The following is a 53,339-nucleotide window of genomic DNA, read 5'->3' on the forward strand; positions in this document are numbered from 1 at the left end:
AGTTGAAGATCCCACCATCGGACGCCACCAGCCAGTAGCCACGGCCGTCGGGCGTGGCAGCCATGCCCACCACCGGGCTGTTGAGGTGCGACCCACCATGCGATCCGAAGAACCCGGCATCTCCGTAGTTGAAGATCCCACCATCGGACGCCACCAGCCAGTAGCCACGGCCGTCGGGCGTGGCAGCCATGCCCACCACCGGGCTGTTGAGGTGCGACCCGCCGTGCGATCCGAAGTATCCCGCTCCAGGGCCGAAGTTGAACACCCCGCCGTCGGCCCCAACGATCCAGTACCCGTGAGCCTGAACTAGTTGGTTCTGTGCGGATGCGCTTCCCACGAAGTTGGTGTCACCGGAGTAGGTCGCAGAGATCGAGTGGTTACCGACTGACAAGTTGCCGACGGAGCAGGTCGCGGTGCCGTCGGCCCCAAGAGGTTGTGCGGCACAACCGGCGATCGGCGCCTGGTTGTCGGCAAAGGCGACGCTCCCTGTCGGACTTGTCGGCACCGGCGAGTTCGGCGTGACCGTGGCAGTGAAGGTCTGCCCCGCCGCCGCTGCCGAAACCGTCGAAGTCAAGCTGGTCGTGGTCGGTGCCTGGTCGACAGTCTGGGACGCTCCGGCAGCTGAAGTGGACTGGCTGTAGCTGCCGTCCCCCGAATAAGTGGCCGTGATCGTGTGCTTGCCGGCCCCCAGGGCATTGGTGGCGCAGCTCGCAGTGGCGTTCTTTCCGCTCGGAGACACCGGCACGTTCGAGCAAATCGCTGTGCCGCCGTCAGCGAACGTGACCGTCCCGGTAGGCGCTGATCCGCTCGACGGGGTGACTGTGGCGGTGAAGCTCACCGACTGCCCGTAGGTGGAGGGGCTCGGCCCGTTACCCGCGATCGTCGTGGTGCTTGGAATGGTGTTCACGTTCTCCGAGAGGGCGCCCGACGGCGAGGACGGCGCGTAGTTGCTGTCTCCGTTGTAAATGGCCGTGATCGAGTGCATGCCTTTGGATCCGTAGGTGACGGTACAGGTGGCGGTCGTTCCCGCTGGGCCCGTGGAGACCGTGCGGGCGTTTGCTCCCGAACATGACGGGATGGCAGACCCGTTGTCCGAGAAGCTCATCGTGCCAGACGGGTTGGCCGTGCCAGCCGAAGGCGTTACGGCAGCCGAATAGGTCACGGGCTGGCCGACTGCTCCGGGATTCGAGTTGGACGTAGGAGTGGACACGGTTGTCGAGGCGGGATGAACCACATATCCGTTGGTGTTGGACGAACCCGAAGAGGTGGAGTAGTTGCCGTCTCCGCTGTAAGTGGCAGTGACCGTCTCGCCGGCAACGCCCGCGGTACCCGGAAGGTCCTTGGTGTTGCAAGTCGCCGTGAAGGGCGGCGCAGGCGGGGTTCCTATTCCGGTCAAGGTCGGGGCGTTGGCCCCGGAGCAGTCAGGCAGGTTCGAGCCCCCTGCCGCAAAGCCCACCGTGCCGGTTGGGCCGGAAACTCCAGCGTTGGTCGGAGTGACCGTCGCGGTGATGGTGACCTGCTGGGTGTAGTTGGAGGTGCTGGCCGGCGGGGAGACCGACGTGGTTGTGCCGGCCTTATTCACCGTCTGCGCAACACCAGGGGACAGTGACGAGGCGTAGTTGCCGTCACTGTTGTAGAAGGCAGTTACCGAGTCGGTCGCCCTGGGCAGGTCATGGGTCGTGCAGGTCGACGTGTAGGGGCTGCTGTGAGCAACCGGAACATTTACGCAGTCCGCCAGATGATTTCCGTTCGCGTTGAAGTTCGCCGAGCCGCCGAGCGGGAGCACGTTGGTAGACGGTTGATAAGCGGCAGGTGGCTGGGGGGTGATGGTCGCGGTGAAAGCCGCCGCCTGCCCATAATTGGTCGCGCTTGCCGGTGAGCTAGTAATGGCGATGGTCGTCGGCTGTGGGTTGACCTGCTGTGCGACGCTGCCATTGCCCCCGGCGTAAGTTGGGTCGCCAGAATAGGTGGCAGATACAGTGTCGGGCCCAGCTAGGAGCGCTGTATCAGGGATGCATGACGCTGTTCCGGTGTTGAGATTGACGGAGCCGGCGCCTCCGCAGGTCACCTGAAATACCGTGCTGCCGTTGTACCCATTGGTGTAGCTGAACGTCACGGTCCCGGTAGGGGTGGCGCCGGAACCAGTCACGCTCACCGTGAAGGTGATCTGGTCGCCGTAGACGGGCGGATTATTCGGGTCACTTTTGCTCGAAGTGATATTGACCGTGCTCGGGGTCGTACCGACTGCTGCTGACGCCGGCGTAACCGGCAGCATCGCCGCGAACCCGCCTCCTGCACCGGCAATGAGGCCGACCGCTACCAAAACTCGAGTCGCTAAGCGACGCGAGCGAGAAAGACCGCCCATCTTGAGCATGCCCCCTAACCCTTCCTGTATGTATTTATTTCGTGATGCTGGGTTAAGAGAGGCCGGGTTAGATATTGATACACACCGTTTCCAAAAAGATCTGGGGTCGTTTTGGCTGGCACCGGTTCCCGATCGGTCGGCTGACCAAGCCTGCTGGGCGCCCACTCCCAGCGCATTCAGCGACGATCCTTGGCTAACGTCCCCTCGTGGCGCTGGGGATGAAAGACGGCGGGAGCCGGTGGGGCCCGGTCATCGGCCTCGCGCTGGTCGCATCGGCCAACCAGATGCTCTGGCTCAACTTCACCCCTATCACGACCGGGACGGCGACCTCCTTGGGGGTGTCGAAGTCGGCCATCGGGTGGCTGTCAGAGATCTTTCCGTTGCTGTACGTCTTGTTCGCCATACCGGTCGGCAGGGCGCTGGATAGGTGGTTCCGACCGGCCCTGCTGGCCGGGGGAGGAGTGACCGCGATCGGCGCTCTGGTTCGCACGGTGGACCACCGTTACGCCGTCATCTTGGCGGGCCAGATGCTCATCGCCCTGGGTCAGCCCGCCATCCTGAATGCGATAACCGGGACGGCTTCGAGGTATCTCGCCACCGATGACCGTCCACTCGGAATCGCAGTCGGATCCGCCGGGACGTTCGTCGGTTTCGTCGCAGCGTTCCTGCTGGGCCTCGGTTTTGGAGCCTCGGGGCTCGGCCGGATCCTGAATATCAGCGCCGCCTACTCGGTCGTCGCGTTCGTCGTGCTCGGGGTCACGCTCTACGGTCCGGTTCGGGAGATCGCGCCGCGGAGCGACCTCGAAGTGTCCTCACGGGCGTTGCGAGAACTGTGGGACGACAAGGTCCTGAGAACGCTCGCGGGGCTGGTGTTCGTCGGATTCGGGGCGTTCATCGCCTTCTCCACCTGGGCGGAGACCCTGTTGAAGCCGGCCGGAGTTTCGTCGAGGACAACGGACACGCTTCTTACGATCATGGTCGTCGCAGGGGTCGCCGGTTGTGCTGTCATACCTCCGCTGGTTGCAACCAAGGGACTTCAAGCCGCCGTTTTGCTCGCATCCGCCGGGACCGCAGTCTTCTCGTGCCTTCTTCTCGCGATAACCCCAGGAGTGGCGGCGGGCGCAGTGGCGCTGCCCTTGCTGGGTCTTCTTCTGCTTCCGGACCTGCCCATAATCCTCGAGCTCGCGGAGCGCCGGGCAGGCCCCTCGGCCGGGGCGGTCACGGCAATCCTCTGGATGGCAGGAAACGCAGGCGGCATCGTCGTCGCCCTGGTCGTTCAGGGCCTGCAGAGTCAACCTGCGTGGGCGTTCGTGGCGATTGCTGCGACCGGTGCTCTCGCGATCCCGTTGGCCATGGCGCTCGGGAGGCAGCTTCGCGGCGAATCACGGGCCGTCCCCAGACCCGTTAGTTGAGCGGGGGCGGGAACCGGGGGCGGCCTACCCTGCGTCTAAATCGGTATATGCCTCGCGCTTCGCGCCGACACAAGTTCCCTTCATTAGCCTTTTGCCCATCGAAACGGGGGAGGAAAGAGTCGCCGACGACCCGGCGGTTGAGACTTCCCACACGGTCGCGGCCGCCCAAGGCGGTGATCGTTCCGCCCTGGAGTCGCTCCTGCGCGATCACTACGACAAGGTCTTCGCGGTGTGTCATCGGCTGGTCGGAAACGACGCTGACGCTGCCGACGCCGCACAGGAAGCAATGATCTCGGTGGTCCGAGGACTGGATCGCTTCGATGGCCGCTCGAGCTTCTCGACCTGGGCCTACAGGATCGCTTACAACGCATCCGTCGATCTCTTGCGCCGGCGCTCCCGCCGGGCCGCATCCTCCATCGATGAACCCGGGCAGCCGTTCGACCATCCAACGATGGATTCGGTCGGTTCGGTAGACGACAAGCTGGATATCAGCCTGGCGCTTCAGGGTCTCCCCGTTGACTTTCGCGGTCCGGTCGTCCTGCGTGACCTGTGCGGGCTCGACTACGCCGAGATCGGCGAGGTGCTGAAGCTTCCCCCGGGAACCGTACGGTCAAGGATCGCCCGGGGTCGGGGAATGCTCGCGGATTCGATCAAGCCGGCGAGGAGCGAGAAGTGAGCCGCCAGGCCGACCACCTGGACGACGAGCGTCTCTCCGATCTGATCGACGGAGCCGGCTCCGACACCGACCGGGCTCACGTCGCCCACTGCGACAGCTGCAGGGCCCGGTGGGACGCTTGGAAGGAAGTCAGCCGAGCTGTATCGACAAGGCCACAAGCCTCAGCTGAACAGCGGGAAGCCGCCATTCAGGCGGCTCTGTCGGGGGCCGAAACTCACGGTACCGAGAGGACTGGGGCGTCGGTAGTCGACCTCGCCCTGCGGCGAAAGCGGCACCGCGTTCGTGTTATCAGCCGAGCCGCAGCCGCCGCTGCGGCAGTGGCACTGATCTCGGGGGTTTCCGCCGCGTTGGTCTCCGGAGGCGGAGGAAACACGAGCCAACATGCCAGCACGGCAGCGCCGGCGTCCAGACTCCCTCCCGCCCGATCCGGTGGTCCGGCCGCCTCGCCCCTCGGGTTAGCACCGCCGGCCGCGACAGCACCTCTCATTGCTCTCGGCTCCGTCAACAGCGCGGCCCAGCTGGTGAACGCCCTCAAGGCCACAACTGGTTCTGCGACGTCTGGCAGCGCCGCCGGCGGCGGCGTCGCTGCTGGTGGCAGCGCCGCTGGATCCTCGTCCCCCGCCCCAGCCTCCGCGGTCAGCCCGACCCCCGGTGAGACAGCATGCACACCTCCGCCGAGCCTTGACGGAACTTTCGACGAGGAAGCGACTCTGGTCTGGAAGGGAACGCCGGCCGTTGCCTTCGTCTTCTTGAGTCCGAACGGACATCGTGCAGTAGTGGAATCCGACTCACGCTGCAAGGTGCTCGCGACAGTCCCCTACTGAACTTCTGAAAATTTTCGGTAGCCCGGGAACTGCAGGACGCGGATATTCCGTCGAATGGGCATGAACCAAACTCGAACCGTCACAGCTCTATTGGCGTTCGGTGCCGCGTGCCTGGGGATCACTGCGTGCGGCGGACCGACCCATAACTCAGGATCCGGCCGGCAACCCGCGACGCCTAACCAAGTGGTACTCGCTGCTACCCACGACTCGGCCGTCAGCTCGCCGGGGTCGGCCGGCACGATCACGACCGTCGGCACGGGGACCGTGACCGGCGCGCCCGACACCTTGACGATCGGTATCGGCGTCTCAACTACCGCACCCCACGCCGCGAGCGCTCTTTCTCAGAACAACGACATCGCAGGCAAGGTACAACAAGCTCTTGCGCACGACGGCGTCGCCGCGAAAGACATCCAGACCACTGGCCTGTCGCTCGGACAGGCCTACCCGGAAAGCGACGGCTACCAGGCGTCCGACGAGGTCACCGCGACGATCCACGACATCAGCAAGGCGGGAACGATCATCGACGACGCGCTCGCGCCTGCGGGAGACGCCGGGCGCTTGGAGATGGTGAACTTCTCGTTGTCGAGCAGCGATCCGTACATGGCGTCCGCACGGCAGTCGGCGGTGGCTTCCGCGAAGGTGGAGGCCGAGCAGCTCGCCGCGGCGGCGGGAGCCCACCTCGGCGCTCTGATCTCGATCACCGACCAGCAGTCACCTACCTACCCGCAAACGTACGGGGTCGCACTCGGCACTGCATCGGGAGGGCGGCCAGGGGCGGCGATGCCGGCTGTTCCCCTGCAAGCCGGGTCGCAGCAGGTCACCGTGAGCGTCACGACTGTCTGGGCCATCGCTCCCTGAGGTCAGCGAGCCTGACTAGGCGAAGCCAATCAAGAACCGGGAGAGACCTTCGGCCAGTGCGGCGGCGGCGCCCTGCCGCCAGTTGGGGCTCGCAACGTTGGCCGAGTCCGTCGGGTTGCTCATATTGGCGCACTCGATGAAGGCCTTCGGAACCGTGGTCAGGTTCAAGGCGGCAAGATCGTTACGGGGCTCGAGACCGCCGACACCGTAGTAGTCGCTGACCGGTTCGTTCCCGACCGCTTCGAACAGGTCACGCACTTCGCCGGCGAGGTGGGCTGACGCATTGGTGACGGCGTTGTTCGGCCCATCGGCGACGGGCTCGAGAATTGTGAAGCCGCGTCCAGAGACGGGGCCGCCGTCGGCGTGGATGTCCAACGAGGCGTCAGCCCGGGCCGCGTTGATGATCGCCGCGCGCTGGTTCACGCAGGGTCCGACGCCGTTGTTGTCGCTTCTTGTGAGAACCACCGTGGCTCCAAGGGCGCGCAGAACCTGGGAGAGGCGAACCGCCACATCGAAGTTGAACGATGCCTCGGTATAGCCGGCACCGGTTTCGGTGCCCGCGGTGTCGCACGGTTCGTACTGACGCCCGTTCCACACCGGCTGATTGATGATCCCCGGGTTGGCGCCGTTCGCCCCGTTGTGACCGGGGTCCAACCCTACGATCTGGCCGACCAGAGAGAAGCCGGTCGCGGCAACCGGCGGAGTGCCCATGTCGGGGGCGTTACCGAAAGCGCTGAGCTGTCCATTGCCCAGAGCTATCCAGTAGCCGTTGTTATCGGGTCCGGCAACCATTCCGATCACTGGCGCCGGTACGCTCGTCGCTCCGTCCGACCCGAAATAGGCGGCGTCCCCGAAGGTGAAGATGCCACCATCGCGCGCGACCAGCCAATAGCCACGCCCGTCCGGGGTGGGAGCCATGCCGACTACCGGCTGGTTCAACCTCATCGACCCGGTCGAACCGAAGAACCCTGCGTCGCCAAACGTGAACACGCCACCATCGCGCGCGACCAGCCAGTAGCCACCCCCGTCCGGGGTAGGAGCCATGCCGACCACCGGCTGGTTCAACCTCATCGACCCGGTCGCACCGAAGAACCCTGCGTCGCCAAACGTGAACACGCCGCCGTCACGGGCTACGAACCAGTAGCCCTTCCCCGAAGGCGTGCTCGCGATTTGGAGTGCCTGACCGTTCAGGTGTGTGCCGCCCATCGAGCCGAAGTAGCCCGCGTCACCGAAGGTGAACACACCCCCGTCCCCACCGAGCAGCCAGTAGCCGGCGCCCGATGGGGTCCGCGCCATCCCGACCAACGGTGCCGCGAGTTGCAACGCGGACAAGTCTCCGAAGGACTGGGCGTCGCCCTCGGGGGTGACCGTTCCCGTGGTGCTGGCCACCCAGAAACCACCCCATGTCCTCGACGCGACAACCGCAACAGGTGCGGATCCGCCCGAATAAGCGGCGAGGGCGGTAGGCCAGGTCGGAGCCGTCGCCGGGCTGTGGTGCTCGCTCCGATCGACTGATAGAGCAAACAATGCGGTTCCACATAGGGAGATGACAGCCAACGACGCGATCGACCTCGACCGTCGATCAAACATTGCCATCCGACCCTCCCCTTCACACCCGAGGAGCAACAGCGACAAAGGCTACACACGTGCGGCGCGCGACGTTGGCTGGACCGATCGCTGCCGCGACTGGGAGGATGGAGCGTGGCGAGCAACGACGTCCTGAACGGGTTCACGATCGGCATCACCGCCGACCGCCGGTCCGAAGACCAGGCGGTCCTGTTCCGTCGCCTCGGCGCGAACGTCATCCACGGCGCGACGATGCGCACGGTTCCGCTCGCCGACGAGCCCGCTCTCCGCCAGGTCTCCCTCGATTTGATCGCCGAACCTCCCGTCTACCTCATCGCGAACACGGGGCTCGGAATCCGGACCTGGTTCGCCGCCGCGCAGAAGTGGGGCATCGAGGAGCAACTTCTGCAATCCCTGGCCAGTGCCACGATCCTGGCCAGGGGACCCAAGGCGTCCGGGGCCCTGACGTCAGCCAAGCTAAAGGTTGACTGGCGGTCGCCCACCGAACAGCTCTCCGAAGTCGCTGCGTACCTGACCGAACGGGGCGTTGCCGGACGGCGGGTGGCGTTTCAGCCGCACGGCGATGACCGGGACCCGATCACGGCGACGCTCGAAGCGGCGGGAGCCAAGGTGGTGATAGTCCCCGTGTACCGCTGGAAGCTCCCAACAGAATCAGAGGCTGGACCCGCCCGCCAGCTGATCGAGCTGTGCTGCGAAGGCAAGGTCGATGCCGTCACCTTCACAGCCGGACCGCAAGTGCGGCAGATGATGGAACTGGCCGAGGCAGACGGAAAGGGGCCAGACCTATTGGAGGCGTTCAACCGACGCGTTCCCATTGCGGCCTGCATCGGACCGGTCTGCGCCGGAGTCGCCCAGGAGGAAGGAATCGAGGAGCCCATATATCCCGAAAGCTGGCGACTCGGATCGTTGGTAAAGCTGGTGACGGCAACGCTCACCGAGCGGGCTAACTGATTTTCGGTTCCAACTCCATAGTCACCACTCTTTCTGCGATCCCTTTGAAGCGCCTCGCCCGCGGCTTGCCCCTTATTTGGACCCCCCGGGTGGGTCCCGCAGCATCGATCGCTTCCTGGGTCGCCACCACACTTCCGCCGCGAGCCGTCTCCGCCACCCGCGCGGCGACGTTCACCGCATGACCGATCACGTCGTCGCTCGAGACGATCGCCTCCCCAACGTGGACGCCGGCGCGCAACCGCAACGGAGCGGGCGCGGTCCCGATGAGTCGCACCGCCGCCCGGAGACCGCCTTGCGGACTGCTGAAGGTGCACAAGAGCCCGTCGCCTATCCGTTTGACGATCCGGCCTCCCTCCTGGCGAATAACGGGTCCGGCAACGCGGTGGTGCTCCTTCAGAAGCTCGAGGGCCGCCGCGTCTCCGAACTCAGCGGTGTAGGACGTGAAGCCCTCCAAGTCGGTGAACACGACGGCCAGGGATTCCGCACGTCCGGACGGCGGCGCCAGCCGGCCCGCGAGGAGCTGGGCCGCCCCGAGCCCGAGCGACGAAAATCGTGACGGCCTCTGCTCGACTGCCCGCTCCCAGAATCGTTCGAGCACTTCGTAGGGACCGGATGTCGTGATCGGTACCTTTCCCGGATTGTCCAGCCAGGTGCGATCTACCAGTCCGAGCTCGAGGGCGACACCGGCCGCCTCGGGATCACGCCGTATCAGCGACGCCGCCTGGCGCGCAAGCTTCCGCCGTAATGACTCGAGAGTCGCCGCGCCGACTTCGCGCGCCGACTCGCTCATGTCTGGGTCCACCGGACCAACCCTACCGGTGCGGGATTCTCCCTCCCCAGGCAGATTTAGCCCTGGTCGGCTTGCAGCTCCCGCCAGGTCTTTCCCGCCACGGCGGCCGCCGGCTCTTTGGGTAACCCGAGCACCATCTCCCCGATGATGTTGCGCTGGATCTGGGACGACCCGGCGTAGATGCTTCCCGCGCGGCTCATCAGGAAAGCCGTGACCCACGAAGCGCTGTCGTTCGGTGCACCCACATCATCCGCCTGGAAACCCGTTGACATCCGCCCAGTCGGAGCAAGGGCAGCCGCGCCGAGAATGTCAACGCCGAGTTCGGTGACGATCTTGTGGTACTCCGACCAGAAGAGCTTGAACGCTGACTCTGCCGGTCCGGGATGGTTGCCGGCGAGGAACTTGGTCAAGGTCCGCATGCCCAGGAACCGCATGATCTCGACCCTTGAGTAGCACCACGCCAGCCGCTGGCGTATCAGCGGGTCGCTCGACGCTCCAGTGACTCTGGCGAGTTCGATGAGCCGGTCGATCTCCGCCTTGAACATGATCGGAAAAGTCGCGGCGGCCTCCCCTCGCTCGTAGCCGAGAAGGGTCATCGCGACGGCCCAGCCGTTGTTGACTCCGCCGACGACGTTGTCCTTGCCGGTCCGCGCGTCGGTGAAGAACGTCTCGTTGAACTCCGATAGGCCGGTCATCATCTTGATCGGCCTTATCTCGACGCCGGGCTGATCCATGGGCACCAGAAGAAAGCTGATGCCCTTGTGCTTCGGGGCGTCCGGTTCGGTCCGGGCGAGCACGAAGATCCAGTTGGCGAGGTGGGCAGCCGAAGTCCAGATCTTCTGTCCGTTGATGACCCACTCGTCCCCGTCCAGCACGGCTCGAGTGCCGAGGCTTCCGAGATCAGACCCGGCGCCGGGCTCCGAGTAGCCCTGGCACCAGACGTCTTCGCCCGAGAGGATTCGGGGCAGGTACCAGCGCTTCTGCTCCTCGGTTCCCCACTGAAGCAGGGTGTTGCCGACCATCTGGATGCTGAAGGTGTCGTTCGTACCGCCGGTTGGTACCCCTGCCCGGTAGAACTCCTCGGCAACCACGACCTGTTCGAGCGGCGACAGCCCGCCGCCGCCATATTCCTTCGGCCACGAAGCGGCCAGCAGACCGTTCTCGTACAGCGTTTTGCGCCAGTCGTTCGTAAACGACCGCACCTCGTCGTGATCCAGCGCTCCGATTCCGCTCCACCCCGACGGTAGGTGGTCGGCCAGAAACACCCTGATCTTGTCTCGGTATGCCTCGGCCTCAGCGGGATAGGTCGGGTCCACAGTGACGACGCTACCGCCGCAAGGCCCGCGGGCGCCCGCCGGCGCAGGCTGCTGTTAGTTTTCCAGCCAGCGCTTATGGATGTCCTCGTAGTCGTTGACGACGCCCCCGTACCGGAACGGATCGGTGTGAAGGCACGCCGAAGGGTGGACGTCCCTCACGGCGATCTTTCCTCCTCGACGGTCGCCGATTTGAGAGCCCACATACCTCGCGCGGTTGGAGTCATCGGAATGGACACCGACGAAGGGTTGTCCCACGCGGTCGGTGTCGCCGGGCAGCTCCACCGAGCCGGGCTTCCTGTGATCCTCTACACCGACCGTCCGGTGGACATGGCGGCAGGGATAGAGGTCGACTGGATCCACGACCCGGGGCCTCGCATCGACGCGGTGGATTCGCTCCTCGACCTCGTTGGCAACACCCCGCTCGTCCGGCTTGACCGAATCGCGCGCGACATCAGCGCGCAGGTGCTGGCCAAACTCGAGTTCCTCAACCCCGGCGGCAGCGTCAAGGACCGGCCGGCGATGACGATGGTCGCCGCCGCCGAGCGTGAGGGTCTATTGACGAGGGGCGGCACGATCGTCGAGCCGACGTCCGGCAACACCGGAGTGGGTTTGGCACTGGTCGCCGCCCGGCGCGGATACCGCTGTATTTTTACGATGCCGGACAAGATCGCCAGCGAGAAGGTTGCACTTCTCCGCGCCTACGGAGCCGAGGTGGTTGTCTGCCCGACGGCGGTCGCACCTGAACACCCCGACTCCTACTACTCGGTGGCTCGAAGGCTCACCGACTCGACGCCGGGCGCGTTCATGCCCAATCAGTACGCCAACCCGCAGAACCCGGAGGCTCACTACCTGACCACCGGCCCTGAGATCTGGCGCCAGACCGCCGGGCGGGTCACCCACGTGGTAGTGAGCATCGGTACCGGCGGGACGATCAGCGGAGTGGGTCGGTACCTGAAGGAACGCAACCCCGACATACAGATCGTCGGCGCCGACCCCGAGGGATCGGTCTACTCGGGTGGGCAGGGGCGACCGTACCTCGTTGAAGGAATCGGTGAGGATTTTTGGCCCGACACCTACGACCGGCGCATCGCCGACCGGGTCGTGATGGTGTCGGACCGGGACAGCTTCCTGAGCGCCCGCCGGCTGACGCGCGAGGAAGGGATCCTCGCGGGCGGGTCGTGCGGGACGGCGGTGTGGGCAGCGCTCGAGGTCGGTCGTGAGCTCGGTCCCGAAGCGGTCATCGTTGTGATCCTCCCCGACTCCGGGCGGGGTTATCTCTCCAAGGTGTACGACGACGGTTGGATGGCGGACCACGGTTTCCTCCGGGCCGGCGCGTCGGGCGGGGACACGGTGGAAGATCTCTTGGCCGCCAAGGTTCACGGACTTGCCAGCAACGGCGGCCCGTCGATCCCGCCGCTGGTGCACGTCCACCCCAACGAAACCGTCCGCGCAGCAGTGTCGATCCTTCGTGAGTACAACGTCTCTCAGATGCCGGTAGTCAAAGCGGAGCCTCCGCTGTCGCTTGCGGAGGTGGTCGGCACGGTGAGTGATCGGGAGCTGCTCGCGAAGATCCTTGCCGATTCTTCGGCTCTCGACGCCACGGTCGATTCGGTCATGGGGCCCCCGCTGCCGATGATCGGATCCGGCGAGCCGATCGACGTCGCGTCGGCGCGCCTGGCGGAGTCGGCGGCGGTGCTCGTGCTCGATGCGGGGCATCCGACCGGAATACTCACCCGCAGCGATCTGCTCGACTTCTTCTCCGGACCGGGCCGGACTCGTGGGTCCAGCCAATGAGCAAGCGCGACGCGCAACATGAAGGACTGATCGTTTGAGCTCCCGCGGCGGCGACGGTCTCGGATTCGAAACCCGCGCGATCCACGCCGGCCAGGAACCCGATCCGGTGACCGGAGCGGTTGTGCCGCCCGTGTCGTTTTCGACGACCTTCGCTCAGGAGGCGGTGGGAAAGCATCGGGGCTTCGAGTACGCCCGCAGCGCGAACCCCACCCGGGCCGCCCTCGAAACCTGCATCGCCTCGCTCGAGGGAGGAGATCACGGGCTGGCGTTCTCGAGCGGCCTCGCCGCGGAGGACTGCGTCCTTCGGCTGTTGAAACCAGGCGATCACCTGGTGATGCCCAATGACGCGTACGGCGGTACCTACCGGCTGGTCAGCCGGGTCTGGTCGCCTCTCGGGATCACTTATACGCCGGCGAATCTTTCCGATCTGGGCGCCCTCGCGGCTTCCTGGCGGCCCGAGACTCGGATGGTCTGGGTCGAGACCCCTTCCAACCCCCTGCTGTCGATCGTCGACATCTGGGCGGTGGCGGCTTGGGCGCACGACCGTGACGCGTTGCTCGTGGTGGACAACACGTTCGCCACCCCGTACCTCCAGCAGCCTCTCGCGCTCGGAGCAGACATCGTGGTCCACTCGGCCACTAAATATCTCGGCGGCCATAGCGACGTGGTCGGGGGGCTACTGGTCACCAACGACGCTCGGCTTGCGGAGCAGCTGGCGTTCTTCCAGAACGCGGCCGGCGGTGTACCTGGCCCGCTGGACTGCTACCTCGTGCTGCGCGGAACCAAGACCCTTCCTGTTCGGATGGACCGCCACTGCTCCAATGCCTCCGCGATCGCGTCCCACTTGGAGCATCACCCGGCGGTGGAGAGTGTCCTCTACCCCGGCTTGCCTACTCATGCGGGCTACGAAGTCGCGGCGCGCCAGATGAAGGGCTTCGGGGGGATGATCTCGTTCGTGCTCGCAGGGGGCGAGCCCGCAGCTCTCGAGGTCGCCCGATCCACGGAGATCTTCACCCTCGCCGAGTCCCTCGGCGCGGTCGAATCGCTGATCGAGCATCCTCACCGGATGACTCACGCGTCGGCGGCAGGCTCGCCTCTTGAAGTGCACCCTGGCCTCATCCGCCTCTCGGTTGGGATCGAGACGATCGACGACCTGATCGCCGACCTCGACGCGGCATTGAAGCAGGCTGCCACTGCCTCGCGCTGATCCCGGCAGAACCGGGCCCACGCGCCCGGCTTACAGAACCCTGATTCGGATGGTCTCGTCCATGTGGGCGAGCCGGGTGAGCATGTCCTCGGTGAAGTCGCCGGCTATGTCGGTGATGACGTAACCAATGTCGCCTCGGGTGCCGAGCGACTGACCTTCGATGTTGATGCGGTGGTCCGCGAAGATCGCGTTGATGGCCGCCAAGACCCCAGGCGTGTTGCGGTGAATGTGCACCAGGCCGTGCGTCCCGCCTCGTTCCGCCAGATCGACGTTCGGCAAATTCACCGACAGTGAGGTGCTGCCACGTCGCGCGTACGCGACCAGCTTGTTGGCGACGAAATGGCCGATGTCCTCCTGCGCCTCCTCGGTGCTTCCGCCGATGTGAGGAGTAAGGATCACGTTCGGCAACCCCTGCAATCGGGACGTGAAGTTGGTGTCGTCGCCGGACGGCTCCTCGAAGAAGACATCAACCGCCGCACCAGCCAGTCGGCCTGACAGGATCTCCTCGCGCAACGCGCCGTGATCGACGACGAACCCGCGACTCAGGTTCAAGAACATTGCGCCGTCACGCATGGCAGCGAACTCGGACGCTCCGAACATGCCGCGGTTGCTCGGGTTGCCGTCGACATGCAGGCTGACAACATCGGCCCATCCGAGGAGCTCCTCGAGGCTGCCGCAACGTCGCGCGTTGCCTAGAGCGAGGCGGTCGGCTGTGTCGTAGAAGGCCACCGACATTCCCAGCCCTTCAGCGAGGACGGAGAGCTGTGAGCCGATGTTGCCGTAGCCGACGATCCCGAGTTTGCGTCCCCTGACCTCGTGTGCTCCGGAAGCGGACTTCGACCAGATGCCCGCGTGCATGTCGCGGTTCTTGTCGGTCAGGCGGCGCGTCAGGGCGACTATCTCTGCTATCACCAGCTCGACCACGCTCCGAGTGTTGGAGAACGGCGCGTTAAAAACCGCGATCCCACGCCTGGTCGCCGAAGGGACGTCGATCTGGTTGGTTCCGATGCAGAAGGCGCCGATGGCCAGCAGGCCCTTCGACTTGTCGAGCACCGCCTCGCTGATCTGGGTGCGAGAGCGGATGCCCAGAACGTCTATCTCGCCGATCCGGTCGGCTAGCTGGCTTTCGTCGAACGCGCCCTTGGACACCTCCACTTCGAAGCCGGCTTCGGTCATGATCTCTGCCGCGCCGGGGTGGACGTTCTCCAGAAGAAGCGCTCGGCGGCGGGGGGGTCGCGCGTCGGGCATGCTCAAACGATTCTACGCCCCAGCCTGCAACGGACGGAGGTCGATGGTGCCTCGTTCACATACCGGCTGGCCGGGGCCTTGAGCGACGAAGAAGCGGGTGTCGTTCGGCGGGGTGATTTCGGTGCTCTGCGCAGTCGGTTGGCAGGTTGCGCCAGTCGAGTCCCCTTGGCCGGGGATGTCCGGGCTGAACTGCGTAATCGCGGACGCCGACTGGCCGGGAGCGAGGACTATGGTCGCCACCGAGCCGGGTTGGCGCACCACATTCGTTGGCGCGGGCGTTCCGTTGGCGTCCAGCAGCTGCATCCCCACGTAGCCGAACGTACGGCACGCGACGTGCGAGGAGTTGGTCAGCACGACCTTTGCCTCGATGTGCCCGGCCGACGCCGAACCGGGCACGACGGTGAAGCTGCCCTTCAAGTTCTCGACCGTGCAGAGCGCCACGCCGGGCGAACTGGTGGACGCTGCGCTGCTCGAAGGTGTCGAGCCGGTCGAGCCCGACGAGGTTGAGGCGGACGTGGGGATACTCGACGAGGTGGGGACCGTCGTGCTCCGTGCCCTTGCCGGCGAGCTGCTGCTGCATGAAGCAAGCACGCCGACTGCGGGACACAGCACAACCGCGATTGCCGCACGGGAGAAACGCATGGTTTGAAACTACCCGGCTACTTGTCGCGGCAGGCTTCGCACAACCCGAGCACGGAGAAGTGGAAGGGTCGGATCTCGAACCCGAAACGCGACTTCGCTTCCCTCGCCAAACCGGCGAAGATCCGCTTGTCCGCCTCGAAGGACGCCCCGCACCGCTCGCAAACGAGGTGACCGTGCGCTTCGGCGGTCAACTGGTACGTCGCCGGTCCGTGCCCGAGGTGTGAGTGCACGACCAGCCCGATTCGCTCGAGCTCGTCGAGGTTTCGGTACACGGTGGAGATGTGCACGTCGGGGGCCCGGGCTTGGACCTCCTCGGCGAGCTCCTCCGCGCTCCGGTGGGTCCCGCTCACCAGGGCCTCAAGAACAGCCCTCCTGCTCGAGGTCATCCGGTAGCCGAGTGAACGCAGGCGGGCGACGAGCACCTCGACCGCGTCGTTCGGTTCCTGCGGCGTGCTAGCTGCCACGAACAAAAGGCTATTGCAACCTGGTCGCAAATAGGTAGGTTTGTGTCGGTGTCAGTCGACCTGACCGAGCGAGAGCTAAGCCGCCTGGAGCGGTTGGCCGGGCGGATGACTCCGGTGGAATGGCGCCGGACCGCCGCAATGGTTGGATTCATCGTGTTCTTGCACGTGGCGGGGTTCGTGCTGCTATTCCTGGCTGTCCGGCATCACTTCCGCCTGGATAATGTCCGGACCTTCGGTATAGGGACCGGGCTGCTCGCCTACACCCTCGGAATGCGGCATGCGTTCGACGCGGACCATATCTCGGCGATCGACAGCACGACCCGGAAGTTGATGTCGGAGGGACAAAGACCTCTGTCGGTGGGCTTCTGGTTCTCGCTCGGTCATTCGAGCGTGGTGTTCATTCTCGCTGCGGCGCTCAACTTCGGGGTCCGGGCCCTCAACGTGCAGGTCCGCAATCCGGGATCGGGGCTCCACCGCTACACGGGCGTCATCGGGACGCTCGTCTCGGGTGGCTTCCTGTACCTGATCGCGGCGCTCAATCTGGTGATCCTGGTGTCGATAGTGAAGATCTTCTTCGCACTGCGGCGCGGCGAGTTCGACGGAGACGAATTGGAACGGCAGCTCAACGCCCGTGGTCTTCTCAACCGGTTCTTCGGGCCGCTCGCCCGGAGGATTGATGCAGCCTGGAAGATGTACCCGCTGGGTTTCCTGTTCGGCTTGGGGTTCGACACTGCCACGGAGATCGCTCTCCTGGTGATGGCGGGCACGTCCGTCGCGGCGGGACTTCCGTTCTGGGCGATCCTGAGCCTTCCCATCCTCTTCGCGGCCGGGATGTCGCTGCTCGACACCGCGGACGGCTCGTTCATGAACTTCGCGTACGGTTGGGCGTTCTCCAACCCGGTGCGCAAGGTGTACTACAACATCATCATCACCGCGCTGTCCGTTGGCGTGGCCTTCGTGATCGGCACCATCGAGCTGCTTTCGGTGCTTCAGTCCCAGTTCAACCTGTCCGGGGGACTTTGGGATTGGTCGTCCAGGTTCGACATCAACAAGGCGGGCTACTTCATCGTGGGGATGTTCGTGGTCACGTGGGTGATCGCCGTCGTGTTGTGGAGAATCGGCCGGGTCGAGGACCGGTGGAGCGACACCGCCGCTCGCATCGATGACCTGGCCGAGATCGACGCGACCAATGTTTGACCGATCGGCCACGGCCGAGCGCGCGCCTTGCCGAGGGCGTATCCTCTAATTCATGACGGTGGCACGAGAAGCAGTGGCGTCTGTCCCGCTGTTCGCAAGCCTCTCGAAGCGCGAGCTGAAAGAGTTGGCGAGCACCATGCACGAGTACAACTTTCCGGCGGGCAAGGAGCTGATGACGGAAGGCGAGGAGGGGATCGGGTTCTTCCTGATCGCTGACGGCGAGGCGCTCGTCACGCTGAGGGGGTCCGAGAAACGGACGCTTCACGCCGGCGACTGGTTCGGCGAGATGGCTCTGATCGACGGGGGAACCCGTACGGCCAGCGTCAAGGCGATCACGGACATGCGGTGCTTCAGCCTGACCAGCTGGGAGTTCCGGCCGCTGGTTCACCAGCATCCGGCGATCGCCTGGGCGGTCATGGAGACCCTGGTGAAGCGGGTCCGCGACGCCGAGGCGAACGCTACCTAGCCGAAGGGCCCCCCGCCGGGTGCATTAACACGGCCAGGCGTGGGGCAGGGGCCCCCACGCACCTCCAGAGGCAGGGGCCAAGTGGGTGTCATAGGGGCCCCCCGCCGGGCCAATTACGTCGTGTAGTCGGCGTTGATCCGCACGTACTCAGCGGAGAGATCGCAGCCGTAGACGGTGGCTTCGGCTTCGCCGGTGTTGAGTTCGATCTCGATCTCGACGTGGTCGGCGGACATGATCTGGGCGAGCCGGTCGAGGCCGGCGACATCAGGCCTGCGCGGGTAGGTCTCCATTCCGCCGAATCGGATCACCACCCCTTCGGGGTCGATGTCGGTCTCGTCCTGGCATTTGCCTATCGCCATCACGACTCTGCCCCAGTTGGGGTCTGCGCCGTGGACCGCGGTCTTCACGAGCGGTGAGTTGACTACAGCCTTGGCGACCCGCCTCGCCTGACGGGCCTCCCTCGCCGCCCGAACGGTAACGGTGAGCAGCTTCGTCGCGCCCTCGCCGTCCCTCGCCAGCTGAAGCGTCAGGTCGAGGCAGACTTCCCGCAGGGCGACGCCGAGAGCAGCCTCGTGGACCGGCCCCGCAGCACCGTTGGCGAACACGATCGCGGTGTCGGACGTCGAGGTGTCGGTGTCGACGCTCAGGCAGTTGAACGACTCGTCGACCGCGCGCCTCCACATGCCGTCGAGCAGCGCAGCGTCGACTTCTGCGTCCGTGAAAACGAAGGCGAGCATCGTGGCCATGTCGGGCTCGATCATCCCGACCCCTTTGGCCACTCCGACGACGCGTGCCGCCCCGGCCGGTTGCTCGGTGACCTTGGGGATCGTGTCGGTTGTCATGATCGCCCGGGCGACCCTGTAGGCGTCCGCGTCGAATACGGAGGTCGCCAAGCCGGCCAGGTGGGCGCGCAGGGCAGGCATGGGATAGGGGCGACCGATCACCCCGGTGCTGGCGACGAGGACTTCGTCGGGTTCGAGCCCCCTCGCTTCCGCGACCAGCCGGGTGATCTCCTCCGCGTCCCGTGCTCCGTCCGGTCCGGTGGCAACGTTCGCGTTCTTCGCCACGACCACGACTCCCCGGGCGTGGCCGGAGAGCGCCCTCTTCCGGCTCAGCGCGACGCTCGGCCCGGAGAACAAGCTCCTGGTGAAGACGGCAGCGGACGCGCATGGCCGGTCCGACACGATGACGCTGACGTCGTCTCCTTCACCCGGGTCCCGCAAACCGGCATACCCGGTGTGCGCAACGAACCCGGTCGGCAGCCGGAGCAGCCGTTCAGGTCCCAGGCGGGCGGGGCGATCCCCCTGCACGTCGACGTCCACCTCCAAATCATCGCACGTGCGTCGCTCCGCCCCCTTGAGATAAGCAGGGGGTGACCCAACCTCGTCTGCCCGCGGTTGGGCTCACCCCCAAGCTTCCCCCTGCCCCTTCTGCCCCTGCAAAATGCCCCCTGCCCCCACACTTGGTGGTCGTTCGGTGGCGATGAATCTCTCGGCCCGGCGGCGGCGCGAGTCTACCGGCGGTGACCGAAAGTCAAGCTCTAGAAGTCAGCGCGCTCCATCTCTTCGAGGCAGCGGCGGATCTCCGAAGCCCGGAAGCGGCGGTGCCCGCCGAGGGTCCGGATAGCGGTGATCTTGCCTGCCCGCGCCCAGCGCGTGACGGTCTTTGGGTTTACACGGAACAGCGCCGCCACCTCAGCTGGGGTGAGAAGCGCATCTGCGTGGGTATCGTCGGCCATCTCTACGGGTTCCTTCCAAGTGTGCCTTTCGCACACAAGGTACGAGAAGACCCGATCTCGCACCATGACCCGACCGGGTCAATTTTTTGGTCAAAACGGACTAGTCAGCCGTACCGGACAGGCGCCTATTTGATCTCCACCCGGCCGGTCCCGGCGATCAGGTGACCGACGACCCGGGGCTCGAGGTCCGGGGCCGTAAGGGCTGCTAGCGCTGAGTCGGCGTCTCCGGGTGATACCGCTATGACCATGCCGAGCCCGAGGTTGAAGACCCGGGCCATCTCCTCCTCGCCAACACCCCCCGCGAGCCGGATCTCGTCGAAGATACGCGGCGTCTCCCAAGCGTCCGTATCGAACACCGCGTCGAGCCCGGGGCTCATCACCCGCGGGACGTTCCCCGGCAGCCCGCCACCGGTGATGTGCGCGATCGCGTGAACTCGAACCCGCTCCAACAGCCGGAGCACCGCCGGCGTGTATATGACCGACGGGCGCAGCAGCTCGTCGGCGAGCGTCCATGTATCTGACCCTGCCCATGCCGGTCCGGCAAGCGATCGCCCGGCGCGCTCAAGAAGCGCCTTGCGGGCCAGGGAGTAGCCGTTCGAGCGCAGGCCGGGCGAAGGCAGCCCGATCAGCACGTCGCCGTCGGCCGTGCGTGAAGGACCGTCGACGATCTGGTCCCGGTCCACTATTCCGACCGCGAACCCGGCGACGTCGATCTCGCCCGGCTCGAGGAGCCCGGGATGCTCGGCGAGCTCGCCGCCGACGATCGCACACCCGGCCTGTCGGCATCCCTCCGCGATGCCACTCATCACTTCTCGGACCTGGTTCGGATCGATCCGGCCGAGGAGTTGGTAGTCCAGGAAGAAAAGGGGTCGGGCTCCGCAGCAGACCAGGTCGTCGACGACCATCGCGACCAGGTCGACACCGACTGTGTCGTAGCGCCCGGTCGCGGTCGCGATCGCCATCTTGGTTCCGATCCCGTCGGTGCTGGAGACGAGCACGGGACGCCTGTAACCGCGGGGAACCTCGAAGAGCCCGCCGAAGCCCCCGATCCCGCCGATCACGCCGGGAACATCGGCGGTTGAGTTCACCAGCCCTCTGATGGCCTCGACCGCTTCGTCCGCGGCGTCGATGTCCACGCCCGAGGCTGCGTAGGTCAGTCCGGGTCGTCCGGTTGTGTCGGGTCCGGCTTCCGCAGGCGTGGGCGGGCGGCCGGCCAGTTCACCCAACGTGCAGTCCGACCGGTGCCTCGCGAGAACCGCTGCGTTCGCTGACCAGCGGTACCGGAACGTCTTTCGGGTAGTCACCGGTGAGGCAGGCGTCGCAGAACCCGGCGTCGGGCGCGCCGGTCGCCTTTTTCAATCGGTCGAGGCTGAGGTACGCCAGGCTGTCCGCGCCGAGGTACTCGCAGATCTCCTGCTCGTCCATCCTCGCTGCGATCAGCTCCGCCCGGGTGCCGGTGTCGAGTCCGTAGTAGCAGGGCCAGCGGTACGGCGGGGATGAGATGCGGAGGTGGACCTCCTTGGCGCCCGCCTCACGCAGCATCTTGACCATCGCCCGCGTCGTGGTGCCGCGGACGATCGAGTCGTCGACGACGATCAGGCGTTGTCCGGCGATCGCCCCGCGCAGCGGGTTGAGCTTCCGGCGGACTCCCTGAGCGCGCTGGGCCTGGTCGGGGACGATGAACGTCCGGCCGATGTAGCGGTTCTTGACCAGCCCGTGGCCGTAGCGGATTCCGCTCCGCTTGGCGTAGCCCTCGGCGGCCGGCAGCCCCGAGTCGGGCACTCCCATGACCATGTCGGCGTCCACCGGCGCCTGCTCCGCCAGCATCTCGCCCATCCGGGTCCGGGCGCCGTGGAGCTCCTGGCCGTACAGCTGGCTATCCGGCCGGGCCAGGTACACGAACTCGAAGAGGCAGAGCTTGGCCTCGGCCAATCCCGGCCACAGCTGGTGGGAGACGGGGCCGTCGGGGGTGATCACGACCATCTCGCCGGGATCTACCTCTCTGACGAACTCGGCGCCGGTCACGTCGAGTGCGGGCGTTTCCGAGGCGAGGATCCACCCGCCTTCGGGGAGCCTGCCGATGCAGAGGGGCCGGAAGCCGCGAGGATCGCGGACCCCGATGAGCTGCCGGTGATCGAGGAGCACGAGGGAAAACGCACCCTGCAGTGTCGGCAGCACCTGGCTGAGGGCGGCGACGAGGTCGTCTGCCGGATGAGCGTCGAGGTGTTGCACCAGCAGCTCGGCGATCACGTCGCTGTCACTCGTGACCGTCCCGGGCAGCATGCCGACCTGCTCGGCAAGGGCATTGGTGTTGGTGAGATTCCCGTTGTGCCCGAGCGCGAACGCCAGGGCACTCTGCCGCTCGGAGTTCGGCGAGGTGATCCTGTAGACGGGTTGAGCGTTGTGCCAGCTCGACGCCCCTGTGGTGGAGTAGCGGGTGTGGCCGATGGCGAGATGCCCCTCGAGGCCGGCCAGCTTGTACTCGTTGAACACGTTGGTCACCAGGCCCATGTCCTTGACGACCATCATCTCCTCGCCGTCGCTGACCGCCATGCCGGCGGACTCCTGCCCGCGATGCTGCAAGGCGTACAGGCCGTCGAAGGTCATGTGGGCGACCTGCGTGCCGGGAGCGCACACGCCGAACACGCCGCACGCTTCCCGCGGCGAATCATGAGTCACTGCTAGGGGGTCTTGCCCGGGCACTTGATTCATTCTCTCACGTACTGGCCGGGTTGCGGCGATCCGGGCAGGTGCCCCTTCCTGCTTTGCCGCCGGGGCAGTGCGGAGCGGGCCGTTATCCGACCGGCTCTATCGCCGGGCCACCGGCCAAAGCGGCCGGGAGCTCCCCGGCCCAGCGCGCCGATATGTCCTGCAGGCTCACGTCAACCAGGCCCTCCACGACGAGCCGCTCTCCGTGTGCATCCCCGAGAACAGTTGCGGCCAGGCCGGCCTGGTTGGCCCGTTCGGTCAGAGCCGGAACGTCCAATGGATCGACGCAGAAGAGCACCCTGGACGGCCCTTCACCGAACAGCTCGACGTGGTCGGCGACACCCGCGACGGTGAACCCGACATTCCCGCGAATTGCCATCTCCGCGAGCGCCGCCCCGAGACCTCCGTCCGACACGTCGTGCACGCCGTGGACATCCAGATCGGGCCGAGACACCCCGGACACGATCTCCGAGACGAGATCGGAGACCAACTCGATGAGCCGCCCGTGCAGGGCGAGGTCGAGGGCGGGCAGAGTCCCGCCGCGGTGATGCCTCAAGTTGACCGCCCATCTGGATCCGGCGAGCGACGCCGCTCGCCCGCCGACAAGGACGATCTTGCCGCCCGGCACCAGCCGAGCACCGCACGGCGGGCACTCGAGATGATCGACAAGACCGAGCGTGCCGACGACCGGGGTGGGGTCGATGTCGCGGCCGCGGCTCTCGTTGTACAGGCTCACGTTTCCGCCGATCACTGGGAGCGACAGCGCGCGACACGCGTCCGACATGCCGTCGATCGCCTCCGACAGCTGCCACATCACCTGCGGGTGTTCAGGGTTCCCGAAGTTGAGACAGTTGACGACCGCAACGGGAGTGGCACCGACGCACGCAACGTTCAGCGCAGACTCCGCAACGACCAAAGCCGTGCCGGCGCGCGGGTCGATGGCGCACCAACGGGAGTTTCCGTCGGTCGAGAGGGCGATGCCGCGGCGCCAACCGGCGGGCGCGGGGACACCCGGTCCGGAGAGCCGCAGCAGGGCTGCGTCGCCGCCGGGGGGGACGACGGTGTTCAGGAACAACTGATGGTCGTACTGGCGGTACACCCAGGACCGGTCGCCGGTCTCGGCGACGAGTTCGAGGAGGTCGATACCGCAATCCGCCGGCGCCGGGAGTGTGCCCGGGTCGTCCGACTGCCTGGTATCCAGGTCGGCGGGGCGTTCGATCGGCCTGTCATAGCAGGGAGCGTCTTCGTGAAGCGACGACGCTGGAATGTCGGCGAGCACCTCCCCTTGCCAGCCGTCGAGGATCCGTAGCCGGCCTGTGGACGTGACCTTGCCGACCACGGCCGCGTTGACTTCCCACCGGTGGCACACGTCCAGCACCCGGTCGAGAGAGCCGGGAGTCACGATCGCGAGCATCCGTTCCTGGCTCTCGCTGGTCATGATCTCCCACGGCTCCATGCCGGGTTCTCTCAACCGGACCGCGGTGACGTCGACGTCCATGCCCACTCCCCCGCGGGAAGCGGTCTCGCTGGTCGCGCACGTCAACCCGGCGCCGCCGAGGTCCTGAATCCCGACCACGAGCGACTCGTCGAGCAGCTGCAGGCACGCCTCGATGAGCCGCTTCTCCTCGAAGGGATCACCCACTTGGACATTGGGGCGCTTGGCCTGCTCGGCCTCCCCGTCATCGCTGAATCCGGCAGAAGCGAGAACGCTCACGCCGCCGATGCCGTCGCGGCCGGTCGAGCTCCCGAGGAGGACGGCGAGATTGCCGTCTCCGCTCGCCCGGCCGAGCACCAGACGGTCGACCGGCAGAACCCCGCAGCAAAGGACATTTACCAGTGGGTTATCCGCAAAACAGTCGTCAAAATCGACTTCACCGCCTACGGTCGGAACACCGACGGAGTTGCCATATCCGGATATTCCCGAGATAACGCCCGTGGCAATCCAACGAGAACGGGGGTCTTGCGGATTCCCGAAGCGCAGAGGATCCATGAGGGCGATAGGGCGCGCACCCATGGTGAAGATATCCCGAAGAATGCCGCCAACCCCGGTGGCGGCGCCCTGATAAGGCTCGATCGCCGAGGGATGATTATGGCTCTCAATTCGGAGTGCAACGGCTAGGCCGCCGCCGGCGTCGACGACTCCCGCGTTCTCGCCGGGACCTACAAGAACCCTTGCCCCTTCGGTCGGCAACCGTTTCAGGTGGAGCCGGCTCGACTTGTACGAGCAGTGCTCGCTCCACATGACCGAATACATGGCCAATTCTAAATGGTTGGGTTCCCTTCCGAGGATCCGCTCGATCTCCCCCGCTTCGTCATCTGTAAGCCCTAGAGCGCGGTGGATGTGTGGATCCATAGCCACCGAGACTAGTGGGTCCTAACACGTTCGCGATTCGATGGAAATTGGCCCATTCGATTCGAGAAGATTGGGTTTTGATCTTGTGCGCTCTTCACCGAAAATGTTAAAAACACTGAGATATGCCAGCTAAATCGACCCCCCGCAGACCACGGGCAACCAAGTCAGCAATGTCCGATGAGCACAAGCACGCTCTGGCCGTCGGACGGGAAGAGAGTCGGGCAGTACGCCGCTACCTGGAGGCGTTAGAAGCTCACAAGCCGAAGCGTGGACGCAAGCGGACCACTGAAAGCATCCAGTCCCGATTGCGCCAAATCGACGACCGTGTCGCCGGCGCGGATCCGCTCACTCGGGTTCATCTCGTGCAGGAGCGCCTCAACCTGGAAACCGAATTGGCCACCAAGGAGGAAGCGGTCGATTTGAAGGCTCTCGAGGAGGGATTCGTTGAGGCGGCGAAGAGCTACGGAGAGCGAAAGGGCATCACCTACGCGGCTTGGCGCGCCGCCGGAGTCGACGCCAACGTGCTGAGGAAGGCGGGGATCCCTCGCACCCGCGGCTGACAGCGGCATCGGTCAGGTCGAGGCGGCAGCGTCCGCGAGCCGTGCGCCGGCGGATGTGAGCAACGCACCCAGAAGCACCCGGCCGTCGGTCGAACCGAGCAACGGGTCGGACGCCCGCTCCGGATGCGGCATCAACCCGACCACGTTTCCTGCCTCATTGCTGACGCCGGCGATGTCGTCCACCGAGCCGTTCGGGTTGTCGGTGTAACGCAGAACGATGCGCTCGTCTGCGCGGAGCTGGCCAAGCGTGCGCGAATCGCACGTGTAGTTGCCCTCGAAGTGATTGATCGGTACTTGCAACCGGGTACCGACCTGCACGCCCGCCGTCAGGACCGATCGCGCGCTGGCGACCTCGAGTTCGACGGTACGGCAGAGAAACGTGAGGCCCCGGTTCTTCTGGAGCGCACCGGGCAGCAGGTGCGCCTCGGTGAGAACCTGGAAACCGTTGCAAATGCCAACGAGGGGTCCTCCTTCCGCGGCGAAAGCCTCCACCGCGGCCATGATCGGGGAGAACCTCGCGATGGCGCCGGGCCGGAGGTAGTCGCCATGGGCGAAACCTCCCGGGAGGATCACCGCGTCCACGTGCGCCAACGAGCGGTCGCCGTGCCAGACGATTTCCGCGTCAGCCCGGAGAGAGGTGACCGCTTCGACCACGTCGTGTTCGCAATTGGAGCCCGGGAACAAAACGACGCCGACACGAACGCTCAACGAGCGACCTCCGCGGCGACCAGGGTTACCTCCGCATCCTCGATCACCGGGTTGCTGAGCAACCGCCGGCACAGGTCGTCGACCTCGCGCCGGGCGGCGGTCTCGTCGGGTGCTTCGATCGTGAAGCGAAACGCCTTTCCGGCTCTCACACCCGAGATCCCATCGAACCCGAGCGCGGGCAGCGCGCGCTCGATGGTTGCGCCCTGCGGATCGGCAATGCCTGGGCGGAGGGAAACCTCCACCATCGCCGAGTAGAGACTCACGTTCTCAGACTACCGGCCGGTCGCCTTCGTCCCCGAGTAGCCCAGGGTCTGGCGGCACCGGTCCTGCTCCGGGCCAGGAGGTGAAGCTCCGGGCGGTGAGCCGCTCGTACGCCTCGATGTAGCGCGCACGGGTGGCGTCCACGACCTCGGGCGGCAGCGGAGGTGGAGGCGGTGTCTTCGACCATCCGGTTTCCTCGAGCCAGTCGCGAAGCGGTTGTTTGTCGAATGATGGTGGAACCGTCCCGGGTTCCCACGCGTCCGCCGGCCAGAAGCGCGAGGAGTCGGGGGTGAGGACTTCGTCGCAGATTGCGAGACGGCCGTCGATGAGGCCCAACTCGAACTTGGTGTCGGCGATGACGATTCCCCGCCCGGTCGCGAGTGCAGCGCCCTTCTCGTACGCGGCGAGGCTTATCCGGCGAGCCTCTTCGGCGAGTTCCTTGCCGACCAGGTCGACCGCCGCGTCGAAGCTGATGTTCTCGTCGTGCCCAGTCGCGGCTTTGGTCGAGGGGGTGAACACCGGTTCGGGTAGCTTCTCCGACTGGCGCAGGCCGGCGGGAAGAGGCTCGCCGTGCATGGTCCGGCTCTTCTTGTACTCCGCCCAAGCCGAACCCGACAGGTACCCGCGCACGATGCACTCGACCGGAAGCATCTCGGCCTTCCGAACGACCATGACCCGGCCTTCGAGCTCGCGCGCGTCGGCGTCGGACGCCGCGACACCTGGCGGGACGTCGACGCCGACGAGGTGGTTGGGAGCCACATCCTTCAGCTGGTCAAGCCAGAAGGCGGTTATGGCGGTGAGCACCCTGCCCTTGTCGGGTATCGGCTCGGCCATGACGACGTCGAAGGCGGACATCCGGTCGGACGTCACGAACAGGAGGTGTTGCGCGTCGAGCTCGTAGATGTCGCGAACCTTTCCTGACGCGACGTGTGGGAGCTTCACCGTGTCGGTCATCGGGCCCACTCCGCCCGGAACTCGGCAAGCCGCTTGGCGAGTTCGTCCTCGGTTATGGCGAGCATCTCGATCGCGAGAAGCGCGGCGTTCTGGGCGCCGTCCACCGCGACGGTCGCGACCGGTATCCCTTTCGGCATCTGCACGGTGGAGTACAGGGCGTCGATCCCTCCGATGGCGCCGCCGGACAGAGGCACGCCTATCACCGGGAGCGTGGTCTGAGCCGAAACCGCGCCGGCCAGGTGCGCCGCCATGCCGGCACCGCAGATGAGAACTCCGTACCCGGCCTCTCTTGCACCGCCAGCGAACTCCGCGACCTTCGCCGGCGTGCGATGCGCCGACATCACGTGCTCCGTGTAGTCCACGCCGAACGATGCAAGCGTCTCACCCGCCGGAGCCATCTTCGGCTGGTCGTTCGCAGAACCCATGAGGATCGCGACCCGCTTCATTTTGTCCTCCTCCTCTCAACCCGCGGCTCGCGCCGCGATGTCCGACCGATACTGCACACCCGAAAACGAGATCCGCCCCGCGCCCTCGTACGCCCTCTCTCTCGCTCGCCCGATCGTCTCCCCGAGGCCGGTAACCGCTAGCACCCGGCCTCCCGCAGTCGTCAGTCCCGGCCCGACTCCCGCGGCGTACAGGTGCAACGAAGGGTCGGCCTTCCACGAATCGAGCCCGTAGATCGGTTGTCCCGTCTTCGGGGCTGCCGGATAGCCCTCGGCCGCCAGCATGACGCACACCGCCGCGTCGGGTAGGAACTCAGGCGCCGCGACACTGTCGAGCCGCCCGTCCGCTGCCGCAGCAAGAATCTCCGAAACGTCCCCTTTCCATCGCGGCATCAGCGCCTCGGTTTCGGGATCCCCGAAGCGAACGTTGAACTCGAGGACTTTGGGACCTTCAGGTGTGAGCATGAGACCGGCGTAGAGAACGCCGCGGTAGTCGATGCCGATGTCGGCGAGGGCTTCGAGGGTCGGGGTGACGGCCCCGTTCATGATGGCTGCGACATCGTCGTCGTCGACCGCCGGCACCGGCGAGTAGGCGCCCATACCGCCTGTGTTGGGGCCCTTGTCGCCGTCGAGGGCACGTTTGAAGTCCTGGGCTGCGGCGAGGGGAACTGCTCGTTTTCCGTCGCATACAGCCATCAGCGAAAGCTCCGGCCCGGTGAGGCCTTCTTCGATCACCACTAGCCGGCCTGCCGCGCCGAACGAAACCCCTGCGAGCTTCGCCTCGACGTCGGCGCACGCCTCATCGAGGTCTTCGGTAACCAGTACGCCCTTGCCTGCCGCGAGGCCGTCGGTCTTGACCACCCAGGGCGGGCTGAGCGAGCGCAGGAATTCGATCGCCGGCCCCGCGCTGTCGAACACGCCGTAGGCCGCCGTCGGAACGTCCGCGCCCGCCAGCATCTCCTTCATCCACGCCTTGGAGCCTTCGAGCCGTGCGCCGGCGGCGCCGGGCCCGAACACGAGGTTGCCGGCGTCACGAAGGCGGTCGCCGATGCCATCGACCAGCGGCTGCTCGGGGCCTACGACGAACAGGTCGGCTTCGATGGTTTCAGGCGGCCGCGAAACACAGGCGATGCCGAGCGCCTGCATGCCGGGGTTGCCGGGACAAACAACCACATCCGCGGTCCGTTGCAGCGCGGCAGCGAGGGCATGCTCGCGGCCGCCCGACCCGACCACGCAAACCCGCAAACGAGCCGCCACCGTTACGGGGCGAACCTGACGAACTGATCCCGGCCGGGGCCGACTCCTACCAGCTTGATTGGCACGCCCGTCGTCTCGGCCAGGAAGTGCACGTAGTCCTTCGCCTCGGCGGGGAGGTCGTGCAACTCGGTCGCCGCCGAGGTGTCCGTCTTCCAGCCCGGGAGCTCCTCGTACACGGGCTCGGCCTTGTGGAGCACCGTCTGGTGGTACGGCACGTGCTCGTAGCGCACGCCCTCGGACTTGTAGGCTACGCACACCTTCAGAGTCTCCAAGGTGTCCAACACGTCGAGCTTGGTGAGGGCCACCTCGGTAAGCGAGTTCAGCCTTGCGGCCTGTCGGACCATCACCGCGTCGAACCATCCGGTTCGCCGGCGACGGCCCGTGTTGGTCCCGAACTCCTGGCCGCGCTCGACCAGCAGGTCGGCGAGCTCGCCGTCGAGCTCGGTCACGAACGGGCCCGAGCCCACCCGGGTCACGTACGCCTTCGCGATTCCCATAACCGACGCGACGTCGCGCGGTCCGATGCCGGCGCCGACACACGCGCCGCCGGCGACCGGGTTGGACGAGGTCACGAACGGATAGGTGCCGTGGTCGAGATCCAAGAACGTCGCCTGCGCGCCCTCGAGGAGGACGTGCTGGCCGGCGCTCAACGCGTCGTGCACCACTCCAACCGAGTCGCCGATGTGCGGTTCCAGCGCCGGCGCGTACTCGCCGAGGTAGCGATCGGCAATCTCTGCCGCCGACAGGGGCAAACGGTTGTAGATCTTGGCCAGGATGAGGTTCTTCTCTTTGAGAACCACGTCGAGCTTCTCGCGGAAGATCTTGGGGTCGAGAAGGTCCTGGACCCGGATGCCGACCCGCGCCGCCTTGTCGGCGTACGCCGGCCCGATACCCCGCTTTGTCGTGCCCAGCTTGTTGCGGCCCAGGTGCCTCTCGGTCAGCGCGTCGATCTCCTGGTGGTACGGCATGATCAGGTGGGCGTTGCCGGATACGACCAGGCGCGAGCAGTCGATCCCGGCCGATGTCAGGGTCGACATCTCCTCGAGGAGCACACCAGGATCCACGACGACCCCGTTGCCGATCACCGGGGTGATGTGGTCGTAGAGGATGCCGCTCGGGAGCAGTTGGAGGGCGAACTTCCGGCCGTCCACGACGATGGTGTGGCCGGCGTTGTGACCGCCTTGATAGCGCACGACGACCTGCATCTCTTTGGCGAGGAGGTCGGTTAGTTTTCCCTTGCCTTCGTCACCCCACTGGGTTCCGACGACGACGGTGGCGCTCACCTGTACAGCATAGTTTGGGGATGCCGGCGGGCTGCGGGGTTGGGGCGGGCGGTGAGGGGCGCCGGCGGCGAGCAGCGAGGCGCTCCGACCGGCCCGCCGGCCCAGCTACCGCAACACCAGCCGGTCGCTGCCCAACCCGTCCAGCGTGCCCTCCTCGTCCGATCCTGCAGAGCCGCGACCTCCCGGGCCACCACCCCCGGCCACGGCGCCACCCTCGAGACCGGCGCTCGACAACACCGGCACCCCTTCCAGAGGCGCATCCACCGTGACGGTGTCACCGTCGGTGTAGCGACCCTCGAGAAGAGCAAGCGCCAACGGATCGGCGATCTCGCGTTGGATGAGCCTCTTCAAGGGACGCGCACCGAACGCGGGGTCGTACCCCCGCTTCGCCAACCAGGCCTTCGCCGCGGGCGTCACGTCCAAGACGAGGCGCCGCTCCGCGAGGCGCTTCTCCAGGTCACGCAGCTGGATCTCCACCACGCCCTCGAGGTCCGCCTCGGTGAGCGCTCGGAACCTGACGATCTCGTCGATCCGGTTAAGGAACTCCGGCTTGAACGCGAGGCTCAGGTCGCCCTGGTGGTTCGAGGTCATGATGACGACGGTGTTGGAGAAGTCGACCGTGCGCCCCTGCCCGTCGGTCAGGCGCCCGTCGTCGAGCACCTGAAGGAGGATGTTGAACACGTCGGGGTGCGCCTTCTCGATCTCGTCGAGCAGTATCACGCTGTAAGGCCGTCGCCTCACGGCTTCGGTCAGCTGCCCACCCTCGTCGTAGCCGACGTACCCAGGAGGCGCGCCCACCAGCCGCGACACCGAGTGCTTCTCCATGTACTCCGACATGTCGATGCGAACCATCGACCGCTCGTCGTCGAAAAGGAACTCCGCCAGCGCGCGCGCCAGCTCCGTCTTGCCGACACCGGTGGGGCCGAGGACCAGGAACGACCCGATCGGCTTTCGTGGATCGGACAGGCCGCTTCGGGAGCGTCTGATGGCGTTCGCCACAGCCCGGACCGCTTCGTCCTGGCCGACGACCCGGTGATGCAAGACGTCCTCCATGCGCACTAGCTTCGCCACCTCGCCCTCGAGCAGCCGCGACACCGGCACGCCGGTCCATTTGGACACGACCTCGGCGACGTCTTCCTCGTCGACCTCCTGCTTCAGCATCTTCTGGTCGTGCTGCAGGTCGTTGAGACGTGCGAGCGCCTCGTCCAGCTGGCGCTGCAGATCGGGTATCTGCCCGTATTGGATCTCCGCGGCCTTGGCCAGGTCGCCGTCACGGGTGAAGCGCTCCGCCTCGCCGCGCCGCGCCTCGATCTGCTCCTGGAGCGCGACGATCCCCTCGGACGCCTCCTTCTCGTTGCGCCACCGCATCGTCAACGCGTTCGATTGCTCCTGAAGATCCGCGAGCTCTGCCTCGAGCTTGGCGAGACGTTCCTTCGACGCCTCGTCGGTCTCCTTCTCAAGTGCCAGACGCTCGATCTCCAACTGCGCGATCCGACGATCGACAACATCGATCTCGGTCGGCTTCGACTCCATCTCAATCCGCAAGCGGCTCGCCGCCTCGTCCACCAGGTCGATCGCCTTGTCCGGCAAGAAGCGCCCGGTGATGTAACGGTTGGACAGCACAGCAGCCGCAACCAGCGCGGCGTCCTGAATCCGGACACCGTGGTGCACCTCGTAGCGCTCCTTCAAACCGCGAAGAATCGCGATGCTGTCCTCGACGCTTGGCTCCCCGACGTACACCTGCTGGAAACGCCGCTCGAGGGCGGGGTCCTTCTCGATGTGCTTGCGGTACTCGTCGAGGGTGGTCGCGCCAATCAGGCGCAGCTCGCCACGGGCGAGCATCGGCTTCACCATGTTGCCGGCGTCCATCGCTCCCTCAGCCGCGCCGGCGCCGACGATCGTGTGCAACTCGTCGACGAAGGTGATGATCTCGCCCTCCGAGTCGGTGATCTCCTTCAGAACCGCCTTCAACCGCTCCTCGAACTCACCGCGGTACTTCGAGCCGGCGACCATCGATCCCAGGTCCAGCGCCAGGATCCGCTTGCCCTTCAGCGAATCGGGGACGTCGCCGGCGACGATCCGGTTGGCCAGACCTTCGACGATCGCCGTCTTGCCGACGCCAGGTTCTCCGATCAGCACAGGGTTGTTCTTGGTACGCCGCGACAACACCTGGATGACCCGCCGGATCTCCTCGTCACGCCCGATGACGGGATCGAGCTTGCCGGCGCGGGCGTCCGCGGTCAGGTCGCGCCCGTACTTTTCCAACGCCTGGTAAGAGTCCTCGGGATTCTGGCTGGTCACCCGATGGCTGCCGCGCACCTCGCGCAACGCCGCCAGAAGCTGCTCCTTCGACGCGCCCACCGCGTCAGCGAGCGCAAGGAGCAGATGCTCCACGGACAGGTACTCGTCGCCGAGCGCCTGCCGTTCCTGATCGGCACGGTTGAACGCGTCGAGCGCGGCCCGACCGAGCTGCGGCTCACCGCCTCCACCGTACGTGCGAGGGAGCTTGGCCAGAGTGTCCTGCAAGCGGTTCCTCAGGCTCATCGGCGCTATGCCGACGCGCTCCAGCACCGGAAGTGTGATGGTGCCCTCCTGCCCGAGCATCGCGAACAGCAGGTGCTCCGGGGTGACCTCCGGGTTGTTGCTCGCGCCGGCGGCGTCGGCGGCTGCGCGCAGGGCTTCTTGGGTTTTAGCGGTCCAACGATTTGGATCGAGCGCCATCTAAGTGGCCCTCCTTGTTAAATCAGCTTGTACTTGTTCAGAAAAAGGCGGCCGGTGTCGCGCTGACCGCCGGAGAATCAGTTGCGGGGTATCCACCGCTCTGGCGAGTTCTTCACCGGAACCAGGTCACGCCGGTAATGACGGTGCACCCGGTCGATCTGCTCGGCAGCCTGCCTGCGCGCTTCCATCAGTTCGTTGCGCAAGCTGGCCAGCTGCTCCTCGAGCTCGATGACCCGCTTCACACCTTCGAGGTTCAGGCCGGCGTTCGTGAGGTCCTGGATCCGCCGCAACCTCTCAAGATCCATCTCGCTGTAGCGCCGGCTGCCGCCGACGGTTCGCGCAGGGTCGAGGAGACCTTTGCGCTCGTAGATGCGGAGCGTCTGAGGGTGAACGCCGGTCAGTTCGGCCGCAACCGAGATCACGTACACGGCGCGCTTCGAAGTTTCGCCGTTCATCACACCCCACTCCACAGGTGCTCGCGCAACGAATCACCCTTCATCAGGTCACCGAGCGCCTCAACCGTCTCGCGCTCCGAATCGGTCAAGTGTGCTGGCACCGAGACTTCGACCGTCACCAAGAGATCGCCCGCGCCCGAGCTCGCCGGAACGCCCTTCCCGCGAACGCGCAGCACCCGGCCCGACTTGGTACCGGCTGGGACCTTGAGGGTGACCGGGCGTTCGAGCGTCGGAACGGTGATCGTGGTGCCGAGCGCCGCCTCCGGGAAGGTGACCGGAGCGGTGATGGTGAGGTCCTTGCCCTTGCGGCCGAACACCGGATGATGGTCGACGTGCACGACGACGTAGAGGTTCCCCGGAGGCCCGCCTCGCCGGCCCGCGCCACCGCGCCCCTTCACGCGAATGCGCTGGCCGTCCTCCACGCCGGCGGGAATCCGCACCTTCACTTCGCGGGCGGCGTACTCGACGCCGGCGCCCTGGCACGTCGGGCAGGGCGTCTCGATGCGCACGCCGGTTCCGCCGCATGTCTGGCACACTTCGCTGAACGAGAACAGACCCTGGTTGTCGCTCACGACTCCCCGGCCGCCGCAAACCGGGCAGGCTGCCGGTGCGGTTCCCGGTGCGGCGCCACTGCCGCCGCACGTGTGGCACGCAACTTCCGAGGTGACGTTGACGGTCGTGGTCAGACCGTTGACCGCGTCCAAGAACGACAGATGCAAACTCGCTTCGAGATCGGGACCGCGCTGGGGCCCGAGGGTGCTCGCCCCCGATCCTGCCCCGCCACGTCCGGATCTCCCCGTCGCCCGGCCGAAGATGTTTCCGATCAGATCGCCGAGGTCGTCCACCCGGAACGATCCGCCGAATCCGCCGGTGCCGCCAGCGGGCGCACCAGCGAAGATGTTGCCACCCGCTCCCAGCCTACGGACCTCGTCGTACTCCTTCTTCTTTTCCTGATCGCCGAGCACGTCGTAGGCGGCGGATATCTCCTTGAAGCGTTCCTCCGACCCGGGGTTCGCGTCAGGGTGGTACTGCTTCGCAAGCTTCCTGTAGGCGCGCCCGATCTCCTTGGCGGTGGCGGTATCGCTCACGCCAAGCACCTTGTAGTAGTCCTTTTCGAACCACTCACGTTGGGGCGCCATTAAGTCTTAGCCTCTTACCTTGACCATCGCCGGCCGCAGCACGCGGCCCTTCCACTTGTAACCAGCGCGCAGAACCTCGGTGACTGTCTGCTCGCCGTGTTCTTCAGCGGGCTCGTGCACTACTGCGTCGTGAAGCGTTGGGTCGAACGGCGATCCCTCGCCGGCAACTCTTTCCAATCCTTCTTTCTCCAACGCGCTCATCAGCGCGCCCGTCACCTGCTTGATGTCCTCACCGCCGCCGTGCGCGAGTGCAAGGTCGGCGGCATCCAGAACCGGCAGCAGCTTGTCGACGAGTTGCGCGGCCGCGCGCTCGAGGTACTCGGTCTGCTGCTTCAGCATCCGCTTCTTGTAGTTCTCGAAGTCGGCCTGCAACCTGATCAGCGCGTCGCGGTAGTCGTCCCGCTCCCTCAATGCCTCGCTCAACGGATCGTCTCCGGGAAACTGGTCGTCGGGACCCGGCATCGACCCGTCCTCTCGTCCCTCCTTCCGAGGAAAACGTTCGGCCGACTCGACTGCCGGTTCCGTCGACTCAGTCCCGCCAGTCGCGCCACCGCGCTCCTCATCGCGCGCTGAGTTCGTCGCGAGGTCCTCACGCTCGGACCGCGACTCGGGCGAACCCCCGGCAGGGGGCTCGGAGTGCGAGTGGGCCGGTCGTTGTCCGGCGTCAGCCGGACCGCCGGTCCGATCGTCTCCGAGTCGACCTGTCGGGGTGTCGTTACCAGAATCACTCACGAGCCTTGCCCTTCGTCGACGATCTCCGCGTCGACAACCTCGTCATCGTTGGTCGCGCTCGACGAAGTACCACCGCCACCACCGGTCCCACCCTCGGTGCCGGTCGCAGCCGAGCTCGCCGAAGCCTGCTCGTAGAGCTGCTTGCCGAGCTCTTGGACCGATACGGCGAGCTTCTCGGTAGCCGACTTGATCGCCTCGGTGTCGGTGCCGGAGAGCGTCTCCTTCAGCGTGGCGAGCTCCGACTCGACCGTCGACTTCTGATCGCCGCTAAACGACGCCGCCTGGTCCTTCAGCATCTTCTCCGTCTGGTAGACGAGGCTGTCGGCCTGGTTGCGAATCTCCGCCTCCTCGCGGCGACGCCGGTCGTCCTCGGCGTGGGCTTCGGCGTCACGGACCATCCGGTCGATGTCCTCCTTGCCGAGCGAGGACTGCCCGGTGATCGTCATCGACTGCTCCTTGCCGGTGGCCCGGTCCTTGGCGGACACGTGCACGATCCCGTTGGCGTCGATGTCGAAGGTGACCTCGATCTGCGGTACGCCACGAGGCGCCGGCGGCAGGTCGACGAGCTGGAACTTGCCGAGCGTCTTGTTGTACATCGCCATCTCGCGTTCGCCCTGGAGCACGTGGATCTCGACGGACGGCTGACCGTCCTCGGCGGTGGTGAACACCTCCGAGCGCTTCGTCGGGATGGTGGTGTTCCTCTCGATCAGCTTGGTCATGACGCCGCCCTTGGTCTCGATGCCGAGCGACAGAGGGGTGACGTCGAGAAGGAGTACGTCCTTCACCTCGCCCTTCAGAACACCGGCCTGGATCGCTGCGCCCACCGCGACGACCTCGTCGGGGTTGACGCCCTTGTGCGGCTCCTTGCCGGTCATCTGCTGGACCAGCTCCTGAATGGCGGGCATGCGAGTAGATCCGCCTACCAGCACGACGTGATCGATTTTTTCCTTGGTCAGATTGGCATCTTTGATCGCCTGCTCGAACGGCCCGCGGCACGCGTCGACCAGATCGGCGGTCAGCTCCTGGAACTTCGCCCTGGTGAGCTTCACGTCGAGGTGCTTCGGCCCCGCGTCGGTGGCGGTGATGAACGGCTGGTTGATGGTCGTCTCTAGAACCTGGGACAGTTCGATCTTGGCGGTCTCCGCCGCCTCCTTGAGGCGCTGCAGGGCGAGCTTGTCGTTGCTCAGATCCACGCCCTCGGTGTCCTTGAACGTCTTGACGAGCCAGTCGATGACCCGCTGGTCCCAGTCATCGCCCCCGAGGTGAGTGTTACCGCTCGTGGACTTGACCTGGAATATGCCTTCGGAGATCTCGAGGATCGACACGTCGAACGTGCCACCGCCGAGGTCGAAAACGAGGACCGTCTGCTCCTCTTCCTTGTCCAACCCGTACGCCAGCGCGGCTGCGGTTGGTTCGTTGATGATGCGCAGAACCTCGAGGCCGGCGATCTGGCCGGCTTCTTTGGTAGCGGTGCGCTGCGCGTCGTCGAAGTAGGCCGGCACGGTAACGACGGCCTGGGTCACCGTGTCGCCAAGGTAGCTCTCGGCGTCCCTCTTCAGCTTCTGCAGGATCCGCGCGGAGATTTCCTGGGCGCTGTACTTCTTCCCGTCGATGTCGACGTTCCAGGAGTTCTCGCCCATGTGCCGCTTCACCGAGCGGATGGTCCGTTCCGGGTTGGTGATTGCCTGACGCTTGGCGACCTCTCCGACCAACACCTCGCCGGACTTGGAAAAGCCGACTACCGAGGGAGTCGTCCGCTTGCCCTCGGCGTTGGGAATGACTGTCGGCTCGCCAGCCTCGAGAACGCTGACGACCGAGTTAGTAGTGCCGAGGTCGATGCCGACGGCCTTTGGCATTGGGTGCCTCCTGATTACCTAGAGAACTCTGTGTGCTCCCAGGGTAACAGAGTTGAGTGTCTAACACTCAAGAAATCTTCTAGTCGGCCCAAGTCAGGGTACCGGCGCTACCATCGGCGGGGTGGCAAGTCTCGTGCTGCTCCGCCACGGCCAGAGCCAGTGGAACCTCGAGAACCGCTTCACGGGCTGGTGGGACGTGGGGCTGTCGGATCAGGGTGAAAAAGAGGCCCGCTCCGCCGGCTCGCTCCTCGCCGGCGAGGGCATGGTGTTCGACGAGGCCCACACCTCGGTACTCACCCGGGCGATCAAGACCCTCGAGCTGGCTCTGGAGGAGATGGGCCAGCTGTGGATGCCGGTGCGCCGGCACTGGCGTCTCAACGAGCGCCACTACGGGGCGCTTACTGGGCTCGACAAGGCCGAGACCAAGGCGAAGTACGGCGAGAAGCAATTCATGGAGTGGCGCCGCAGCTACGCGATCCAGCCGCCTCCCATGCCGCCGGGCGACCCGTTCGACGTCCGCTCGGACGCCCGCTACGCCCCGTACCCCGGGGACATCGTCCCCACGACCGAATGCTTGGCGGACGTGGTGTCCCGCATGCTGCCCTACTGGTTCGACTCGGTCGCTCCATCGTTGCTGGCGGGTCGGACGGTTCTGATCGCCGCGCATGGAAACAGCCTCCGGGCGCTGATCAAGCACCTCGAGGGGATCTCAGACGACGACATCACCGGGTTGGAGATACCGACCGGCGTGCCGATCGTCTACGAGCTGGACCGCGAGCTGAGGCCGGTCGGCAAGCGCGAGCTCGGCGACCCCGACGCGATCGCCGCGGCGGCCGAGGCAGTCCGCCGGCAAGGCGACCGGTAGTCCCTTGAGCACCACTGCGGCGGCGCTGCGACAGGCGCGGGCGTCGCTGGTGGAGGACCGATCGGTTCGCGGCCAGGCGTGGTGCTCGCGTTACGCGTTCGCTTGCGACGAGTGGTTAGGCAACCTTCTCTTCGAAGCGGCGGGCGGGGACACGAAAGGTCTGGCGCTCATGGCCGTCGGCGGGTACGGGCGAAGGGAGCTCGCGCCGGGCAGCGACGTTGACCTGCTGCTGGTGCACAACGGCAAGCGACGGCCCAAGGAATTGAAGAACATCGCCGACGCGATCTGGTACCCGATCTGGGACACCGGCGTTCCTCTCGACCACAGCGTCAGGACTCCGAAAGAAGTGCGCGCGGCGATGGACGCAGACATCAAGGTCGCGTTGGGGCTTCTCGACGCGCGCTTGGTCGCCGGCGACGAACAGCTCGCCTCGGAGGTGTTGAGCAAGGCTGCGCAGCTGTGGTCGACCCGTTCGGATCGGTGGCTGCCGGCTCTGTCGTTGATGGTGCGTGAGCGTCATGATCGCTTCGGGGATCTGGCCTTCCTGCTGGAGCCGGATCTGAAGGAGGCGCGCGGCGGGACGCGCGACCTGCACCTGCTCAGTTCCCTCGGCCGGGTGGTGCCCTTCCTCGTGGGACTGCTCGACGATCCGGGCGTGGCGCCGGCCGGCGAGGTGCTCACCGATGTCCGGGTGGAATTGCACCGCCTGACCGGCCGGGCCGGGAACCTTCTACTGCTTCAGGATCAGGACGGAGTGGCGTCGGCGCTTGGTTACCCCGACGCCGACGGGTTGATGGCCGCGGTGGCCGGCGCCGCTCGGGTGATCGCGTGGACGAGCGACGACGCGTGGCGGCGCATCGCTTCGTGGCTGGAAGGCCCGAAAGGACGAGGGGGTAGCGGTGACCGGGCTGTCGAGCCCGGTGTGGTCATCCGCGACGCCGAAGTGGTTCTGGCGGCCGGCACGCAGGTCGGCGACGATCCGTCGTTGGCGCTGAGGGTCGCGGCGGCCTCGGCTGAGCTCGACCTTCCCATTGCCAGGTCGACACTCGACCGCCTCGGCACGGAAGCTTTGGTGCCGTCAGGCGTGTGGCCGCCCGAGGTTCTGCACTCCTTACTGAGGCTGCTAGGCGCGGGGCTTACTGCGGTTGCCGCGATCGAGGCTCTAGACCAGAAGGGCTTGTGGGTCCGGTACCTGCCCGAGTGGGAGCCGGTGCGCAACCGTCCTCAGCGCAACGCATACCACCGTTTTACGGTCGACCGGCATCTCGTCGAGACTGCTGCCGGTGCGGCCGCGCTGCAGAGCCGCGTCTCGCGCCCGGACCTCCTTCTGCTCGGGGCGTTGCTGCACGACATCGGCAAGGGGCGCGGGGTCGATCACACCGAGGCCGGTATCGAAGTGGTTCGCGGTATGGCGCCGCGGCTGGGCTTGCCGCCGGCGGACGTGATGATGCTCGAGTCGATGGTGAGGCATCACTTGCTCCTGCCAGACGTGGCGACCAGACGCGACATCGAGGACCCCGCCACAGCCGCGGCGGTGGCTGCCGCAGTCGGGGACAGGTTGACCCTCCAGCTTCTGGCTGCGTTGACCGAGGCCGACAGCATCGCGACCGGCCCTTCGGCTTGGGGGGTCTGGAAGGCGGGGCTGGTAGCGAAGCTGGTCGAGCGGACTTCGGCCGTGCTGGAGGGCCACCCTCCACCGGACCGCCGGGATCTCGAGCTCGGCCCGGAGCAGCGAGAACTTCTGGCTGGAGGACGCCTGGAAGTGCTGGTCGACGGTGGCCGGGTGACGGTCGCCGCGCCGGACCGGGCGGGGCTTCTCTCGACCGTCTCCGGTGTCTTAACACTGTCGGGGCTGACGGTGCGAAGCGCGAGCACCGTGTCGGACGAGCCTTCGCGCATGGCGCTGCTCAGCTTCGACGTGGCGCCGACCTTCGACCGTCTCCCGAACTGGACCAAGGTTCGCAACGACCTCGAAGCCGCCATCGATGGGCGTCTCCCCCTCGGCGAGCTTCTGGACGAGCGTGAATCCCACTACGACCGGCTTAGGCGGAGGTCGTCGGCGCACCAGCCGGCGGTGGGTGTTTTCATCGACAACGACGCCTCGGTCGACTGCACGGTCGTCGAGGTGAGAGCGCCCGACCGGGGGCCGGTCCTTTACCGGCTGACCAGAGCGCTCACTGCGTGCGAGCTGATCATCCAGCGGGCGCTGGTGAACACTCTAGGGGCGGAGGCGGTCGACGTCTTCTACGTTCAGGACGGGTCGGGCGAGAAGGTCACCGACGGTACGTCGAAGGACCGGATAGCGAGAGCCCTCACCGACGCAGCCAAACAACAAGCGGGATCAGAGACGCTGATGAACTGACGAAGAGACCGTGAGCGCAACCAGGCTCACGGTCTCGACGTCAGTAAACGAGCGCTACTTGTCCAGCTTGTTGTGCTGGTACCACAGCCACATGGCGATGGAGAACCATCCGGCGGCGATGACACCCCACGCTGCGGCGAAGCCGGTCTTGCCGTTGGTGGCGGCGATGATCACGATTCCGATCGCGATGAGCGACATGAGCAGGAATCCCCGCCACACCCACACGGACTGGACCGAGCGGGACTCCTGGACCGACCAGCGATCGTCTGGCATCGGTGCCAGCCTAGATCGCGTCGGCACCGGTTTCTCCTGTCCTGATCCGGACGACGCCGTCGATCGGGGTGACCCAGATCTTGCCGTCGCCGATCTTCTCGGTCTTGGCGGCCTTCGTGATCGATTCGACGACCTCGGTGACCAGGCCGTCGTTGACGATCACCTCGACCTTGATCTTCGGCGTGAAGGCGACCTGGTACTCGGCTCCGCGGTACACCTCGGTGTGCCCTTTTTGGCGACCGAAGCCCTGGACCTCGGTGATCGTCATGCCGGTCACACCGGCGGCTTCGAGAGCTTCTTTGACCTCGTCCAGCTTGAACGGTTTGACGACTGCGGTAACGAGCATCATCACGCATCACCTCCGAAGTGAGGAGCTGACGCAGGTTCAGGAGCTCGTGCCGGTGGGCTTGCGCTTCCGCCGCCGGCCGAGGCACCGACCAGTTCTCCGACTCGCGTGTAGCCCTCGTCTGCGGGATAAGCCTCCTCGTCGTGTACGGCGAGGTCGCCGATCTCGAGCTCCTCGTCGGGCATCCTCAGTCCCTTGAAGAGGAACTTGAGCACGGTGAGGATTATGAACGTGACCACGGCGTCCCAGACGATGATCGTCAGAGCGGCGAAGAACTGGATGAAGAACTGGTGCCGGTTGCCGTAGTACCACCCGCTGAACGACACCGGGGTCAGCCCGGTCTTCGACGTCCCGCTGCTCGCGTACAGGACGACGGCGGGGTCGGCCAGGATCCCCACCAGTAATCCCCCGCACAGTCCGGCCAGGCCGTGGGTGAACACCACCCCCATCGCGTCGTCAACCCTCTTGAGGGTGAGCGGCTGGATGTAGGTCCAGGCGAACCAAACGATGCTGGAAGCGATGGCACCGATCAGCAGGGCGCCGGAGCCGTTGACGTAACCGGCGGCCGGGGTGATCGCAACGAGACCGACGATCATGCCGTTCACCGCTCCGAGGAAAGTCGGCTTGCCGGGCTTCACGAACATGTCCCACAGCATCCAGGTGAGCAGGGCTGCTGCAGTGGCCAGGTTGGTGTTGACGACCGCGGTAGCGGCGTTCGCGCTCGCGAAGTACGGGTCGCCGCCGTTGAAGCCGTTCCAGCCCAACCACAGGATGCCCGCACCTATCGACACGAGCGGCAGGTTGTGCGGGACGAATCGCGCCTTATCACGGGCCAGCCTCGGTCCGAGCATCCAGGCCGCAACGAAGCCGCTGGTGCCGGCCGCCAGGTGGATGACATACCCACCGGAGAAGTCGAGAGCGCCCTCGTGGCCCCAGTAGCCGCCGCCCCAGATGAGCATGGCGTTGACGCTGTAGACGAAGGTCGACCACAGCGGGACGAAGAGCACCCAGACCTTGAATTTGATCCGTCCCAGCACGCTTCCCAGGAAGAGAAGGGGGGTGATCGCGGCGAACACGAACTGGAAGTAGAACAGCGCGGTCGTCGAGAACTTCAGCGGAACGGTCGCTCCGCCGTTGGCGAACAGCTGCGCCGGCGCTATCTGGGAACTACCCCGAATTGCGGTTTGTGGATGGCCGACCAGGTTCCCGAAGAAGTTGTGGAAGAAGTTGCCGTCGTACTTCCATCCGGGAGCGGGCCAGGTGTTCGCCGTGCCGCTTCCAACTGGAACCCCGAAGCCCATCTTGTAGCCCCAGAGCGCCCAGACGACGAGCACTCCGGAGAAGCCGGCGAAGGCCATCAGAAGTGTGTTGACGACCCATTTCTTGGGCACCAGGCCGGCGTAGAGAACCGCCAGCGCCGGGATGCTCATGAGGCCGACGAACGTGGCCGCGGTCAGCTGCCACGCCGTGTCGCCGGAGTCGATCTGCGCTATGTCCGAGCAGGCGTTGGCGTTCCCGACCACTGCGTTCTGCCCGCAGCTCGCAGCGTGAATAAGTTGTGTTGCTATTAGGGACAAGGCCCCTCCTGTAGCCGATGGGTTTCGAGAAGGCTAAGAAGCCGTTGTTTCCCTTCGTTGACCGTTGTGTTGCCGGCGTGTTAACAGGAGCTCTCACCGCAAAGAGACAATTTCCGACGCCGACCATCCGGAGATATGTACAGTTCGCGCCATGCCAGCCGATCGCAAGCTCGAGCATCTAGCCAACGTCCGCATGTTCTCGGCGCTCAGCCGCAAGGAGTTGAACATGGTCGCCAAGGCCGCGGACGTGGTGATCCTCAAGGCAGGGACCGAGATCGTCACCGAAGGCAGCACGGGGCACGAGTTCTTCCTGATCCTCGCCGGACAGGGGACGGTCCGCCGGGGCGGGCGCAAGGTCGCCACCCTCGGGCCGGGGGACTACTTCGGGGAGCTGGCGCTTCTGGACCGAAGCCCCCGCAACGCAACCATCGTCGCCGAGACCGAGATGGAAGTCGCCGTCATCGGCCAGCGGGAGTTCATGGCTGTCCTCGACCGGGTGCCGGCGGTGTCCCACAAGCTTCTCGTAACCATGGCGCACCGGCTCCGCGAGTCGGACACCAGGGCGGTATCGCACTAGGCCGTCCCGCAGAGGCCAGGGCATCACGACTAGGGACGAGTGGCCTTTTTCTATCTATAGCCCGTCCTCCAACGCCACGGTTAGCTCGATCTCGACTGCGCCGCCCCGTGGAAGCGCCGCCACCCCGATGGCAGAGCGCGTGTGGCGTCCGGCATCGCCGAAGATCTCGAACAGGACGGCACTCGCCCCATCGACCACGGCCGGCTGATCGTGGAACTCGGGTGCCGAAGCCACGTACCCGGTGACGGTCAGGACCCGTTTGATTCGATCGAGAGTTCCGAGGTGCAGACGCAGAACCGACAAGGCGTTGAGCGCGCACACCAGAGCCGCGTCGGCTCCGGCCTCGACCGTGACGTCGATGCCCAACGTGCCCACGCACGTCAGCTGCCCTTCGATACGTGGCAGTTGTCCCGAGGTTCGAGCAGTACCGGCATAGACCACCACCGCGTCGAGCGGGTCGTGCGGCAAGTGAGGCCCGTACAGCGTCAACCCGAGCTCGGTGACCCGACTCTCCCACGACGACATGGTGCATCGTATGTGAGGCCTTTCATCGGTTATGCCCCTACCGTTGCCCCTTTCCCACTATTGCTACCGGCGGTACGATTCGGACATGTTGGGCACGGACGAAGACGCCGTCCTGACTTGGCCGGTTCTGGTGGTGAGCCGTCTCCTGCCGGCCCTGCTAGTTGCGACCGGCGTAACCGTTCCCGCTGTTTTTTGGTCCCGACTTCCCCCCAGTAGGCCCGGTCCGCTCGGCTGGTCCATCGCAATCGGTGGTCTCGGTCTGATCCGCCTGGTCCCTCAGATTCGCCACCCGGTTGTAAACGACCCCGAGGTCTTCGAAGAGGCCTGGTACCTGGGTCTTTGGGTTCGCGCTCGGTTCGGACGATTGGCGACGGGCAACTTCACCCTCTCATTTGCCACGGCTTTGGCTGTGGGGTTGACCGTAACGAATGTCCACCTGACTGCCTGGCATGTTGGTCTTGGAACCGTAGTGACTGCCGGCGCCTGCTCGCTCGTCCCCGGCGTAAGCAGCGGCGTCATACTTCGCCGTTATGGACGCTCCTATCGAACAAAGCGTGTTATCGAAGCTCGTTCCAGACCGGCCGGGAGAATCGCGATTCGACCTTGACGCCGCGGACCGCGCGGCGGGAATGAGCGTTCCGGCTCCCGTGGCGTTGTCAACACCCTGAGGATGATGGGCGTGGGGGTAGTACTATCGCCCTACCTATAGTAGCATTCGAGTATGAAAGTCAGTGTTAGCCTCCCTGACGAAGACATCGAGTTCCTCGATTCCTATGCCCAAGCTCAAGGTCTCCCGTCGAGGTCGGCGGTGCTTCACAAAGCGGTGCGGCTCATGCGCGGCGCCGAACTGGCTCCCGCCTACGAGCAAGCCTTCGCGTCATGGGACCCATCTGACGACGCAGCAGACTGGGACATCACAGCCGGCGACAACCTCTAGCCCCGATGCTGCGTGGTGAGATCCGACTCGTGAACCTCGATTCAGTCATTGGGGCCGAAGCGAACAAGCGCCGACCAGCAGTCATCGTCAGTAACGACGGCGCAAACGCTACCGCCGCTCGCTTAGGCCGCGGAGTCGTGACCGTCGTACCGGTCACCTCGAACGTCGCTCGTGTCTATCCCTTCCAAGTCAGGCTGTCCGGCAAGGCGGCGGGCCTGCGCAAGGAGTCCAAGGCGCAAGCCGAACAGGTTCGCTCAGTCGCCGTTCAGCGCATCGGCCCTCTCCTTGGACGGGTCCCAGCAGCCCTCATGGAGCAGATCGACGAAGCCCTCCGACTCCACCTCGCGCTCTAACCAGGTTTCGTCGTTCTGGATCAGACCCACCGCCCTTTTGGCGAACGGCGGCCCGGCGCAGTAGGACGATTTCGATCGCCGGCCAGCGAAGGCCAGTTAGCAGTTTGGGCGCGCGTTCGGAGCGGTGCGCTGATACCATGACACCGTGGCTAAGAACTTCACGGTGAGACTGCCCGATGACGTGGCCGCCGACGCCGAAGCTCTCGCTCGAGCGGAGGGCAAAAGCCTCAACGAGACCGTCAAGACCGCGCTCGTCGAGGCTGTCGAGCGCCGGCGCAACGATCCACAGTTCAAGAAGACCCTGAAGAAGATCATCGAACAGGACCGAGAGCTGCTCGAACGCCTGGCTAGGTGACGCTGGTGTTATGCGTCAGTCGCGGATCGGCGTGTAAAGGTGGATCTCCTGCCCATCGGGGTTCGCAAGCACTAGGAGAGACAGGCGTGGAGTGTCGATGATCGGGCCATGGGTAACGCCGAGTGCGTCGAGGTGCGCAACCCATGCCTGAAGCGCCAGGCGGTCTGCGACAGCGAAATTGGCGATGGCAAATACGCCTAGACCGCGTGCCGCCACTGGGTCCTCACGCAGAGCTAGCACGTCGCCGATGCCCGGTAACTCCCCGTGCACGCCCCGGACGACTCCGTCGGCGTCTGGGAACTCGATCGTTGTCCGAAACCCGAACACCCGCTGGTACCAGTCGAGCGCTGTATGCAGGTCGGTCACGGGGACCTTCACATTTCGCAGACCAAGGAGCTTCGGAACCGACATATCGATCTGACCAAGAACCTTCTGAAGGGTATGGGCCGACGACAGTCTTTCCTTCCAGATCCACCGCGCACAACGAGCTGACGCCACTGGCCCATAGCGTCGATTCCAGCGTCCGCGGGCGGACAGGGCGGCGGTCGAGCTGGACGAGCGCTAGATGGAGCGTTCGGTGGTTCCAACGGGCGCGGCGATCACCCTGGGGATAGAGCCCCTTCGACCGCGCCAGCACCAGCGACCTCTTGAACTGACACGACAGCGGCGCCTGTGAGGCGGCCATAGACATGAGGAAAGAGTTCCCCACCGGAAGCGGGTTCCCAGCGCACGTGCTTGAGCTGTTCGGAGTCGGGGGCGACTAGCACGAGTTCGGGTTCGCCGGCGAAAAACCGCAGCGCCGTCGCCCCGACTTGTTCCCGAGAGGAACAGTGAACAAATCCGCTCTCGTGGTCGAACGGCGAACCGTCAAAGTGCCCGGCATCGTTGAACTCTGCCCACTCCGACGGTAACAGGACTTTGTAGATCACTCGCATATCACGCCAAGGGCGCCACCCGAACTTTATGTCCGTCGTACGTCGCTAAGCCACGAGCGTCTGGGCGTTCTGCACTTCGCACAATGAGTATGGGCACCTCGATGCGGTGCTCGATATCGCCGATTTCCCGGACGCATCGCGGAAGAGCAGCGACAAACCCGACTCGCTCGATGTGGATTGATATGTGCTGACGCAACGCCCGCGGCTGATACTCGATCCCTGGATCTTCACTACTTCCGAGACGACCGCATCGCTTTGACGACCTTCACTGCGATGCCCCGACTTCGGTGATCCCGTCCTTCGATAAGGGTGGCGTACTCGGGAGATTCTTTTGGGATCACCGCGAGCCTTCCATCGGCGTCGGCATGTATTCCCCACCCATACCGTTTCGCTAGGTCCGATGACCGCAGGCAGGCCCGCGGCCTGCTATAGAACTCGCGGCGAGCACTGGCCCGTTGTCTTGTCGGGATCCCGCGGCGATCGGCGTAGACCTCAAAAATCACATCGCCCGAGGTGTAGCTGTACGGCTGTCCGGCAATCATGCGCCATGTTCGTGCTGCGACCGACTCCTCACCAGGTGGGACGATGCCAACCAGAGCGGGACAGTCGTCGGAGCAGGCGATAAAGGTGTCGGTGTAATCGACGGCCTCCACGGCTAGAGATTGTCCCACTTTGGGCTACTCTGCGTCGGGGAGCGACCCTGGCTTGCCTTCGAGGCCTCCGAACGCCGAATCCGTCGCGACCTCCGCGGGCTGGACCTGGTCCGAGATAACGAACTGCGCTGTCATTATGCGCACCCAAGGTCAGACGGACAGCGACGTGTTCTCGCGCGCCTTGGCTGTATCAGCGACCCCGGCTGGCACCAGCTCGGTGGCCGCGTCGAGGGCACCGACTGCGATCAGGGTGCGTACCTGCGAGGACGAGATGAACCCTGTCTCCGGGTCCGAGGGGATGAGGAGGGTCGGAAGCCCTTCGCACCCGTTCAGGTAGGCCATCTGTTCTTCATCGACGTGTTCTTTGCCCGCGCTTCTCACCAACACAGTCGCCCCAACCTGGGCGGCGATGTCGATAAGCAACCCGCTGTGTGCGGCTACCCGCACGTTCCCGATGTCTTGACACGCAGCCGAAAGCATCTCTAGTCGTTCCTGCACAGAGAACATCGCGGTCCGCTTCTCTGGATTTGTGGCTACAACCACAACGAGCTGGTCGAGTTTCTCGGAAGCAGCGGCGATCAGCGCGATGTGCCCGAGATGGGCGGGGTCGAAGGACCCGGCGTAAAGTCCGACTTCCACACTGAGAGCGTACCTAGAAGTAGCTCGCGGTGCGCGCGTTCTGCGCTTGATCAGCTTGCATCTAACCGCTTGGCTGGGTGCCGCTCGTTCCCGGGACGAGGGGATGGATGAAAAGCCCCGAGCATCCTGGCATCGACATTGACAGGCGTGTCGATGTAGTCGTGTTCGGGGGTGTCACAAGTAATGCTGCATAGGAGGAACACAATGTGGCGGTTCCGACGGGATTATCCGAGCCCTCTAGAAGGGCGGACCCGGTTTGCCCAGGAGCTAAGACGACCTTTGGGAGAGAGGTGTCTGTGAACGCGAGGCCGCCGAGATATCCCTGGGGCGTTCGGCTCGCTTGCATGACCTGCCCCCCGTTGGAATCCAGTCCTGCGACTCCCGGGTAGCCCTGCAAGGTGCACGGACCTCTCCCGGTATTACGGAACAGGATCGGAAAACCGTAATGGCCGCCAGCGGCTCCCGGGCCGCTGGCTGACACCGCCACGGCGTGACCGAGGCAGTTCTGGGGGACCGATGCGAGCTTGGTGGTTGACGGGGACAGAACGATTGCCAATGAACTCACCGTCGATGTCGGCTCGGGTGAGCTGACGGTAGGGCGAGTTCCACCGGCTCGGTGGGATCCAGAGCTGCACGAGACGGAAACAACTGCGAGGATCACCAGCAGCGCCATCCGATGGCCAGGTTGGTTACCCCCAGCTTCCAATCCTCGTAGTGGTCGGTCCACATCCACAGCTAACCAAAGCCAGCGGCCCACAGCGCGATCGCCCCGAGCGATCGATTCCGAGATCCTGCTTCCGGCGGAAGCGGCACGGCGTCTAGGGGTCCCAACTCGGGTGATCATTCAGGCGATGTACGAGAAGAAGTTGCCACGAGTACGGCTGTCTGATGGGACGCTGGGAGTCCCCACCAATGCTCTAGACGACTTTCAGGTTCCTGCTAGCCGACTCCGCGACTGCGGAGCGTTCGGGTGCCGCCGCCGCCCCTTTCCGTAGAGCAATTCACCCGCTCCGAGCCCCGAGTACGAGCGCCAACTCGATCGACTCGCGTTCTGGATGAGCGCACATTCGGATCGTACGAGTCGACCTGTCTGATATGGACGGGGCTACAACTAGGGCTCGAGTCTAGGCGGCGGCGGTGATGCCTGATCTGGAGATCTTGAAGCCTTCTCCGTTGGCGAGACAGGTCATTCCCGCCGTGGCGGACGTACAGCTGAATGGACCTAGGCTGATGCGCTGCCCGTAGGGCAGTTCGATCTCATTCAGCGCCGGGTTGGCCAGGCAGCTCTCGCCGCTACAAGTGCGGTAGGTCCCGGTGTCGGACAGGGTGGCTGATTGGGGTGGCGCGGCACTGAAACAAAAGGCTCCGCTTGTCGAGTAAGGGGGTCCGTAGTCGATTTCGCAATGAATATTGCTGCTAGGTGAGCGGAACTCGATCCCGCTGGTGGGATTGGCGACGTCCGGGTTGAGCGTGGTTGTCGGTTCAGTACTGCTATTTGGGGTCGTGTCGACGCGAACACTGGCGAGGATCCCGCTGGTCTGGCGATGCCCTGTGACGTCGTCGAACGCGATACCGGCTGACGGCAGCCACCAGACCTCAGCGGTGAAGTTGTGTGTGACCGGAGCGCCGGGCGACCCATTCAGAATGCAGGTCGCCGACCACTCATACCAGCGGTAAGCCACCCCACCCACGACCCGGTCGCCCTGGTCGACCAGGGTCCCGGGGGTAGGCACGACGTTGTTGGGCTGGGAACTCGGATATGGACAGGGCAGAACACCGTCGCTCATGTACCACGCCTGGCCAGGATTCTGGGGAAATGTTGGATGAGCCGGATCGCTCGTCGACGGCGAGACCCACACACCAGTACAGCCGAACCAACTGGGCGCATCACGCGGCGGGCTAGCCGGATGGGCGCATCGGTCCTCCGACCCCTCGATGAGTGAGCTAAGGACCCATCCGGCCGGCAACCTGAACGACACACCCAACAAGTCGACTTTGGGTCCCCTCGAGGCGGCCAGCGTGGTCGACTCCGGCACCGTGGTCTCGCGAGTTGCGGTCGTCGAGGCAGACGTCACCGTCGTGGTCGAACCGGCGGACGTTCTCTTGGGCGATGCCGTACAAGCTGACAACCCGGTTAGCGCCAGCGAACAGGCTATTGCCGTGGCTGCACCAACCCGCGATCGGGCCAAGGAAACCCCCGCTCCCACGATCACGACAATAGACATCTCGCACCACACCAGAAGGTTCCTTCGACCCAATCGCAACCAAAACCGAACCCGAACCGAGCTCCTAATCACCCGATCTGCGCCCCGACTTCCACTCAGATCCAGCCGCCCCAGACGAGTCCGGAACGACAGCTACCTCCCGAGCGCCTATCGCCGAATCCGCTCGGGCAGCGGCCGGACTGCGGGTGGCAGTTGATTCAATTCTGCGCTGACGATATGTAGCGTGGAGACACCAGCCTTCCGATGCCCCAGGATGTCCCCCGTGATTGATGCCGTCGACGCTCTTGTTCTCGATTTACTTGAGTGGGTCGGACCAACATCTCGTCTCTACGGAGAGGTGATGGAGGCGTGGCGGACTTCCTGCCCGCGTCTGCCGGTATGGGAAGTCGCGAACGAGCGGGGCTTCCTCGAACGGCGCTATGAACCCGAACGCGGGGCTGTCGTCGCAGTGACCGCTTGCGGACTACAGTACCTCCACCAGCATCGGTACCGTCCGGCTGAAGTCACCTCGTAGCCCCGTCCTGGTGGCGCCAAAGGTCCGGTGCAAGCGATCGCCGAATCCCGAGCGGCGAAGAGATCGGTCATCCGTGCGCCACCGCTCAGAATCTTAAGCGTTATGCGTCGTATCCAGAGACATGGTCGCTGGTTTGCCATCCGCATAGTCTCGCCGTCGTGGGAACCGTCCTTCACACTGACCGACTGATTCTGCGACCTCTGCGGCAAACCGATCTGGCGGCCCTGAAGTTGCTGCACGCCGAGCCTTCGTTCTGGTGGTTCCCGCTGGGACGGGGTCAGAACGAGGATGAAACGGAAGCTTTCCTCGGTCGCGTTTTCGAGAACTACGAGTCGGGCGACCTCGGGTTGGAGGCCGTCGTTGTTCGCGATACCGGCGACCTAGCCGGATGGGCGGGATTATCCGTGCCTGCCTTCTTGCCGGACATCCTTCCTGCCGTGGAGGTCGGCTGGCGACTTGGATCTGCCTGGCGGGGTCGGGGTTATGCCACAGAGGCTGGCGCCGCCTGGGTGCGCCAGGGCTTTGAGAACCTCGGGTTGGAGCGAATCGTGAGCATTTACGAAGTGGAGAACAGATCCTCTGGCCGAGTCATCGAAAAGTTGGGCTTCGAGCTAGATCGGATCGCGACGATTCCTACCAGTCAGGTCGAAGTGCATGTCACAGCCCTCAGCCTGCAACGCTGGACGCACCTACGTAGCGAACGCACCTGGCCCCTGCCACCGTCCGAAACCTAACGTCGAATCGGGCGTGGTCGGGCATTCCCCTCTAGCTACAGTCCGCTCATGACCGTGCACATTATGGACGTGCCCTCGGGGAATCCTGGCGCCTCCGAGACGGATGATCAGGCGACGGTGACAAGATGTCGTAATGGGCAGGAGGTGCGCCGTCGCCGCACTTGGAGCATTGGGAACATTCCTGGCAGCGGGATGCGCCTCGTCTGCAACGTCGCATAACTCCGCCCGCGGGAACCTCGCCGGAGTGCTCGAGTTGTCCTCGGCGGTACCGGAAGGGTCCCCTCGCCCTGTGCCGGGGACGATCACGATGACGGCGGCTGACGGTACGACGCTGACTACAGCGGCGGGATCAGACGGGAGGTTCTTGGCGCGGATTGCCGCTGGGGCCTACAGCGTCACCGCACATAGCCCAATGTTCATCATCAACGGCGCCGACGGCATCTGCAGCGCCGAGTCAGACACTGGTCCGACTCCGGTCACGGTGACGGCCGGGAGAACCGTTTCTGTCACCGTCGTGTGCCCGACGAAGTAACCGAACGCCGATTCGGCATCTGTCAAGTGGTGTTGGCGCTTCAAGGGCACAGAGCGCCATATGGAATCAATCGGCGTCGGTTGATCGTCAGTGTCGGCGGCTGCGCAGGAGTTCGACCATTTGGTGTTCGACGTCGAGTCCGGCGGCCACTTTTACCAGTAGCGACGCGAAGTCGAGATCATCGGGTGGGAGCACGGTGGCACCGTCCTGGCCATTGCGGTCGAGGGTCCACTTGGCCAGCAAGAAGGCCGTCCTCTTATTGGCTTCGCCGAACGCTTGCGCCCGCGCGACCCGATAGGCGACCACCGCCGCGGCCGTGATCGGGTCGTCGACGTCATCGATGGCATCGAGCGCTCGTCGCAGCCGGTCGAGGTCGTCGGGCTCGTCAAACCATTCATCGTCCTGCCGGGCCAGACGATTGATCGCGATAGCCAACTCCAGGCTCGGTCGTATCAATGGTCGTGGAGGTAGGCGAGCAGTTCCCGGTAATTGGCTAACTGCTCTACGAGCCAGGCGCGCTCCTCTGAGGGCAGGTCGGCGAGAACCTTCTCAGCTCCAGTCCGCTCGGCGTGGCTCACAGCTCAAGACTACCGGGTCCGTGCGCTGGCCGCCCTAACGGAACATTCTGGACGCCAGATTGGTCAGCTCGCCGGATCGATGACATTTCCGAGGTCCCCAGTTGGACGCTGATGAGGTCTGATGCTGCGTAGAAGGTGGGACGGTGGGATACAGATCTTTATGGCGTGGGTGGTGCCTCGTGTCGGTGTAGACAATGAGTCGATGGAGGAACGACCGACGAGTTGCCGGCGGACGAGCCAGCGGGCGGCGATGAGCGCGATGCCACCGGACCTGACCCTGGCATGGCTGCTCGGTGCACTCGATGTAGCTGAAGTGGTCAACATCGAGCCAATGCGGGGGAGTTCGACCTCGGAGTTGCATCGAGTAACTGTCCGCTCAGCCGGAGACGCCCAGATGCGAGTGGTCGTACGCCGGTACGTCTTGGCGGACGTTCTCGCGGAGAGTCTGGATATTGTCTCTCACGAGGTCAAGGCTTTGCGTCTGGCCGCTTCGGCAGCTGTTCCGACTCCGACGGTTCTCGCCGCAGACGCTCCTGGGGAACAGGCTGACGTTCCAACGGTGATCATGTCTTGGCTTGAAGGACGTCCCCGCTGGGAGTCCAAGGACCGCCGGCGGTTCCTGATCGACCTAGTCGACGCCATGATCGCAGTGTCAGCCGTCAAGGTCCCGTCCGACGTCTCGGTACGGCCGATCAGCGGGTACACCCAAAACAGCTACGACCCGCCCAGGTGGGCGACACGGCCAGTGGTCTGGCGGCGTGCTGTGGAGATCTTCCATGGACCGACCCCGATCACAGACTTGTGCTTCGTACACCGCGACTTCCATCCGGGAAATGTTCTTTGGAACAGGTCGCAACTCACTGGCTTGGTCGACTGGCAATCGGCCTGCATTGGACCATCATCGATCGAACCCGGCCACTGCCGGCTCAACATGCTTTACTACGACCCCGACATGGCTGAGGAGCTACGGACTATTTGGGAACAACGCGCGCAGCGGATCTACGACCCCTGGGCTGATGTCATAGCCATCGTCGGAATGCTCGACCCAATGCGAAAACCCAAGAACCCGTCCAAGTCCAGAATGGCCATCGAAGATACCCTTGCCCGCGCGGTGGCAGACCTCTCCGGATGATCGAACACCCCTTGAATATTCTTTACCGCTGCTTCCGCACCTGGCCAAACGCCGACAGGCCCAGGCCAAATCACGGACGGCTCTAGGACCGACAGTTCCGCTTCCTCGGGGCGCGGGATGGACGCCTCTTTGCGTCAAGAGGCTTTTCTGGCTCGGTTCTTCTGGTTGGTTGAGGTCTGGGCGCGCCTGGTGGTCTGTTGGGGTCGTAGGCTCTTGGCGGGTCCGGGAGTGGCTTGTCCGAAGAGCTGGTGTTCGGGGTGA

The 53,339-nt window shown here is 65.2% G+C and carries 55 protein-coding genes; 22 read left to right on the forward strand and 33 right to left on the reverse strand.

Features of this window, described 5'->3' with window-relative positions:
• Positions 1–2,374: Ig-like domain-containing protein (locus tag VFZ97_09585; protein ID HEX6393682.1), on the reverse strand; the 2,374-nt coding region annotated here is incomplete at its 3' end.
• A 197-nt stretch (positions 2,375–2,571) separates the two neighbouring features.
• Between VFZ97_09585 and VFZ97_09590 the strand changes: the two genes are divergently transcribed.
• From VFZ97_09590 to VFZ97_09605, 4 genes are all read left to right on the forward strand, one after another.
• On the forward strand, positions 2,572–3,777 hold the full coding sequence (locus tag VFZ97_09590) for an MFS transporter (protein ID HEX6393683.1): 1,206 nt from the start codon (positions 2,572–2,574) through the stop codon (positions 3,775–3,777).
• Positions 3,778–3,868: 91 nt separating this feature from the next.
• A complete protein-coding gene (locus VFZ97_09595) occupies positions 3,869–4,453 on the forward strand; it encodes an RNA polymerase sigma factor (GenBank protein HEX6393684.1) in 585 nt (194 codons plus the stop codon).
• Positions 4,450–5,277, forward strand: a complete 828-nt coding sequence (locus VFZ97_09600; protein ID HEX6393685.1) for a hypothetical protein — start codon at positions 4,450–4,452, stop codon at positions 5,275–5,277. The genes VFZ97_09595 and VFZ97_09600 overlap by 4 nt, the downstream gene beginning before the upstream one ends.
• A 60-nt stretch (positions 5,278–5,337) precedes the next feature.
• Positions 5,338–6,135: an SIMPL domain-containing protein gene (locus VFZ97_09605; GenBank protein HEX6393686.1), complete on the forward strand. Its 798-nt coding sequence runs from the start codon at positions 5,338–5,340 to the stop codon at positions 6,133–6,135.
• A gap of 15 nt (positions 6,136–6,150) precedes the next feature.
• Here VFZ97_09605 and VFZ97_09610 read toward each other — a convergent pair whose 3' ends face one another.
• Complete coding sequence (locus VFZ97_09610) at positions 6,151–7,725, reverse strand: N-acetylmuramoyl-L-alanine amidase (GenBank protein ID HEX6393687.1); 1,575 nt, start codon at positions 7,723–7,725, stop codon at positions 6,151–6,153.
• Positions 7,726–7,836: 111 nt separating this feature from the next.
• Here VFZ97_09610 and VFZ97_09615 point away from each other — a divergent pair, with 111 nt between their 5' ends.
• Positions 7,837–8,673, forward strand: coding sequence for a uroporphyrinogen-III synthase (locus VFZ97_09615; protein ID HEX6393688.1), 837 nt, complete (start codon positions 7,837–7,839; stop codon positions 8,671–8,673).
• On the opposite strand, the gene VFZ97_09620 is transcribed toward VFZ97_09615, so the two are convergent.
• Positions 8,666–9,475 carry an adenylate/guanylate cyclase domain-containing protein gene (locus tag VFZ97_09620; GenBank protein ID HEX6393689.1) on the reverse strand — a complete coding sequence of 270 codons (810 nt, stop codon included), beginning with the start codon at positions 9,473–9,475 and terminating at the stop codon, positions 8,666–8,668. The two genes, VFZ97_09615 and VFZ97_09620, sit on opposite strands and share 8 nt — an antisense overlap.
• 44 nt (positions 9,476–9,519) lie before the next feature.
• A complete protein-coding gene (locus VFZ97_09625) occupies positions 9,520–10,779 on the reverse strand; it encodes an acyl-CoA dehydrogenase family protein (GenBank protein HEX6393690.1) in 1,260 nt (419 codons plus the stop codon).
• A gap of 75 nt (positions 10,780–10,854) precedes the next feature.
• Between VFZ97_09625 and VFZ97_09630 the strand changes: the two genes are divergently transcribed.
• A complete protein-coding gene (locus VFZ97_09630; protein ID HEX6393691.1) occupies positions 10,855–12,573 on the forward strand; it encodes a cystathionine beta-synthase in 1,719 nt (572 codons plus the stop codon).
• 34 nt (positions 12,574–12,607) lie between these two features.
• The gene (locus VFZ97_09635) at positions 12,608–13,780 is read left to right on the forward strand and encodes a cystathionine gamma-synthase (protein ID HEX6393692.1); all 1,173 of its coding nucleotides are present in this window, start codon (positions 12,608–12,610) and stop codon (positions 13,778–13,780) included.
• Between the two features lie 30 nt (positions 13,781–13,810).
• Here the strand turns inward: VFZ97_09635 and serA are convergent, their stop codons facing one another.
• Both serA and VFZ97_09645 read right to left on the reverse strand, forming a co-directional pair.
• The gene (gene serA / locus VFZ97_09640) at positions 13,811–15,028 is read right to left on the reverse strand and encodes a phosphoglycerate dehydrogenase (protein HEX6393693.1); all 1,218 of its coding nucleotides are present in this window, start codon (positions 15,026–15,028) and stop codon (positions 13,811–13,813) included.
• 12 nt (positions 15,029–15,040) lie between these two features.
• Entirely contained in the window at positions 15,041–15,424 is a 384-nt protein-coding gene (locus tag VFZ97_09645; protein ID HEX6393694.1) for a DUF4232 domain-containing protein, read from the reverse strand.
• Between the two features lie 4 nt (positions 15,425–15,428).
• Between VFZ97_09645 and VFZ97_09650 the strand changes: the two genes are divergently transcribed.
• Complete coding sequence (locus VFZ97_09650; protein HEX6393695.1) at positions 15,429–15,677, forward strand: hypothetical protein; 249 nt, start codon at positions 15,429–15,431, stop codon at positions 15,675–15,677.
• A 10-nt stretch (positions 15,678–15,687) separates the two neighbouring features.
• On the opposite strand, the gene VFZ97_09655 is transcribed toward VFZ97_09650, so the two are convergent.
• The gene (locus tag VFZ97_09655) at positions 15,688–16,134 is read right to left on the reverse strand and encodes a Fur family transcriptional regulator (GenBank protein ID HEX6393696.1); all 447 of its coding nucleotides are present in this window, start codon (positions 16,132–16,134) and stop codon (positions 15,688–15,690) included.
• Between the two features lie 48 nt (positions 16,135–16,182).
• Here VFZ97_09655 and VFZ97_09660 point away from each other — a divergent pair, with 48 nt between their 5' ends.
• Both VFZ97_09660 and VFZ97_09665 read left to right on the forward strand, forming a co-directional pair.
• The gene (locus VFZ97_09660) at positions 16,183–17,331 is read left to right on the forward strand and encodes a HoxN/HupN/NixA family nickel/cobalt transporter (GenBank protein HEX6393697.1); all 1,149 of its coding nucleotides are present in this window, start codon (positions 16,183–16,185) and stop codon (positions 17,329–17,331) included.
• 52 nt (positions 17,332–17,383) lie between these two features.
• Positions 17,384–17,797 carry a cyclic nucleotide-binding domain-containing protein gene (locus tag VFZ97_09665; protein HEX6393698.1) on the forward strand — a complete coding sequence of 138 codons (414 nt, stop codon included), beginning with the start codon at positions 17,384–17,386 and terminating at the stop codon, positions 17,795–17,797.
• 113 nt (positions 17,798–17,910) lie between these two features.
• Here the strand turns inward: VFZ97_09665 and argJ are convergent, their stop codons facing one another.
• From argJ to purL, 5 genes are all read right to left on the reverse strand, one after another.
• Positions 17,911–19,119 (reverse strand): bifunctional glutamate N-acetyltransferase/amino-acid acetyltransferase ArgJ, encoded by a 1,209-nt coding sequence (gene argJ, locus VFZ97_09670; protein HEX6393699.1) that lies wholly within the window; start codon positions 19,117–19,119, stop codon positions 17,911–17,913.
• Between the two features lie 218 nt (positions 19,120–19,337).
• Positions 19,338–19,535, reverse strand: a complete 198-nt coding sequence (locus VFZ97_09675) for a BldC family transcriptional regulator (protein HEX6393700.1) — start codon at positions 19,533–19,535, stop codon at positions 19,338–19,340.
• Positions 19,536–19,660: 125 nt separating this feature from the next.
• The gene (gene purM, locus VFZ97_09680; protein ID HEX6393701.1) at positions 19,661–20,761 is read right to left on the reverse strand and encodes a phosphoribosylformylglycinamidine cyclo-ligase; all 1,101 of its coding nucleotides are present in this window, start codon (positions 20,759–20,761) and stop codon (positions 19,661–19,663) included.
• Positions 20,754–22,238, reverse strand: coding sequence for an amidophosphoribosyltransferase (gene purF / locus VFZ97_09685; GenBank protein HEX6393702.1), 1,485 nt, complete (start codon positions 22,236–22,238; stop codon positions 20,754–20,756). Before purF ends, purM begins: the two co-directional genes overlap by 8 nt.
• Positions 22,239–22,329: 91 nt before the next feature.
• Positions 22,330–24,597, reverse strand: a complete 2,268-nt coding sequence (purL, locus tag VFZ97_09690) for a phosphoribosylformylglycinamidine synthase subunit PurL (GenBank protein ID HEX6393703.1) — start codon at positions 24,595–24,597, stop codon at positions 22,330–22,332.
• A gap of 170 nt (positions 24,598–24,767) precedes the next feature.
• Here purL and VFZ97_09695 point away from each other — a divergent pair, with 170 nt between their 5' ends.
• On the forward strand, positions 24,768–25,157 hold the full coding sequence (locus VFZ97_09695; protein ID HEX6393704.1) for a hypothetical protein: 390 nt from the start codon (positions 24,768–24,770) through the stop codon (positions 25,155–25,157).
• A 12-nt stretch (positions 25,158–25,169) separates the two neighbouring features.
• Here VFZ97_09695 and purQ read toward each other — a convergent pair whose 3' ends face one another.
• The 11 genes from purQ to dnaK form a co-directional block, all read right to left on the reverse strand.
• A complete protein-coding gene (gene purQ, locus VFZ97_09700) occupies positions 25,170–25,865 on the reverse strand; it encodes a phosphoribosylformylglycinamidine synthase subunit PurQ (protein HEX6393705.1) in 696 nt (231 codons plus the stop codon).
• Entirely contained in the window at positions 25,862–26,128 is a 267-nt protein-coding gene (purS, locus tag VFZ97_09705; protein ID HEX6393706.1) for a phosphoribosylformylglycinamidine synthase subunit PurS, read from the reverse strand. The genes purQ and purS overlap by 4 nt, the downstream gene beginning before the upstream one ends.
• Positions 26,129–26,132: 4 nt before the next feature.
• Entirely contained in the window at positions 26,133–27,080 is a 948-nt protein-coding gene (locus VFZ97_09710; GenBank protein ID HEX6393707.1) for a phosphoribosylaminoimidazolesuccinocarboxamide synthase, read from the reverse strand.
• A complete protein-coding gene (gene purE, locus VFZ97_09715; protein ID HEX6393708.1) occupies positions 27,077–27,526 on the reverse strand; it encodes a 5-(carboxyamino)imidazole ribonucleotide mutase in 450 nt (149 codons plus the stop codon). The genes VFZ97_09710 and purE overlap by 4 nt, the downstream gene beginning before the upstream one ends.
• Positions 27,527–27,541: 15 nt before the next feature.
• Positions 27,542–28,780, reverse strand: coding sequence for a phosphoribosylamine--glycine ligase (gene purD / locus VFZ97_09720; GenBank protein ID HEX6393709.1), 1,239 nt, complete (start codon positions 28,778–28,780; stop codon positions 27,542–27,544).
• Between the two features lie 2 nt (positions 28,781–28,782).
• Positions 28,783–30,063 carry an adenylosuccinate synthase gene (locus tag VFZ97_09725; protein HEX6393710.1) on the reverse strand — a complete coding sequence of 427 codons (1,281 nt, stop codon included), beginning with the start codon at positions 30,061–30,063 and terminating at the stop codon, positions 28,783–28,785.
• A 105-nt stretch (positions 30,064–30,168) separates the two neighbouring features.
• Complete coding sequence (gene clpB, locus VFZ97_09730) at positions 30,169–32,784, reverse strand: ATP-dependent chaperone ClpB (protein HEX6393711.1); 2,616 nt, start codon at positions 32,782–32,784, stop codon at positions 30,169–30,171.
• Between the two features lie 77 nt (positions 32,785–32,861).
• Positions 32,862–33,239, reverse strand: coding sequence for a helix-turn-helix transcriptional regulator (locus tag VFZ97_09735; protein ID HEX6393712.1), 378 nt, complete (start codon positions 33,237–33,239; stop codon positions 32,862–32,864).
• Positions 33,239–34,378, reverse strand: coding sequence for a molecular chaperone DnaJ (gene dnaJ, locus VFZ97_09740; protein ID HEX6393713.1), 1,140 nt, complete (start codon positions 34,376–34,378; stop codon positions 33,239–33,241). The genes VFZ97_09735 and dnaJ overlap by 1 nt, the downstream gene beginning before the upstream one ends.
• A 6-nt stretch (positions 34,379–34,384) precedes the next feature.
• On the reverse strand, positions 34,385–35,110 hold the full coding sequence (locus VFZ97_09745) for a nucleotide exchange factor GrpE (GenBank protein HEX6393714.1): 726 nt from the start codon (positions 35,108–35,110) through the stop codon (positions 34,385–34,387).
• Entirely contained in the window at positions 35,107–36,966 is a 1,860-nt protein-coding gene (gene dnaK, locus VFZ97_09750) for a molecular chaperone DnaK (protein HEX6393715.1), read from the reverse strand. Before dnaK ends, VFZ97_09745 begins: the two co-directional genes overlap by 4 nt.
• Positions 36,967–37,087: 121 nt before the next feature.
• Between dnaK and gpmA the strand changes: the two genes are divergently transcribed.
• The gene (gpmA, locus tag VFZ97_09755) at positions 37,088–37,831 is read left to right on the forward strand and encodes a 2,3-diphosphoglycerate-dependent phosphoglycerate mutase (protein HEX6393716.1); all 744 of its coding nucleotides are present in this window, start codon (positions 37,088–37,090) and stop codon (positions 37,829–37,831) included.
• 4 nt (positions 37,832–37,835) lie between these two features.
• The gene (locus VFZ97_09760) at positions 37,836–40,193 is read left to right on the forward strand and encodes a [protein-PII] uridylyltransferase (GenBank protein ID HEX6393717.1); all 2,358 of its coding nucleotides are present in this window, start codon (positions 37,836–37,838) and stop codon (positions 40,191–40,193) included.
• Positions 40,194–40,247: 54 nt separating this feature from the next.
• On the opposite strand, the gene VFZ97_09765 is transcribed toward VFZ97_09760, so the two are convergent.
• Genes VFZ97_09765 through VFZ97_09775 form a run of 3 tightly spaced genes read right to left on the reverse strand, consistent with a single transcriptional unit; the run spans position 40,248 to position 42,389 of the window.
• Entirely contained in the window at positions 40,248–40,466 is a 219-nt protein-coding gene (locus tag VFZ97_09765; GenBank protein ID HEX6393718.1) for a hypothetical protein, read from the reverse strand.
• 10 nt (positions 40,467–40,476) lie between these two features.
• Positions 40,477–40,815 carry a P-II family nitrogen regulator gene (locus tag VFZ97_09770; GenBank protein HEX6393719.1) on the reverse strand — a complete coding sequence of 113 codons (339 nt, stop codon included), beginning with the start codon at positions 40,813–40,815 and terminating at the stop codon, positions 40,477–40,479.
• The gene (locus VFZ97_09775; protein HEX6393720.1) at positions 40,815–42,389 is read right to left on the reverse strand and encodes an ammonium transporter; all 1,575 of its coding nucleotides are present in this window, start codon (positions 42,387–42,389) and stop codon (positions 40,815–40,817) included. Before VFZ97_09775 ends, VFZ97_09770 begins: the two co-directional genes overlap by 1 nt.
• Positions 42,390–42,540: 151 nt before the next feature.
• Between VFZ97_09775 and VFZ97_09780 the strand changes: the two genes are divergently transcribed.
• Positions 42,541–42,966 carry a cyclic nucleotide-binding domain-containing protein gene (locus tag VFZ97_09780; GenBank protein HEX6393721.1) on the forward strand — a complete coding sequence of 142 codons (426 nt, stop codon included), beginning with the start codon at positions 42,541–42,543 and terminating at the stop codon, positions 42,964–42,966.
• A 54-nt stretch (positions 42,967–43,020) separates the two neighbouring features.
• Here VFZ97_09780 and VFZ97_09785 read toward each other — a convergent pair whose 3' ends face one another.
• Entirely contained in the window at positions 43,021–43,491 is a 471-nt protein-coding gene (locus VFZ97_09785; protein ID HEX6393722.1) for a RidA family protein, read from the reverse strand.
• Between the two features lie 85 nt (positions 43,492–43,576).
• Between VFZ97_09785 and VFZ97_09790 the strand changes: the two genes are divergently transcribed.
• The 4 genes from VFZ97_09790 (at position 43,577) to VFZ97_09805 (ending at position 45,136) form a co-directional block, all read left to right on the forward strand.
• Complete coding sequence (locus tag VFZ97_09790) at positions 43,577–44,098, forward strand: hypothetical protein (GenBank protein ID HEX6393723.1); 522 nt, start codon at positions 43,577–43,579, stop codon at positions 44,096–44,098.
• 114 nt (positions 44,099–44,212) lie between these two features.
• Positions 44,213–44,428 (forward strand): ribbon-helix-helix domain-containing protein, encoded by a 216-nt coding sequence (locus VFZ97_09795; GenBank protein ID HEX6393724.1) that lies wholly within the window; start codon positions 44,213–44,215, stop codon positions 44,426–44,428.
• A 5-nt stretch (positions 44,429–44,433) separates the two neighbouring features.
• Complete coding sequence (locus VFZ97_09800) at positions 44,434–44,781, forward strand: type II toxin-antitoxin system PemK/MazF family toxin (GenBank protein ID HEX6393725.1); 348 nt, start codon at positions 44,434–44,436, stop codon at positions 44,779–44,781.
• 145 nt (positions 44,782–44,926) lie between these two features.
• Complete coding sequence (locus VFZ97_09805) at positions 44,927–45,136, forward strand: toxin-antitoxin system HicB family antitoxin (protein HEX6393726.1); 210 nt, start codon at positions 44,927–44,929, stop codon at positions 45,134–45,136.
• Positions 45,137–45,151: 15 nt separating this feature from the next.
• Here VFZ97_09805 and VFZ97_09810 read toward each other — a convergent pair whose 3' ends face one another.
• The 4 genes from VFZ97_09810 to VFZ97_09825 all read right to left on the reverse strand — a co-directional run bounded on the left by VFZ97_09810 (position 45,152) and on the right by VFZ97_09825 (position 49,150).
• Positions 45,152–45,502, reverse strand: coding sequence for a VOC family protein (locus VFZ97_09810; protein ID HEX6393727.1), 351 nt, complete (start codon positions 45,500–45,502; stop codon positions 45,152–45,154).
• Between the two features lie 799 nt (positions 45,503–46,301).
• On the reverse strand, positions 46,302–46,724 hold the full coding sequence (locus VFZ97_09815; protein ID HEX6393728.1) for a DUF6157 family protein: 423 nt from the start codon (positions 46,722–46,724) through the stop codon (positions 46,302–46,304).
• 150 nt (positions 46,725–46,874) lie between these two features.
• Positions 46,875–47,363: an adenylyltransferase/cytidyltransferase family protein gene (locus VFZ97_09820; GenBank protein ID HEX6393729.1), complete on the reverse strand. Its 489-nt coding sequence runs from the start codon at positions 47,361–47,363 to the stop codon at positions 46,875–46,877.
• A gap of 1,124 nt (positions 47,364–48,487) precedes the next feature.
• Positions 48,488–49,150, reverse strand: a complete 663-nt coding sequence (locus tag VFZ97_09825; GenBank protein ID HEX6393730.1) for a hypothetical protein — start codon at positions 49,148–49,150, stop codon at positions 48,488–48,490.
• Between the two features lie 148 nt (positions 49,151–49,298).
• On the opposite strand from VFZ97_09825, the gene VFZ97_09830 reads away from it, so the two are divergent.
• From VFZ97_09830 to VFZ97_09840, 3 genes are all read left to right on the forward strand, one after another.
• The gene (locus tag VFZ97_09830; protein HEX6393731.1) at positions 49,299–49,784 is read left to right on the forward strand and encodes a hypothetical protein; all 486 of its coding nucleotides are present in this window, start codon (positions 49,299–49,301) and stop codon (positions 49,782–49,784) included.
• Between the two features lie 476 nt (positions 49,785–50,260).
• Positions 50,261–50,836 carry a GNAT family N-acetyltransferase gene (locus VFZ97_09835; GenBank protein HEX6393732.1) on the forward strand — a complete coding sequence of 192 codons (576 nt, stop codon included), beginning with the start codon at positions 50,261–50,263 and terminating at the stop codon, positions 50,834–50,836.
• Between the two features lie 133 nt (positions 50,837–50,969).
• Positions 50,970–51,368 carry a hypothetical protein gene (locus tag VFZ97_09840; protein HEX6393733.1) on the forward strand — a complete coding sequence of 133 codons (399 nt, stop codon included), beginning with the start codon at positions 50,970–50,972 and terminating at the stop codon, positions 51,366–51,368.
• 87 nt (positions 51,369–51,455) lie between these two features.
• Here the strand turns inward: VFZ97_09840 and VFZ97_09845 are convergent, their stop codons facing one another.
• Together VFZ97_09845 and VFZ97_09850 are read right to left on the reverse strand one after the other, a co-directional pair.
• The gene (locus tag VFZ97_09845) at positions 51,456–51,824 is read right to left on the reverse strand and encodes a Fic family protein (GenBank protein ID HEX6393734.1); all 369 of its coding nucleotides are present in this window, start codon (positions 51,822–51,824) and stop codon (positions 51,456–51,458) included.
• Entirely contained in the window at positions 51,821–51,946 is a 126-nt protein-coding gene (locus VFZ97_09850; GenBank protein HEX6393735.1) for a hypothetical protein, read from the reverse strand. The genes VFZ97_09845 and VFZ97_09850 overlap by 4 nt, the downstream gene beginning before the upstream one ends.
• Positions 51,947–52,067: 121 nt before the next feature.
• Here VFZ97_09850 and VFZ97_09855 point away from each other — a divergent pair, with 121 nt between their 5' ends.
• Positions 52,068–53,078: a phosphotransferase gene (locus VFZ97_09855; protein HEX6393736.1), complete on the forward strand. Its 1,011-nt coding sequence runs from the start codon at positions 52,068–52,070 to the stop codon at positions 53,076–53,078.
• The last annotated feature ends 261 nt before the right edge of the window (positions 53,079–53,339 follow it).

The sequence above is a fragment of the Acidimicrobiales bacterium genome, from assembly GCA_036378675.1.
In the GTDB taxonomy this organism is placed as follows: Bacteria; Actinomycetota; Acidimicrobiia; order Acidimicrobiales; family Palsa-688; genus DASUWA01.

Excerpts from the sequence above, each read along its gene's own strand:
- VFZ97_09605 (HEX6393686.1), top strand. The coding sequence starts at position 5,338 with ATGAACCAAACTCGAACCGTCACAGCTCTATTGGCGTTCGGTGCCGCG.
- VFZ97_09610 (HEX6393687.1), bottom strand. The coding sequence starts at position 7,725 with ATGTTTGATCGACGGTCGAGGTCGATCGCGTCGTTGGCTGTCATCTCC.
- VFZ97_09630 (HEX6393691.1), top strand. The coding sequence starts at position 10,855 with ATGGATGTCCTCGTAGTCGTTGACGACGCCCCCGTACCGGAACGGATC.
- serA (HEX6393693.1), bottom strand. The coding sequence starts at position 15,028 with ATGCCCGACGCGCGACCCCCCCGCCGCCGAGCGCTTCTTCTGGAGAAC.
- VFZ97_09665 (HEX6393698.1), top strand. The coding sequence starts at position 17,384 with ATGACGGTGGCACGAGAAGCAGTGGCGTCTGTCCCGCTGTTCGCAAGC.
- VFZ97_09675 (HEX6393700.1), bottom strand. The coding sequence starts at position 19,535 with ATGGCCGACGATACCCACGCAGATGCGCTTCTCACCCCAGCTGAGGTG.
- purL (HEX6393703.1), bottom strand. The coding sequence starts at position 24,597 with ATGGATCCACACATCCACCGCGCTCTAGGGCTTACAGATGACGAAGCG.
- VFZ97_09695 (HEX6393704.1), top strand. The coding sequence starts at position 24,768 with ATGTCCGATGAGCACAAGCACGCTCTGGCCGTCGGACGGGAAGAGAGT.
- VFZ97_09710 (HEX6393707.1), bottom strand. The coding sequence starts at position 27,080 with ATGACCGACACGGTGAAGCTCCCACACGTCGCGTCAGGAAAGGTTCGC.
- purE (HEX6393708.1), bottom strand. The coding sequence starts at position 27,526 with ATGAAGCGGGTCGCGATCCTCATGGGTTCTGCGAACGACCAGCCGAAG.
- clpB (HEX6393711.1), bottom strand. The coding sequence starts at position 32,784 with ATGGCGCTCGATCCAAATCGTTGGACCGCTAAAACCCAAGAAGCCCTG.
- VFZ97_09735 (HEX6393712.1), bottom strand. The coding sequence starts at position 33,239 with ATGAACGGCGAAACTTCGAAGCGCGCCGTGTACGTGATCTCGGTTGCG.
- dnaJ (HEX6393713.1), bottom strand. The coding sequence starts at position 34,378 with ATGGCGCCCCAACGTGAGTGGTTCGAAAAGGACTACTACAAGGTGCTT.
- dnaK (HEX6393715.1), bottom strand. The coding sequence starts at position 36,966 with ATGCCAAAGGCCGTCGGCATCGACCTCGGCACTACTAACTCGGTCGTC.
- VFZ97_09765 (HEX6393718.1), bottom strand. The coding sequence starts at position 40,466 with ATGCCAGACGATCGCTGGTCGGTCCAGGAGTCCCGCTCGGTCCAGTCC.
- VFZ97_09770 (HEX6393719.1), bottom strand. The coding sequence starts at position 40,815 with ATGATGCTCGTTACCGCAGTCGTCAAACCGTTCAAGCTGGACGAGGTC.
- VFZ97_09780 (HEX6393721.1), top strand. The coding sequence starts at position 42,541 with ATGCCAGCCGATCGCAAGCTCGAGCATCTAGCCAACGTCCGCATGTTC.
- VFZ97_09785 (HEX6393722.1), bottom strand. The coding sequence starts at position 43,491 with ATGTCGTCGTGGGAGAGTCGGGTCACCGAGCTCGGGTTGACGCTGTAC.
- VFZ97_09790 (HEX6393723.1), top strand. The coding sequence starts at position 43,577 with ATGTTGGGCACGGACGAAGACGCCGTCCTGACTTGGCCGGTTCTGGTG.
- VFZ97_09795 (HEX6393724.1), top strand. The coding sequence starts at position 44,213 with ATGAAAGTCAGTGTTAGCCTCCCTGACGAAGACATCGAGTTCCTCGAT.
- VFZ97_09800 (HEX6393725.1), top strand. The coding sequence starts at position 44,434 with ATGCTGCGTGGTGAGATCCGACTCGTGAACCTCGATTCAGTCATTGGG.
- VFZ97_09825 (HEX6393730.1), bottom strand. The coding sequence starts at position 49,150 with ATGAGCGACGGTGTTCTGCCCTGTCCATATCCGAGTTCCCAGCCCAAC.
- VFZ97_09830 (HEX6393731.1), top strand. The coding sequence starts at position 49,299 with ATGAGTGAGCTAAGGACCCATCCGGCCGGCAACCTGAACGACACACCC.
- VFZ97_09840 (HEX6393733.1), top strand. The coding sequence starts at position 50,970 with ATGGGCAGGAGGTGCGCCGTCGCCGCACTTGGAGCATTGGGAACATTC.
- VFZ97_09855 (HEX6393736.1), top strand. The coding sequence starts at position 52,068 with ATGCTGCGTAGAAGGTGGGACGGTGGGATACAGATCTTTATGGCGTGG.